This is a genomic window from Nonomuraea sp. B10E15, assembly GCF_039871615.1.
Classification (GTDB): domain Bacteria; phylum Actinomycetota; class Actinomycetes; order Streptosporangiales; family Streptosporangiaceae; genus Nonomuraea.
The window spans coordinates 55,659-96,075 of sequence record NZ_JBDPMB010000033.1; the positions used below are offsets into that span (position 1 = coordinate 55,659).

The 40,417-nt window shown below is 70.5% G+C and carries 38 protein-coding genes, 1 tRNA gene and 1 pseudogene (1 of these 40 running past the window's edge); 28 read left to right on the top strand and 12 right to left on the bottom strand.

Features of this window, described 5'->3' with window-relative positions; translation table 11 throughout:
- From ABGB14_RS46430 to ABGB14_RS46495, 14 genes are all read left to right on the top strand, one after another.
- Positions 1–213 carry the final stretch of a metallophosphoesterase gene (locus ABGB14_RS46430; protein ID WP_347650284.1) on the top strand. Its footprint begins 564 nt before the window's first position, so 213 of the gene's 777 nt are visible here — the last part of the coding sequence; the start codon falls outside the window, past its left edge; it ends in the stop codon at positions 211–213.
- A gap of 663 nt (positions 214–876) precedes the next feature.
- Positions 877–1,878, top strand: a complete 1,002-nt coding sequence (locus ABGB14_RS46435) for an ABC transporter substrate-binding protein (protein WP_347650285.1) — start codon at positions 877–879, stop codon at positions 1,876–1,878.
- Positions 1,879–1,933: 55 nt separating this feature from the next.
- On the top strand, positions 1,934–3,445 hold the full coding sequence (locus ABGB14_RS46440) for a sugar ABC transporter ATP-binding protein (RefSeq protein ID WP_347650286.1): 1,512 nt from the start codon (positions 1,934–1,936) through the stop codon (positions 3,443–3,445).
- Positions 3,442–4,482: an ABC transporter permease gene (locus ABGB14_RS46445; protein ID WP_347650287.1), complete on the top strand. Its 1,041-nt coding sequence runs from the start codon at positions 3,442–3,444 to the stop codon at positions 4,480–4,482. Before ABGB14_RS46440 ends, ABGB14_RS46445 begins: the two co-directional genes overlap by 4 nt.
- A gap of 47 nt (positions 4,483–4,529) precedes the next feature.
- Positions 4,530–5,516 carry a galactofuranose ABC transporter, permease protein YjfF gene (yjfF, locus tag ABGB14_RS46450; RefSeq protein ID WP_347650288.1) on the top strand — a complete coding sequence of 329 codons (987 nt, stop codon included), beginning with the start codon at positions 4,530–4,532 and terminating at the stop codon, positions 5,514–5,516.
- Between the two features lie 195 nt (positions 5,517–5,711).
- Entirely contained in the window at positions 5,712–6,830 is a 1,119-nt protein-coding gene (gene chvE / locus ABGB14_RS46455; RefSeq protein ID WP_347650289.1) for a multiple monosaccharide ABC transporter substrate-binding protein, read from the top strand.
- 61 nt (positions 6,831–6,891) lie between these two features.
- On the top strand, positions 6,892–8,421 hold the full coding sequence (mmsA, locus tag ABGB14_RS46460) for a multiple monosaccharide ABC transporter ATP-binding protein (protein WP_347650290.1): 1,530 nt from the start codon (positions 6,892–6,894) through the stop codon (positions 8,419–8,421).
- Between the two features lie 5 nt (positions 8,422–8,426).
- The gene (gene mmsB / locus ABGB14_RS46465) at positions 8,427–9,686 is read left to right on the top strand and encodes a multiple monosaccharide ABC transporter permease (protein WP_347650291.1); all 1,260 of its coding nucleotides are present in this window, start codon (positions 8,427–8,429) and stop codon (positions 9,684–9,686) included.
- A gap of 34 nt (positions 9,687–9,720) precedes the next feature.
- Positions 9,721–10,770, top strand: a complete 1,050-nt coding sequence (locus tag ABGB14_RS46470; protein WP_347650292.1) for a LacI family DNA-binding transcriptional regulator — start codon at positions 9,721–9,723, stop codon at positions 10,768–10,770.
- Positions 10,771–10,826: 56 nt separating this feature from the next.
- On the top strand, positions 10,827–12,458 hold the full coding sequence (gene araB / locus ABGB14_RS46475; RefSeq protein WP_347650324.1) for a ribulokinase: 1,632 nt from the start codon (positions 10,827–10,829) through the stop codon (positions 12,456–12,458).
- A 104-nt stretch (positions 12,459–12,562) separates the two neighbouring features.
- Positions 12,563–13,210, top strand: coding sequence for an L-ribulose-5-phosphate 4-epimerase (locus ABGB14_RS46480; RefSeq protein ID WP_347650293.1), 648 nt, complete (start codon positions 12,563–12,565; stop codon positions 13,208–13,210).
- Positions 13,207–14,661 carry an L-arabinose isomerase gene (araA, locus tag ABGB14_RS46485; RefSeq protein WP_347650294.1) on the top strand — a complete coding sequence of 485 codons (1,455 nt, stop codon included), beginning with the start codon at positions 13,207–13,209 and terminating at the stop codon, positions 14,659–14,661. Before ABGB14_RS46480 ends, araA begins: the two co-directional genes overlap by 4 nt.
- Positions 14,662–14,759: 98 nt before the next feature.
- The gene (locus ABGB14_RS46490; protein ID WP_347650295.1) at positions 14,760–15,968 is read left to right on the top strand and encodes an FAD-binding protein; all 1,209 of its coding nucleotides are present in this window, start codon (positions 14,760–14,762) and stop codon (positions 15,966–15,968) included.
- An 89-nt stretch (positions 15,969–16,057) separates the two neighbouring features.
- Positions 16,058–16,840 (top strand): LLM class flavin-dependent oxidoreductase, encoded by a 783-nt coding sequence (locus ABGB14_RS46495; RefSeq protein ID WP_347650296.1) that lies wholly within the window; start codon positions 16,058–16,060, stop codon positions 16,838–16,840.
- Positions 16,841–16,918: 78 nt separating this feature from the next.
- On the opposite strand, the gene ABGB14_RS46500 is transcribed toward ABGB14_RS46495, so the two are convergent.
- Positions 16,919–17,662, bottom strand: coding sequence for a DUF2071 domain-containing protein (locus ABGB14_RS46500; RefSeq protein ID WP_347650297.1), 744 nt, complete (start codon positions 17,660–17,662; stop codon positions 16,919–16,921).
- Positions 17,663–17,992: 330 nt separating this feature from the next.
- Between ABGB14_RS46500 and ABGB14_RS46505 the strand changes: the two genes are divergently transcribed.
- The 4 genes from ABGB14_RS46505 to ABGB14_RS46520 all read left to right on the top strand — a co-directional run bounded on the left by ABGB14_RS46505 (position 17,993) and on the right by ABGB14_RS46520 (position 21,270).
- Entirely contained in the window at positions 17,993–18,379 is a 387-nt protein-coding gene (locus ABGB14_RS46505; protein WP_347650298.1) for a TetR/AcrR family transcriptional regulator C-terminal domain-containing protein, read from the top strand.
- Complete coding sequence (locus ABGB14_RS46510) at positions 18,363–19,454, top strand: 50S ribosomal protein L11 methyltransferase (protein WP_347650299.1); 1,092 nt, start codon at positions 18,363–18,365, stop codon at positions 19,452–19,454. The genes ABGB14_RS46505 and ABGB14_RS46510 overlap by 17 nt, the downstream gene beginning before the upstream one ends.
- Positions 19,455–19,478: 24 nt before the next feature.
- On the top strand, positions 19,479–20,534 hold the full coding sequence (locus ABGB14_RS46515; RefSeq protein ID WP_347650300.1) for a 3-oxoacyl-[acyl-carrier-protein] synthase III C-terminal domain-containing protein: 1,056 nt from the start codon (positions 19,479–19,481) through the stop codon (positions 20,532–20,534).
- A 193-nt stretch (positions 20,535–20,727) separates the two neighbouring features.
- On the top strand, positions 20,728–21,270 hold the full coding sequence (locus ABGB14_RS46520) for a TIGR03086 family metal-binding protein (RefSeq protein ID WP_347650301.1): 543 nt from the start codon (positions 20,728–20,730) through the stop codon (positions 21,268–21,270).
- Here the strand turns inward: ABGB14_RS46520 and ABGB14_RS46525 are convergent.
- Complete coding sequence (locus ABGB14_RS46525) at positions 21,239–22,912, bottom strand: asparagine synthase-related protein (protein WP_347650302.1); 1,674 nt, start codon at positions 22,910–22,912, stop codon at positions 21,239–21,241. The two genes, ABGB14_RS46520 and ABGB14_RS46525, sit on opposite strands and share 32 nt — an antisense overlap.
- 224 nt (positions 22,913–23,136) lie before the next feature.
- Between ABGB14_RS46525 and ABGB14_RS46530 the strand changes: the two genes are divergently transcribed.
- Complete coding sequence (locus ABGB14_RS46530) at positions 23,137–24,618, top strand: von Willebrand factor type A domain-containing protein (protein WP_347650303.1); 1,482 nt, start codon at positions 23,137–23,139, stop codon at positions 24,616–24,618.
- A gap of 110 nt (positions 24,619–24,728) precedes the next feature.
- Positions 24,729–24,801 (top strand) — tRNA-Ala (locus ABGB14_RS46535).
- Between the two features lie 11 nt (positions 24,802–24,812).
- Here ABGB14_RS46535 and ABGB14_RS46540 read toward each other — a convergent pair.
- From ABGB14_RS46540 to ABGB14_RS46550, 3 genes are all read right to left on the bottom strand, one after another.
- Positions 24,813–25,718 (bottom strand): transporter substrate-binding domain-containing protein, encoded by a 906-nt coding sequence (locus tag ABGB14_RS46540; RefSeq protein ID WP_347650304.1) that lies wholly within the window; start codon positions 25,716–25,718, stop codon positions 24,813–24,815.
- 7 nt (positions 25,719–25,725) lie between these two features.
- Positions 25,726–26,361 (bottom strand): hypothetical protein, encoded by a 636-nt coding sequence (locus ABGB14_RS46545; RefSeq protein WP_347650305.1) that lies wholly within the window; start codon positions 26,359–26,361, stop codon positions 25,726–25,728.
- 126 nt (positions 26,362–26,487) lie between these two features.
- On the bottom strand, positions 26,488–27,741 hold the full coding sequence (locus tag ABGB14_RS46550) for a hypothetical protein (RefSeq protein ID WP_347650306.1): 1,254 nt from the start codon (positions 27,739–27,741) through the stop codon (positions 26,488–26,490).
- Between the two features lie 186 nt (positions 27,742–27,927).
- On the opposite strand from ABGB14_RS46550, the gene ABGB14_RS46555 reads away from it, so the two are divergent.
- Positions 27,928–28,854, top strand: coding sequence for an NAD-dependent epimerase/dehydratase family protein (locus tag ABGB14_RS46555; RefSeq protein ID WP_347650307.1), 927 nt, complete (start codon positions 27,928–27,930; stop codon positions 28,852–28,854).
- A complete protein-coding gene (locus ABGB14_RS46560) occupies positions 28,851–29,726 on the top strand; it encodes a glycosyltransferase family 2 protein (RefSeq protein ID WP_347650308.1) in 876 nt (291 codons plus the stop codon). The genes ABGB14_RS46555 and ABGB14_RS46560 overlap by 4 nt, the downstream gene beginning before the upstream one ends.
- 47 nt (positions 29,727–29,773) lie before the next feature.
- On the opposite strand, the pseudogene ABGB14_RS46565 reads toward ABGB14_RS46560, so the two are convergent.
- The 3 genes and pseudogenes from ABGB14_RS46565 to ABGB14_RS46575 form a co-directional block, all read right to left on the bottom strand.
- A pseudogene (locus ABGB14_RS46565) lies at positions 29,774–30,145 on the bottom strand (GtrA family protein); the annotation flags it as partial.
- Positions 30,138–30,887, bottom strand: a complete 750-nt coding sequence (locus ABGB14_RS46570) for a methyltransferase domain-containing protein (RefSeq protein ID WP_347650309.1) — start codon at positions 30,885–30,887, stop codon at positions 30,138–30,140. The pseudogene ABGB14_RS46565 and the gene ABGB14_RS46570, both read right to left, overlap by 8 nt.
- The gene (locus tag ABGB14_RS46575; protein ID WP_347650310.1) at positions 30,877–32,046 is read right to left on the bottom strand and encodes an NAD-dependent epimerase/dehydratase family protein; all 1,170 of its coding nucleotides are present in this window, start codon (positions 32,044–32,046) and stop codon (positions 30,877–30,879) included. Before ABGB14_RS46575 ends, ABGB14_RS46570 begins: the two co-directional genes overlap by 11 nt.
- 268 nt (positions 32,047–32,314) lie before the next feature.
- Here ABGB14_RS46575 and ABGB14_RS46580 point away from each other — a divergent pair, with 268 nt between their 5' ends.
- From ABGB14_RS46580 to ABGB14_RS46590, 3 genes are all read left to right on the top strand, one after another.
- A complete protein-coding gene (locus ABGB14_RS46580; RefSeq protein WP_347650311.1) occupies positions 32,315–32,563 on the top strand; it encodes a hypothetical protein in 249 nt (82 codons plus the stop codon).
- 71 nt (positions 32,564–32,634) lie between these two features.
- Entirely contained in the window at positions 32,635–33,246 is a 612-nt protein-coding gene (locus tag ABGB14_RS46585) for a TetR family transcriptional regulator (RefSeq protein ID WP_347650312.1), read from the top strand.
- 12 nt (positions 33,247–33,258) lie between these two features.
- Positions 33,259–34,758: an FAD-dependent monooxygenase gene (locus ABGB14_RS46590; protein ID WP_347650313.1), complete on the top strand. Its 1,500-nt coding sequence runs from the start codon at positions 33,259–33,261 to the stop codon at positions 34,756–34,758.
- On the opposite strand, the gene ABGB14_RS46595 is transcribed toward ABGB14_RS46590, so the two are convergent.
- Positions 34,717–35,331: a TetR/AcrR family transcriptional regulator gene (locus ABGB14_RS46595; RefSeq protein ID WP_347650314.1), complete on the bottom strand. Its 615-nt coding sequence runs from the start codon at positions 35,329–35,331 to the stop codon at positions 34,717–34,719. The two genes, ABGB14_RS46590 and ABGB14_RS46595, sit on opposite strands and share 42 nt — an antisense overlap.
- 38 nt (positions 35,332–35,369) lie before the next feature.
- On the opposite strand from ABGB14_RS46595, the gene ABGB14_RS46600 reads away from it, so the two are divergent.
- Positions 35,370–35,837, top strand: coding sequence for a hypothetical protein (locus ABGB14_RS46600; protein WP_347650315.1), 468 nt, complete (start codon positions 35,370–35,372; stop codon positions 35,835–35,837).
- A gap of 10 nt (positions 35,838–35,847) precedes the next feature.
- Here ABGB14_RS46600 and ABGB14_RS46605 read toward each other — a convergent pair whose 3' ends face one another.
- Together ABGB14_RS46605 and ABGB14_RS46610 are read right to left on the bottom strand one after the other, a co-directional pair.
- The gene (locus ABGB14_RS46605; protein ID WP_347650316.1) at positions 35,848–36,669 is read right to left on the bottom strand and encodes an SAM-dependent methyltransferase; all 822 of its coding nucleotides are present in this window, start codon (positions 36,667–36,669) and stop codon (positions 35,848–35,850) included.
- Between the two features lie 86 nt (positions 36,670–36,755).
- On the bottom strand, positions 36,756–37,718 hold the full coding sequence (locus ABGB14_RS46610; protein ID WP_347650317.1) for a helix-turn-helix domain-containing protein: 963 nt from the start codon (positions 37,716–37,718) through the stop codon (positions 36,756–36,758).
- Positions 37,719–37,789: 71 nt separating this feature from the next.
- Here ABGB14_RS46610 and ABGB14_RS46615 point away from each other — a divergent pair, with 71 nt between their 5' ends.
- Together ABGB14_RS46615 and ABGB14_RS46620 are read left to right on the top strand one after the other, a co-directional pair.
- Positions 37,790–39,070 (top strand): MFS transporter, encoded by a 1,281-nt coding sequence (locus tag ABGB14_RS46615; RefSeq protein WP_347650318.1) that lies wholly within the window; start codon positions 37,790–37,792, stop codon positions 39,068–39,070.
- A gap of 13 nt (positions 39,071–39,083) precedes the next feature.
- Positions 39,084–39,743: an aminoacyl-tRNA hydrolase gene (locus tag ABGB14_RS46620; protein ID WP_347650319.1), complete on the top strand. Its 660-nt coding sequence runs from the start codon at positions 39,084–39,086 to the stop codon at positions 39,741–39,743.
- Here ABGB14_RS46620 and ABGB14_RS46625 read toward each other — a convergent pair.
- On the bottom strand, positions 39,733–40,417 hold a 685-nt coding region (locus ABGB14_RS46625), incomplete at its 5' end, for a DUF3616 domain-containing protein (protein WP_347650320.1). The genes ABGB14_RS46620 and ABGB14_RS46625 overlap by 11 nt on opposite strands.

Sequence of the window (40,417 nt, forward strand, 5' to 3'; positions counted from 1 at the left end):
CTGGTCGGCCATGCGCACATGCCGGCCGCCACCACGTTCGCCGGACGCCCGCTGCTGGTCGCTCCCGGGGTCGTGTCCACGGTGCGGCTTCCCTGGGAGGGCGGCACGACGTTCGACACCTGCATCGACTACGACCTGCCGCCGGCGCTCGCGTTCCACGTGCTCGACGGCGAGGGCCGGATGACCACCCACTACCGCCTCGTCCCCCCGTGATTATGTGTGTCCCATTCTCCTTTGAAGTTTTCCAGCGTGAAACGTCCGCACCCGCTGAATCGCCAGATGTGGTAGCGCCCCGGGGTTCCTTCCCGGATGGTGCAGAACGCATCGCCGCACTGTTCACGGAATGGACGAAAAGCCGCGCCGCTTGAGCGCCTGCCTCGGTTCTGGGGGTCCAGAAGTAGGTGACGTGGGCATTCGAGTAGTTGATGGTGACGTATGCGGGCGGGACGGCTAGGGCGCGCTGCGCCGACGTGGTGGACAGTGCCGCCGGCGGTTGCGCGCCGCCCGGAAGAATGACGAAGAAAGTGGCGAGCGTCGCCGACGCCGTCGCCGCCTTGAGCGCGAGTTTCCTTACCTGACGCAGTCCGTTCGACGAGTGTCTTGCTCCGTCAAGCCGGGGAACTGTCCTCACCTCAACAACGTAGGGAGATGTACGCCGCAGGGTGTACATGGCGGTTCGCGTGACCTGACCGTAATCCGGCGAGCCCTTGACGAGACCCTTTGTTAACGTTCACAGTCGGGGCCATACCGAAAAGGAGCGCGGCTTCCGGCCGCCGCTCGTGATGTGTCGAGCAGGAGAAGGTGGCCGGCGGGAAGGTAGGAGGCGCTGGCGTCCACCTCAGTATGTTAGCGCTCACATAGGAAGGGACCCCCCACGTGTTAAAGAGGATCTCGGCGCTGGTGCTCGCCGGGCTCACCGCGATGTCGGTGGCGGCGTGCGGCAGTGGCGGCAGCGGCAGTGCCGGCACGGACGGCGCGGACGGCTCGGGTGGCGCGGACGGCTCGATCACCATGGGCTTCTCCCAGGTGGGAGCGGAGAGCGGATGGCGCACCGCGAACACCAAGTCCGTCCAGGAGTCCGCCAAGGAGGCGGGCATCACGCTCAAGTTCTCCGACGCCCAGCAGAAGCAGGAGAACCAGATCAAGGCCATCCGCTCCTTCGTCCAGCAGAGGGTGGACGTCATCGCCTTCTCGCCGGTGGTGGAGTCGGGCTGGGACACGGTGCTCAAGGAAGCCCAGAACGCGAAGATCCCGGTCATCCTGACCGACCGCGCCGTGGACTCCAAGGACACGACCCTGTACAAGACCTTCCTCGGCTCGGACTTCATCGAGGAGGGCAAGAAGGCCGGTCAGTGGCTGGTGGAGGAGTACAAGGACGCCACCGAGACGGTGAACATCGTCGAGTTGCAGGGCACGACCGGCTCGGCGCCGGCGAACGACCGCAAGGCCGGGTTCGCCGAGGTCATCGGGGCCGACCCGAAGTTCAAGATCATCGCCTCCCAGACCGGTGACTTCACCAGGGCCAAGGGCAAGGAGGTCATGGAGGCCTTCCTGAAGTCGAACCCGGACATCGACGTGCTCTACGCGCACAACGACGACATGGGCCTCGGGGCGATCGAGGCGATCGAGGGCGCGGGCAAGACGCCCGGCCAGGACATCAAGATCATCACTGTGGACGCCGTCAAGGACGGCATGCAGGCGCTCGCCGACGGGAAGATCAACTTCATCGTCGAGTGCTCCCCGCTGCTCGGCCCGCAGCTGATGGACCTGGCCAAGAAGGTCGTCAAGGGCGAGCAGGTGCCCACCCGCGTGGTGACCGAGGAGACGACGTTCACCCAGGAGCAGGCCAAGCAGGTCCTGTCCACCCGCCAGTACTGACCGCCCGGCCGGGGTCGCCCCGGCCCCGGCCGTCACTTGCGAAGGGGAAAGGCGTATGGCCGTACCCGCGCCGGTCCTGACGATGAGCGGGATCGGCAAACAGTTTCCCGGCGTGAAAGCCCTGGACGGCGTGGACCTGCGACTGTCACCCGGAGAGGTGCACGCGCTCATGGGAGAGAACGGCGCGGGCAAGTCCACCCTGATCAAGGTGCTCACCGGCGTCTACCCCGCCGACGCGGGCACCATCGAACTGGACGGCGCCGCCGTGGCGTTCGGCAGCCCCCTGGAGGCGCGGCAGGCCGGCATCAGCACGGTCTACCAGGAGGTCAACCTCTGCACGAACCTCTCGGTCGCCGAGAACATCCTCATCGGCAGGGAACCGCGCCGCCTGGGCCGTATCGACTGGAAGCGGATGCGGGCCAGGGCCGCCGAACTGCTGTCGCGGCTGGAGCTGAGCCTGGACGTGTCGGCGCCGCTGTCGTCGTATTCGCTGGCGATCCAGCAGATGGTGGCGATCGCGCGGGCGCTCGACGTCGACGCGAGGGTGCTGATCCTCGACGAGCCCACGTCCAGCCTGGACGCGGGCGAGGTCGAGCAGTTGTTCATGGTGATGAGGCGGCTCAAGGAGGAGGGCATCGCTATCCTCTTCGTCTCCCACTTTCTCGACCAGATCTACGAAATTTCGGATCGTATGACGATCCTCCGCAACGGCCGGCTCGTCGGCGAATACCTGACCAGCGAACTCAGCCAGGTGCACCTCGTCGCCAAGATGATCGGCCAGGAACTGGACGCGCTCGAACGCCTGCACGGCGAGGCCAGGGTCTTCGACCGCCCGCTGGTCGAGGCGCGCGAGCTCGGCAGGGCGGGCGCCATCGAGCCGTTCTCGCTCACCATCCACGAGGGCGAGGTCGTGGGCCTGGCCGGGCTGCTCGGCTCCGGCCGTACGGAGATCGCGCGGTTGTTGTTCGGCGCGGACCACGCGAGCACGGGCGAGATCGCGGTCGGCGGATCGCCGGCGTCCTTGCGCACGCCGCGCGCGGCCATGCATCACAAGATCGCGTTCTGCTCGGAGAACCGCAAGGAGGACGGGCTCGTCCCCGACCTGACCGTGCGCGAGAACATCATCCTGGCCCTCCAGGCCACCCGGGGCTGGACGAGACCGGTGCCGAGAGAGCAGCAGGACGAACTGGTCGGCAGGTACGTCAAGGCGCTGCGGATCAGCCCGCCCAACCCCGAGCACCTCGTCCGCGACCTCAGCGGCGGCAACCAGCAGAAGGTGGTGCTGGCCAGGTGGCTCATCCTGGAGCCGCGCCTGCTCATCCTCGACGAGCCCACCCGGGGCATCGACGTCGGCGCGAAGGCCGAGATCCAGCGGCTGGTGGCGGAGCTGTCCGACGGCGGCGTGGCGGTGCTGTTCATCTCGGCCGAGCTGGAGGAGGTGCTGCGGCTCAGCCACAAGGTCGAGGTGCTGCGCGATCGGCGGCTGGTGGCGGAGCTGCCCAACGGCGACGAGCTGACCACGGACCTGCTCATGGAGACGATCGCGAGCGGAGGCCGGGACTCATGAGACGGCTGCTCTGGCCGGTGGCGGTCCTCGTGCTGCTGCTGGCGCTCAACGTGCTCTTCACCCCGAGCTTCCTGTCGATCCAGGTCAGGGACGGTCACCTGTACGGCAGCCTGATCGACATCCTGCGGTTCGGGGCTCCGCTGATCCTGGTCGCGCTCGGCATGACGCTCGTCATCGCCACCGGCGGCATCGACCTGTCGGTGGGCTCCGTGGTGGCGATCTCGGGCGCGCTGGCGTGCCTGCAGATCAGCCAGGACGCCGGCGTGTTCACGGCGGTGGCGCTGGCGCTCGGGCTCTGCCTGGCACTGGGAGCGTGGAACGGGTTCCTCGTCGCGGGCATCGGCATCCAGCCGATCATCGCCACGCTCATCCTCATGGTGGCCGGGCGCGGCCTGGCCCAGCTCATCACCGGCGGGCAGATCATCACCGTCAACAGCGAGGCGTACAAGGTGATCGGCGGCGGCTACTGGCTGACCGTGCCGTTCGGCGTCCTGATCGTGCTCGCCGTGCTGGGGATCACCGCGTTCCTGACCCGGCGGCTGGCGCTGGGGATGTTGATCGAGTCGGTCGGCGGCAACGCCGAGGCGAGCCGGCTGGCCGGCATCAGGTCGCGCGGGATCATCCTCATGGTGTACGCGTTCGCCGCGCTGTGCGCCGGCGTGGCCGGCTTGATGATCAGCTCGAACGTCTCCAGCGCCGACGGCAACAACGCCGGCTTGTGGATCGAGCTGGACGCCATCCTGGCCGTCGTGATCGGCGGCACGTCGCTGGCCGGCGGCCGGTTCTCGCTGGGCGGCACCGTGCTGGGCGCGCTCATCATCCAGACCCTGACCACGACCGTCTACTCGATCGGCGTGCCGCCGGAGACGACGCTGCTGTTCAAGGCGCTGGTCGTGACGGCGGTCTGCCTCATCCAGTCGCCGTCCTTCCGCGCGAAGGTGTTCGGCGGGCGGGGCAGGACCGCCCCGCCCGGCGCCGTGGCCGAGGCGCCGGCGCGGGTGCGCGAGGGAGCGCCGCCGGACGGGGTGAGGTCATGAGCTGGTGGCGGCGTATGGCGGCCGAGCCCGCCGGACGGAGTGAGGCGATGAGCATGAGCACGATGACGCTGGGCCGGGCCGTGCCCGCGAAGTACCTGCCGGTGCTGGTGACCGGCTGCCTGTTCGCGGCCATGTTCGTGGCGGGCGGGATCCGCTACGAGGGGTTCGCCAGCGGGCAGGTGGTGCTCAACGTCTTCATCGACAACGCGTTCCTGCTGGTCGTGGCGGTGGGGATGACGTTCGTGATCCTGACGGGGGGCATCGACCTGTCGGTGGGCTCGGTGGTGGCGCTGTCGACGATGATCGCGGCCAGCCTGATGGCGGGGCCGGGATGGCCGCCGTACGTGGTGATCCCGCTGGTGCTGGCGATCGGGTCGGGGCTGGGGCTGGTGATGGGCGCGATCGTGCACGCCTTCGACATCCAGCCGTTCATCGTGACGCTGGCGGGCATGTTCCTGGCCCGTGGGTTGTGCTACACGATCGGGACCGACTCGATCCCGATCGAGGACGCGACGTTCACGGCGTTCGCGCAGACCAGGATCGACCTGTTCGCCGATCTGTGGATCTCACCCAGCGTGGTCATCGCTCTGGTGGTGGTGGTCGTGGCGGCGTACGTGCTGCACTACACCCGGCTGGGCCGCTCGGTCTACGCCACCGGCGGCAGCGAGCAGTCGGCGATGCTGATGGGCCTGCCCGTGGGCCGGACGAAGATCGCGGTCTACACGATCAGCGGCTTCTGCTCGGCGCTCGGCGGGGTGTTGCTGTCGTTCTACATGCTCTCCGGCTACGGTCTGCACGCCGTGGGCATGGAGCTGGACGCGATCGCGGCGGTGGTCATCGGCGGCACGCTGCTGACCGGCGGCAGCGGTTTCCTGCTCGGCACCGTGCTCGGCGTGCTCGTGCTCGGTCTGATCCAGACGATCATCAGTTTCGAGGGCACGCTCTCCTCGTGGTGGACGAAGATCTTCATCGGCCTGCTGTTGTTCGTCTTCATCCTGTTGCAGCGGGTGTTCTCGGCCCGCTCAAGCCGTTGACCTGCGAGGAGACGTTTCGGGAAAGTTACCTGTCAGTTATGGGCGACCGTTGACAAGGGCTTTGTTAACGATAACAATCGGGCGGTGGTGAACGCGGAATTTGTTGTTATTCGTCACGTTCTGTGATGGGAATCACCGCTCTATCGGCAGCCGCCACGTCCAGCGCTGCCGCGACCCCCTTCGCAAGGAGATGACATGAGGTTGGGACGAATCGGGGGCGTGGTGTCCGCCATCGCGCTCGCCGTGACCATGACGGCCTGCGGTTCGAGCACGAAGACGATCGACGCCGAGGCATCCGCCTCCGCCGCGGCCGGCAACGCCGGCGCCCTGGTCGGCGTCACGATGCCCACCAAGTCGTCGGAGCGCTGGATCCACGACGGTGACAACGTCAAGGAGCAGCTCGAGAAGCTGGGCTACAAGGTCGACCTGCAGTACGCGGAGAACGACATCCCCACGCAGGCCAACCAGATCGAGAACCAGATCACCAAGGGCGCCAAGCTGCTGATCATCGCCTCGATCGACGGCACCGCGATCACGTCGCAGCTCCAGCAGGCCGCCGACAACAAGATCCCGGTCATCGCCTACGACCGGTTGATCCGCAACAGCCCCAACGTCGACTACTACGCCACGTTCGACAACTACAAGGTGGGCGTGCAGCAGGCGACCTCGCTGCTGAAGGGCCTCGGCGTCGAGGACGGCGAGAAGGGCCCGTTCAACGTCGAGCTGTTCGGCGGCTCGCCCGACGACAACAACGCCACGTTCTTCTGGAACGGCGCCATGTCCGTGCTCCAGCCGAAGATCGACGACGGCACGCTCGTGGTGAAGAGCGGCCAGACCGACTTCAAGACCGCCGCGATCCTGCGCTGGGACCCGGCCACCGCGCAGAAGCGCATGGAGGACATCCTCACCAAGACCTACACCGGCGGCGCCAAGGTCGACGGCGTGCTCTCGCCGTACGACGGCCTGTCCATCGGCATCCTGTCGGCGCTCAAGAGCTCCGGCTACGGCCGCAGCGGCCAGGCGTACCCGATCGTGACCGGCCAGGACGCCGAGCTCGCCTCGGTCAAGTCGATCATCGCCGACGAGCAGTACTCCACCATCTTCAAGGACACCCGCGAGCTCGCCGAGCAGACCGTGAAGATGGCCGACGCCGTGCTCAAGGGCGGCAAGCCCGAGGTGAACAACACCGAGGACTACGACAACGGCAACAAGGTCGTCCCCTCGTACCTGCTCGAACCGGTGATCGTGGACAAGAGCAACTACAAGGACGTCATCATCGGCGGCAACTACTACACCGAGGACCAGCTCAAGTAGGGCCGGCCGCCCGGGGGCCGGCGAGGTTCCCGGGCCTGCCCGCCTGCGAGCGAGGGGCGTAATGACCGAGCAAATCTTGCGGATGAGCGGGATCACCAAGACGTTCCCCGGCGTCAAGGCGCTGCAGGACGTCAATCTGTCCGTCCGGCGGGGCGAGATCCACGCCATCTGCGGTGAGAACGGCGCCGGCAAGTCGACGCTGATGAAGGTGCTGTCGGGCGTCTACCCGCACGGCGGCTACGAGGGCGAGATCACCTTCGAGGGCCGGCGGTGCGAGTTCGGGAGCATCCGCGACAGCGAGCGCGCCGGCATCGTCATCATCCACCAGGAGCTGGCGCTCAGCCCGCAACTGTCGATCGCCGAGAACATCTTCCTCGGCAACGAGCGCGCGAGGCGCGGGCTCATCGACTGGAACCGCACCAACTACGAGGCCGCCACGCTGATGAAGCGGGTCGGGCTGCGGGAGAACCCGACCACGGCGATCGCCGACATCGGCGTGGGCAAGCAGCAGCTCGTGGAGATCGCCAAGGCGCTGGCGAAGGAGGTGAGACTGCTCATCCTCGACGAGCCCACCGCCGCGCTCAACGACGACGACTCCGCGCACCTGCTCGACCTGCTGCGCGGCCTGCGCGACGAGGGCATCACCTGCGTGATCATCTCGCACAAGCTCAACGAGGTGACCGCGATCGCCGACTCCGTCACGATCATCCGCGACGGCCGCACCATCGAGACCCTGGACATGGCCACCGACCAGGTCACGGAGGACCGCATCATCTCCGGCATGGTCGGCCGCGCGCTCGACAACCGGTTCCCGCCGCACGAGCCGGTGATCGGCGACGAGGTGCTGCGCATCGAGGACTGGACGGTGTACAGCCCCAACCAGCCCGACAGGAAGGTGGTCGACGGCGCGGCGCTCGCGCTGCGCCGCGGCGAGATCGTCGGCCTGGCCGGGCTGATGGGCGCCGGCCGCACGGAGCTCGCGATGAGCGTCTTCGGGCGGACGTACGGCGTGCACATCACCGGCAAGATCTTCAAGGACGGCAAGCCGGTCGAGATCCGCAACGTCCAGGACGCCATCAGGCACGGCATCGCCTACGCCACGGAGGACCGCAAGAGGTACGGGCTCAACCTCATCGAGGACGTCAAGCGCAACATCAGCGCCGCCGGGCTGCGCGGGATGTCGAAGCGCGGCTGGGTCGACGAGATGGAGGAATATCGCGTCGCCGAGGAGTTCCACAAGAGCATGAACATCAAGGCGCCCAGCGTGTCGAGCATCGTCGGCCAGCTGAGCGGCGGCAACCAGCAGAAGGTCGTGCTCTCCAAGTGGATCCTCACCGAGCCCGACGTGCTCATCCTCGACGAGCCCACCCGCGGCATCGACGTCGGCGCCAAGTACGAGATCTACACGATCATCAACCGCCTGGCCGACCAGGGCAAGGCCGTGCTCGTGATCTCCTCCGAGCTGCCTGAGCTGCTGGGCCTGTGCGACCGCATCTACACGCTCTCCGAGGGGCGCGTCACGGGTGAGGTGCCGCGCCGGGACGCCACGCAGGAACGCCTCATGCACCTCATGACCAAGGGACAGGAGTAGCTCACATGAGCAGCATCACGCCCGCCGACGTGGAGGTCGGCGCCAAGGGCGACGGAGGATCGCCACGGCAGCCGGGCCGGGTGTCGCTCGGCGGACTGTCGCTCAACCTGCGATCGAGCGGCATCTACATCGCCTTCGCGCTGATCGTCGCGCTGTTCTCGGTGCTGACCGACGGAGCCCTGCTCACGCCGCAGAACATCTCGAACATCATCGTCCAGAACTCCTACGTGCTGATCCTCGCGATCGGGATGATCCTCGTCATCATCGCCGGGCACATCGACCTGTCCGTCGGCTCGGTGGTCGCCGTCACGGGCGGGCTGGCCGCGGTGCTCATGGTCAACATGAGCGTGCCGTGGCCGCTGGCCCTGCTCATCACGCTGGTGGCCGGAGCCCTCATCGGGGCGTGGCAGGGCTACTGGATCGCCTACTTCGGCATCCCGGCGTTCATCGTGACGCTGGCCGGCATGCTGCTGTTCCGGGCGCTGACGCTGACCGTGCTCGGCAACCAGGGCATCGGCCCGTTCCCCGACCAGGTCCGCACGCTCGCCAACGGCTTCACCAGCGGCTATCTCGGCAACATCGGCCTCGGCCCGCTCGACGGCGCCGACCTGTTCAGCCTGCTGGTCGGCCTCTTCGCCGTCGCCGGCATGGTCGCCGCCCAGTGGCGCTCGCGCACCGCCCGCCAGGGGTACGGGCAGGCGGTCGACCCGATGGCGCTGTTCGTGGTGAAGATGGCGGCCGGCGCCGCGCTGATCCTCTTCCTCGTGGTGCAACTGGCCCGGTTCAACAACCTCCCGTGGGTGCTGGTCCTGCTGGCCGTGCTCGTGCTGGCGTACTCGCTGATGGCCGGCAGGACCGTGTTCGGCCGGCAGATCTACGCGATCGGCGGCAACCTCCAGGCGGCGGTCATGTCCGGCGTACGCGTCAAGTCGGTGGTCTTCTGGATCTTCGTGAACATGGGCGTGCTGTCGGCCATCGCCGGCATCATCTTCGCCGGCCGGCTCAACCAGGCGGGCCCCACGGCGGGCAACGCCTTCGAGCTGGACGCCATCGCGGCGGCGTTCATCGGGGGTGCGGCCGTCCAGGGCGGCGTCGGTAAGATCGTCGGCGCGATCACCGGCGGCCTGATCATGGCTGTCATCAACAACGGCATGTCCCTGATCGGCTCGCCGAGCGAGCGGGTCATGCTCGTCAAGGGCGCCGTCCTCCTCGCCGCGGTGGCCTTCGACGTGTGGACCAAGCGCAGGGCGGGCGCCGCGCGCTAGCAGCGACCTGCCCGGCCGAGTGAAAGGAGAGACCGTGACGACCCCCAAGCGCCGTCTGCCGGTCATGGCTGACGTGGCCAAAGAGGCGGGCGTCTCGCACCAGACGGTCTCCCGGGTGCTCAACGACCACCCGAACGTCCGGGCCGACACCCGCGCCCGGGTGGAGGAGGCGATCACCCGGCTGGGCTACCGGCGCAACCTGGTCGCCCGCGCCCTGGTCACCAAGCGGTCGAGGACGCTCGGCGTGGTGAGCTTCGACACCACGCTGTACGGCCCGGCCAGCACGATCTACGGCATCGAGCAGGCGGCCAGGAGCGCCGGCTACTTCGTCAGCATCGTCAGCCTGAAGTCGATCGACGCGGCCGGCGTCCGCGACGCCATCGACTACCTCGCCGAGCAGGGTGTCGACGGCGTGGTGGTGGTCGCCCCGCAGCGCTCGGCCGCGCGTGCCCTGGAGAACCTGCCGTCCGGCATGCCGGCCGTGGCGGTCGAGGGCACGCACAGCGCGGACGTCTCCGTGGTGTGCATCGACCAGATCGAGGGCGCCAGGCTCGCCACGCGCCACCTGCTCCAGCTGGGCCACGAGACCGTGTGGCACGTCAGCGGCCCGTCCGACTGGCTGGAGACCGAGGGCCGGATGCAGGGCTGGCGCGCCGTGCTCGAGGAGGCCGGCCGGGACGTGCCCGAGCCGCTGGCCGGCGACTGGAGCCCGCGCGCCGGCTACGAGGCGGGCAAGAGCCTGGCGCGGATGGGCGGCGTCACCGCCGTCTTCGCGGCCAACGACCAGATGGCGCTCGGCGTGCTGCGCGCCCTCAGTGAGGCGGGGGTGCGCGTCCCCGACCAGATCAGCGTGGTGGGCTTCGACGACATCCCCGAGTCGGCGTTCTTCTCGCCGCCGCTCACCACGGTCAGGCAGGACTTCGACGTGGTGGGCAGGCACTGCATCGAGGTGCTGCTCAGGCAGATCGACGGGCAGGCCGGCGGGCCGATCGGCGGGTCCATCGACGGGAGGCCCGCCGCGTACGAGCGCCTGGTCGTGCGGCCCGCCTTCGTCGTCAGGTCCAGCACCGCCCCAACTCGGTAGATGATGGGGATGCCCCCGGATAACCCCTGGAGTCCAATGTGAACGCTAACACCTACGTGGTCGGAGTGGACTTCGGCACCCTCTCAGGGCGTGCCGTCGTCGTTCGCGTGCACGACGGCGCCGAGCTGGGCAGCGCCGTTCACGAGTACGCCCATCGCGTCATCGAGACGGAACTGCCCGGCTCCGGCGTACGGCTCGGCCCCGACTGGGCGCTGCAGTCGCCGCAGGACTGGATCGACGTGCTCAGGACCGCCGTGCCCGAGGCGGTCGCCGCCGCGGGCGTCGCGCCCGAGCAGGTGATCGGCATCGGCACCGACTTCACCGCCTGCACCGTGCTGCCCGCCACCGCCGACGGCACGCCGCTGTGCTTCGAGACGCCCGGCGAGCCGCACGCCTGGCCCAAGCTCTGGAAGCACCACGCCGCGCAACCCCACGCCGACCGGATCAACGACCTGGCCGCGCGCCGGGGCGAGAGCTGGCTGCCCCGCTACGGCGGCAAGATCTCCTCCGAGTGGCAGCTCGCCAAGGGCCTGCAGGTCCTCGAAGAGGCCCCCGACGTGTACGCCAGAGCCGAGCGCTGGATCGAGGCCGCCGACTGGATCATCTGGCAGCTCACCGGCGTCGAGAGCCGCAACATCTGCACCGCCGGTTACAAGGGCGTCTTCCAGGACGGCCACTACCCGTCGGAGGAGTTCCTCGCCGCGCTCAACCCCGGATTCGCCGGGTTCGCCGCCAAGCTCGCCACCGGCCAGGTTGGCGACCAGATCGGAGATGGGGCCGGCGGCGTCACGCTCGCCCCGCTCGGCGGCCTCGCCGGCCGGCTGGCCGCGCGGGCCGCCGGATGGACCGGGCTGACCGAGGGCGTGGCCGTCGCCGTCGGCAACGTGGACGCCCACGTCACCGCCGCCGCCGCGGACGCCGTGCGGCCCGGCCAGATGGTGGCCATCATGGGCACCTCCACCTGCCACATCATGCCCAGCGACCAGCTCGCCGAGGTGCCCGGCATGTGCGGCGTCGTCCAGGACGGCATCGTGCCCGGCCTGTGGGGCTACGAGGCCGGGCAGTCCGCCGTCGGCGACATCTTCGCCTGGTTCGTCGACTCCTTCGGCGCGGACGGGCACGAGCAGCTCACGTCGCTGGCCGAGAAGCAGGCCGTGGGGCAGCACGGGCTGGTGGCGCTCGACTGGTTCGGCGGCAACCGCTCGGTCCTCGTGGACCACAACCTCTCCGGGGTGATCGTCGGCCAGACGCTGGCCACCAGGCCGGAGGACGTCTACCGCGCGCTCATCGAGGCCACCGCGTACGGCGCCCGCATGATCGTGGAGACGTTCGAGAAGGCCGGCGTGCCGGTCGAGGAGTTCGTCGTCGCCGGCGGCCTGCTGAAGAACCCCTTCCTCATGCAGGTCTACGCCGACGTGCTGCGCCGCCCCCTGTCGGCCATCGGCTCCGACCAGGGGCCCGCGCTCGGCTCGGCCATCCACGCCGCCGTCGCCGCCGGAGCCTACCCCTCGATCGGGGAGGCGGCCGCGGCCATGGGCAAGCGCACCGAGGCCGCGTACGTGCCCGACCAGGCCCGCGCCGACGCCTACGACCGGCTCTACGCCGAATACCGCAAGCTCCACGACTTCTTCGGAGACGGACACATGCTGCACACCCTGCGCACCATCAGGAACGAGGCCCACCCATGACCCGCGAGGGAGTGCCGTCGTCCGGAGGAGCGGCGGGAGCGCAGCGACCTGAGCGGGGGAGGGCGGCGGCGTCTGGGGACCGAGCCGGCGAACGGAGTGAGGCCATGAGCAGGACGGTGGCCGGCCTGCATGCCGAGTTGGTCCGCTACGGGCTGGTCGTCTGGACAGCCGGCAACGTCTCGGGGCGGATCCCCGGCGAGGACCTGTTCGTCATCAAGCCGTCCGGCGTCTCCTACGACGAGCTGACCGCGGAGAACATGGTCGTGTGCGACCTCGACGGCAATCTCGTCGAAGGCGCGCACTCGCCGTCCAGCGACACCGCCGCGCACGCGTACGTCTACCGCAACATGCCCGACGTGGGCGGCGTCGTGCACACCCACTCCACCTACGCCTCGGCGTGGGCCGCCCGCGGCGAGGCCATCCCCTGCGTGCTGACCGCGATGGCCGACGAGTTCGGCGGCGAGATCCCGCTGGGCCCGTTCGCCCTGATCGGCGACGACTCCATCGGCCAGGGCATCGTGGAGACGCTCAAGGGCCACCGTTCGAAGGCCGTGCTCATGCAGAACCACGGGGTGTTCAGCATCGGCAAGGATCCCAAGGCCGCCGTGAAGGCGGCGGTGATGTGCGAGGACGTGGCCCGCACCGTCCACGTGGCCAGGCAGCTCGGCGAGCCGCTGCCCATTCCGCAGGACGACATCGACCGCCTCTATGACCGCTACCAGAACGTCTACGGACAGAGGAGCCCGCGTTGAACATCTGGTTTCTGACCGGCAGCCAGGGACTTTACGGCGACGACACGCTGCGCCAGGTGGCCGAGCAGTCCCGGCGGATCGCCGAGCAGCTGCCCATGCCGGTGGAGTGGAAGCCCGTGCTCACGGACGCGGCGGCGATCCGGCGCATCATGCTCGAGGCCAACGCCGACGACTCGTGCGGGGGCGTGATCGCGTGGATGCACACGTTCTCGCCGGCCAAGATGTGGATCACCGGGCTCGACGCGCTGCGCAAGCCGCTGCTGCACCTGCACACGCAGGCCAACGTGGAGCTGCCGTGGAGCTCCATCGACATGGATTTCATGAACCTGAACCAGGCCGCCCACGGCGACCGCGAGTTCGGCCACGTGCAGACGCGCCTGGGCGTCCCGCGCAAGACCGTGGCCGGGCACGTCAGCGACCCGGCCGTGGCCGGGCGCATCCTCACCTGGGTCCGCGCCGCCCGCGGCCTGGCCGAGGTGCGCACGCTGAAGCTGGCGCGCTTCGGCGACAACATGCGCGACGTGGCCGTCACCGAGGGCGACAAGGTCGAGGCGCAGCTGCGCTTCGGCGTGTCCGTCAACACCTACGGCGTCAACGACCTGGTCGAGGCCGTGGACGCCGCCGCCGACGCCGACGTGACGGCGCTGGTCAAGGAGTACGCCGAGCAGTACACCGTCGCCCCCGAGCTGCTCGGAGAGCGGCACGAGTCGCTGCGTTACGCGGCCAGGATCGAGCTGGGCCTGCGCGGCTTCCTCGAAACCGGCGGCTTCAGGGCGTTCACCACCAACTTCGAGGACCTCGGCGGCCTGCGCCAGCTGCCCGGCCTGGCCGTGCAGCGGCTGATGGCCGACGGTTACGGCTTCGGCGGCGAGGGCGACTGGAAGACGTCGGTGCTGCTGCGCACCCTCAAGGCCATGGCGCCCGGAGGCACCTCGTTCATGGAGGACTACACCTACCATCTGACGCCCGGCCAGGAGCTCATCCTGGGCGCGCACATGCTGGAGGTCTGCCCGTCCATCGCCGCCGGCACCCCGTCCTGCGAGATCCACCCGCTGAGCATCGGCGGCAGGCAGGACCCGGTCAGGCTCGTCTTCGACGCCGAGCCCGGCCCCGGCATCGTGGTCGGCCTGGCGGACATGGGTGACAGGTTCCGGCTGGTGGCCAACGAGATCGACGTCGTGGCCCCGCCCGAGCCGCTGCCCAAGCTGCCCGTGGCCCGCGCGGTGTGGCGCCCTCACCCCGACCTGCGCACGTCCACGGAGTCGTGGCTCGCCGCGGGCGCGCCCCACCACACGGTGTTGTCCACGGCCGTCGGCCGGGACGAGCTGACCGATCTGGCCGACATGCTCGGCGTCGAGCTCGTGATCATCGATGCCGGGACGACCACCGAGCGGTTCGCCAGGGAGCTGCGCTGGAACCAGGCGTACTACCGCCTGGCCCAGGGCTTCTGACCGGCCGGCGGGCGGCGGCCTCCTCGGCGCCGCCGCCCGCCGGGGCGGGGCGAACCCCGGCAGGATCGACAGAGGACGACTGTGGCAAGGTGAGGGCCGTGACGCTGACCAACTGGGCGGGCAACACCGCATTCCGCGCTCGAGACGTGCACCATCCCACCTCCCTCGACGAGCTCCAGCGGCTCGTCGCCGCCAGCGACCGGGTGCGGGCGCTGGGCAGCGCTCATTCCTTCAACGAGGTCGCCGACGCCACCGGCGACCTCGTGGTCCTCGACCGCATGCCCGAGGCCGTGGAGATCGACAGCGCGGCGGCCCAGGCCAGGGTTCCGGCGCGCATGACGTACGCGCGGCTCGCGCCCGTGCTGCACCAGGCCGGGTTCGCGCTGGCGAACATGGCCTCGCTGCCGCACATCTCGGTCGCGGGCTCCGTCGCGACCGGCACCCACGGCTCGGGGGAGGGCATCCCCAGCCTGGCCGCCGCCGTGTCCTCGCTCGACCTCGTCACCGCCGACGGCACGGTGCTGACGCTCTCCCGCGGCGACGCCGGCTTCCCCGGCGCGGTGGTGGCGCTCGGCGCGCTCGGCGTCGTCACGTCGCTGACGCTCGACCTCGTGCCCGCCTTCGAGCTGCGCCAGTACGTCCGCGAAGGGCTGCACGCGGACGCGCTCGGCGACTTCGACGAGATCATGGCGAGCGGCTACAGCGTCAGCCTCTTCACCGACTGGCGCGACACCCGCGTCTGGCTGAAGCGCGCCGACGAGCTGACCAGCCCCGACTGGTACGCCACCCGCCCGGCTGACGGCCCCCGCCACCCGCTGCCGTCCATGCCGGCCGACAACTGCACGACCCAGCTCGGAGTGCCCGGCCCGTGGCACGACCGGCTGCCGCACTTCCGCGCCGACCACGAGCCGAGCGGCGCCGGCGACGAGCTGCAGTCGGAGCTGCTGCTTCCCAGGGAACACGCGGTCAAGGCGCTGCGCGAGCTGTTCGCGATCGGCGACCGGATCCGGCCCGTCCTGCACATCTCGGAGGTGCGCACGGTCGCCGCCGACGACCTGTGGCTCAGCCCGTTCCACGGCCGTGACAGCGTGGGCATCCACTTCACCTGGGTGCGCGACGTCGCCGCGGTGCTGCCGGTGTTGAAGCTGGTCGAGGAGACGCTGGCGCCGTTCGAGCCGCGGCCCCACTGGGGCAAGTTGTTCACCGCGTGGCCGTCCTGCCCGGACGGCTTCCGCTCGCTGGTGGGGCGGCTCGACCCGCAGGGCAAGTTCGCCAACGACTTCACCCGGATACTGCTGCGGGAGTAGGAAGCCGCCAGGGCTTGCGCCCCCTGATGTAGCGGATCACGGGTCCGGGGGACGATGCGCCGGGCACGGGCGTCCTCGATCGTTGGACCATGAACCATCTCCCGTTCCGCTTCGGCGCGGTCGCCGGACAAGCGCCCGACGCCGCCTCGTGGACCGGCCTGGCCCGCCGGGCGGAGCGCCTGGGCTTCGCCACGCTGCTGGTGCCCGACACGATCGCCACGCTCTCTCCCTTCACCGCCGCCGCCGTCGCCGCCACGGCCACGACGACCCTGCGCGTTGGCACGTACGTCGTGAGCGCCCCGTACCGGACGCCGGAGGCCGTCGCGTGGGAGACCGCGACCCTGCACACGCTCACCGGCGGCCGGTTCGAGCTGGGTCTCGGGGCCGGCCGGCCGGGCGCCGAGCAGGACGCGGCCGCGCTCGGCGTCAGGTTCGGCACGCCGGGCCAGCGCATCGAGCGGATCTCCAGGACCATCGACGCGGTCAAGAACGTGCGCGTCCTGGTGGCCGCGGCCGGGACGAAGCTGCTCAGGCTGGCCGCCAGGAAGGCCGACACGGTCGCGATCGGCGTGCCGCCGCACCACCCGGAGGAGCAGGTGGCGGCGAAGCTGGACGAGCTGTACGAGCTGGCCGGCGACCGCTACGACGACCTGGAGCTCAGCATGAACCTCGCGGTCGCCGGCGGCGAGCCGCCCGGCCGGCTGCTCGGCCGTTTCGGCCGCACCGGCAGCGGGATCCTCACCGGCACGGTCGACGAGATGGCCGACGTCCTGCGGCGCCGCCGCGACAGGCTCGGCATCTCGTACGTGACGGTGAACGCCCAGTGCATGGACGCCTTCGCGCCCGTGGTCGAAAGGCTCGCCGGTACCTGACGGGACCTGGCAGGTATGTGCGGCACGCTGAGCCCATGACCGCATCGAGGGCACCCTGCACGGGCGCTCGGGCCCGGTTCACCGGAGGCGGAGGCGGCGGGGCGGGGTGTGGATGTCGAAGTGCAGATGGGGCTGGGCCAGGACCGAGTGGGGACGTGTGCCGGCGGTGATCAGGCCGAGGCGTTCGAAGACCGGGAACCTCGCCGAGGTGGCGGAGAGGTGGCGGGGCCGCATGACCGGGTGCCAGATGCTGTAGGCGCCGATCCTCCCGTCCCTGCGCAGATACCAGCCCTGGGTGGGGTGGGTCAGGCGCTCCAGCCAGTCGGACTCTCCATCGAAGCCGTCGAGCGTGGCGGGCGGCTCCGGTGACTCGGCGGCCTCGCAGTGGGCGCCTCCCGCCTCCAGCCGCCAGCGGGCGGGGGCGGCGACCCAGTCGGCCTCGATGCGGATGCGATCGCGGCGCCACGGCATGCCCCACACGTGCTGCGGGACGGCGACCACCGGGTGGTCGAGGCTGGTGCCGAAGAACCAGACGCCCGGCTTGCCGTACGCGGTGACGTAGGTGCGGTAGTTGATCTGCCCGCAGCTGATGGCGGCCGGCGGCAGGAAGCGGAAGTGGAAGTCGCGGTCGCGGAAGGCCACGGCCGAGACGAGGGCGCCGGGGCCGCCGGCGAAGGCCGTCTTCATCGGTTCGAAGCCGTCAGGCAGATGCCGCGCCAGCGCGTCGGCGTCCACGGAATAGCTGATGATCGCGAAGTCGTCGAGCTCGGTCTGCGCGTGGTGCCAGCGCGGGCGCGGCCGGGGCGTGCCGGTGAAGCTCATGCCCCGAAGAATACGATCATCGGTTGCCGGACCGCGAGAAGCCGGGACATCCCGCCGATTTTCTCAAGAAGCGGCGCAGGCGAACGGAGATCCGGCCCTGCGATCTGGTCTCGCGGGGGCGTCGGGAGGCGGCGGCGACGGCGACGTGGCCGCCCCGGCATGCGAACACCTCGGCCAGCTCGGGATGCTCGCCGCCGAGGTGCGGGAAGAGCCGGCGGTCCTCCTCCGCGTGGTGGAGGTGGAGCGCGTCGCGGAACGCCAGGCAGTGCGTACGCAGGTCCGATCCGCCCGGCGGCCGGCGGAGGTCCGCCAGGTCGCGCCGGAAGCCGCTTGGCGGGCTCGACGCTCTCGGTCAGAGCGTTGTGGTACCCGGAGCAGATCATCGACGCGGCCATGAGCGCGGGGCTGACGATCGAGCAGGCCGTGGACGCCTACCGGATCATCTGGCACTACACCGCGGGCGAGATCGCCGCGCGGGCGGCGGCGGGCAGGAGGCGCGAAGATGGGAACATGACGTACAGGGACCGCGTGTTCGCCGAGCTGGACGCTCGGGAGTTCCCGCGGCTCGGCGAGGTGGGGGGGAGGTGGGCCGAGCTGACCGCGCGTGACACGTACGAGCAGGGGGTGCGCGCGCTGGTGAGAGGGCTCCTGCACGGAAACGGTGGCCGCCCGGGCGCGGTCCGTGAGACGGTCGGGTTTGATGATCAACTGGAGTGAGGCGGGGCAGCAACGATCGGCGCCGTGGCGCACGGCGCTGGGAGCGCCGCCGCCGGCGCGCGTGGTGGTCGCCGACGACCGCATGAAGGCCGACACCGCCTACCGGCTGGCCTGCGAGGGCACCGCGCTGCTGTGGCAGGGCGACTTCCAGAACGCCCGGCAGCTCCTGCGCGCCATGGGCCGCCGCTGCAAGCCGGCCGCGCCCGGCAGCGGCTTCCACCGCTACCGCCAGGCGCAGTCCCAGCGGGCCCGCACGCTCGGCATGGTGCTCATCCCGTACGCCGCCGGCCACGTGGTGCCACTGCGCCGGGCGCCCGACGTGCGGGAGGCGTGCACCGAGGCGTACGGCGCAGACGCCTTTCCCGCGGTCGGCCAGCTGCGCGAGCTGCTCGGCGTGATCGGCGCCCACGAATGGCGCAAGAAGGGCGTGTACGTTCCGGCGCTCGGCGCACGCATCCACCCCCATCACGGCGTCTTCTCCCCGATCAGGGGCGAATATGTCGATCTCATTGCCGAGGCGCCGCTGCCCGGCGACCGGCTGGCGTTCGACGTCGGCACGGGCACGGGCGTGCTGGCGGCCGTGCTGGCCAGGCGCGGCGTCCGCCGCGTCGTCGCCACCGACCTCGACGAGCGGGCCGTCGCGTGCGCCGCCGCGAACATCGCCCGGCTGGGCCTGGCCGAGCAGGTGGAGATCGTGCGCACCGACCTGTTCCCGCCCGGACGCGCCCCGCTCGTCGTCTGCAACCCGCCGTGGTTGCCCGCCAAGCCGGTTTCCCCGCTCGACCACGCCGTCTACGACCCCGGCGGGCGGATGGTGCGCGGGTTCCTCGACGGCCTGGCCGGGCATCTGGAGCCGGCGGGCGAGGGCTGGCTCGTCCTGTCCGACCTCGCCGAGCACCTGGGCCTGCGCACGCGCGCCGCCCTGCTGGCCTGGATCGAGGAGGCGGGTCTGCGCGTGGTGGGCCGCATGGACGTCGCGCCGCGGCACGACCGCCCGATGGACGAGGACGACCCGCTGCACGCGGCCCGCGCCGCCGAGGTGACCTCTTTGTGGCGGCTGACCCCGCTGACCTGAAGGAGGCGGCGGGAGCGGGCCGGCATGTTAGCCAGGGCTGTTCAGCGGCAGGAGATATCCATGCATATTTCGGGGGTACAGACCGTTTTCCCTGATCACCGCTATGAGCAGGCGGAGATCACCGAGGCGTTCTCCCGGCTGACGGAGTGCGATGAGGAGCTGCTGCGGCGCTTCCACGCCGCGACCGGTGTGGAGGGCCGCAATCTCGCGCTCGCGCTGGCCGACTATCCCAAGCTCGACTCCTTCTCCCGCGCGAACGACGCGTACGTCGAGGCCGCCCTCGATCTCGGCGAGCAGGCGATGCGGGCCGCACTGAAGAAGGCCGACCTGCGCCCTGAGAAGATCGACCACCTGCTGTTCTGCTCGACCACCGGCCTGGCCACCCCTTCGCTCGACGCGAAGCTGGCCCAGCGGGCGGGCCTGCGGCCGGACGTCAAGCGGACGCCGGTGTTCGGGCTCGGCTGCGCGGCGGGCGCGTCCGGCCTGTCCCGCCTGTACGACTACCTGCGCGGCTGGCCCGACCACGTCGCGATGCTGGTGTGCGTGGAGTTGTGCTCGCTGACGATCCAGCGCGACGACACCTCGATCGCGAACCTGGTCGCGAGCGGCCTCTTCGGCGACGGAGCGGCGGCCGTCGTGGCGACGGGGCGCGGGCAGGGCCCCGAGGTCGTCGCCACCCGCAGCAGGCTCTATCCCGGCACCGAGCACCTCATGGGCTGGACGGTCGGCGACCACGGTTTCCGGATCGTGCTGGACCCCGAGCTGACGGGGTTCGTCGAGCAGGTGCTGGCCGCCGACATCAAGGCCTTCCTCGCCGACTACGGCCTGACCCCCGAGCAGGTCGCCACCTGGGTCTGCCACCCGGGCGGTCCGAGGGTCATCGACAAGATCGTGCAAACGCTCGGCCTGCCGCCCAGGGCGCTCGACGTGACGTGGCGTTCGTTGCGCGAGCACGGCAACCTGTCGTCGGTGTCGGTGCTCCACGTCCTCCAGGAGACTCGCGGCCGGCCCGGCACGCCCGCCGTGCTCATGGCGCTGGGCCCGGGGTTCTCCGCCGAGCTGCTCCTGCTGCACTGGTGATCGCGTATCCGCTGCCGATCGCCTGGTCGTGGTGCGCGGGCGCGCTCCAGCAGGGCCTTGCCGAGGGCCGGGCGGACTAGGATGAATGTTCGATATCGTGGTCCGTCTGGCGGCCGATCGCCTGCCCCTGTCCTGCCCCGCAGGAGTTCGACTTCTCCTCCGCCCGCAAGGCGGGGGTTTCTGGAGGTATCCGATGAACGAGACGCTGACCATGCTGCGTGGCGCGGCCGAGCGCACGTCGAAGCTGGTCACCGAGATCGGCGAGGACGAGTTCGCGCTCCCCACGCCCTGCGCCGACTACGACGTGAAAGCGCTGATCAACCACCTGGAGTGGGTCGCCACCCTGTTCGAGTCGCTGGCACAGGACGGCGAGTTCCCCCCGCAGAAGGAGCACACCGGTGACTTCCCCGAGCGGGTCGAGCGCATGCTGGCCGTCTGGGAGCGACCGGAGTCGTGGGAGGGCGTCAGCCAGGGCATGGGCCTGCCGAAGAGCGCCCTGGCCACCATGGTGCTGACCGACCTGGTGGCCCACGGGTGGGATCTCGCCCGCGCGACGGGCAGGACCTATGAGGTGGAGGAGGAGACGGCGGCCGCGCTGCTGGGCTTCTCCCGGCAGATGGCGCCGACGGGCCGCGAGCGCGGTGTGTTCGGTGAGGAGGTGCCGGTGCCGGAGAGCGCGCCCGCGTTCGACCGTCTCCTCGGAGTCATCGGGCGGGATCCGGCCTGGAAACCGTGATCCGCTCCAGCCCTTCGGGCTCCTTGCCGGGATAGAGGCCGGTGAGCAGGGTGCTGACGGTGTAGAGGTGCCAGGCCTGGGCCGGTTTCCTGACCACGGGGTCGGCGAAGAGCGCGCGCACCTCGTCGGGGTTCACGACGGAGGTCAGGGCGTCCAGGTTGCCGAGGACCTGCGTGCGCAGGATGTCCGTCAGTGCGGGTCCGGGGCTGGTGCGCCAGCTCCACCCGCCGCCGGTCTTCGCGGTGGGCATGTGCCCGGCGGGCAGGCGGGACCAGGGCCACCGCTTGGTCATCCCCTCCGCGAACCGCCACGGTTTCCCCTCGATCGGCACATCGCGCAGCTGAGGGGCGAATCGCAGGATGAGGTCATAGATCACTTCTTCGGACAGGCGCCAGTTCTGGTCCAGGCTCAGCGCCGCGCCCACCACCCGGTTGTCCAGGAACGGCCGCACCGGGTCGCCGCGCCGCAGCGACCCCGCGCGGGCACTGGCCTGCCAGCGGCCCACCTTGTACCAGATGTAGATGTGGTCGAGGGCCTCCAGCCGGTCGGGCCGGGCCAGCCACGGCCTGGCCAGCTCGCGCGCGTGCTCGTTGGCCTCCGCCGTGAACATCTTCTCGTCCTTGGCGAAGGTGGTGGTGATGCGCCGCTGCAGCGCCCTGTCGCCGAGGTCGGTCTGGAGCAGGTTCAGGCTGCCCGCGCGCAGCGTCTCCCCGCTCTGCCCTGACATGGTGGGCCTGCCGGAATACGGCAGATAGCTGACGATCGACTCGTACGCCGAGGTCATGCCCTCGCACGTGCGCAGCGTCTCCCAGGCCCGGCTCAGCGGGTGCTCCACCAGCACGGCGTCCTTCTGGGCGGTCTGCTGGGGGGCGATGACGGTGTGCTCGACCTTCAGCCGGGCCGCGATCTGCCGCGCGATGATCACGTCGGGGTGGGTGTCGAGCCCGTTCGTCGTCACCCGGAACGGCACCCGCGCCGCGTGCAGCAGCGCCGCAAGGATCCGGGTGTCGCGCCCGCCGGTCAGCGCCAGGTTGACCGGCTCGGCCAGGTCACGCAGCGGTGCGACGGTGGCCAGCAGCGCCTCCGCCAGCTCGCCGATCGGCGCCCGCTTGCCCCGCGCCGACGCGGGCGCCGGCGCCGCCTCCGGCAGCGGGGTCTCGGCGATGGTGCGCCGCCCGTCCCGGACGTCGAGCCGCGCGTTCGGCCGCAGCGCCGTCACCCCCTTGTACGGCGTCTCGTCCGACAGGAAGAACCCCTGCCTGATCATGGACTGCAGGGCGAGCACGTCGTGTTCGATCCGGTCGACCGGCTGGGCGGCCAGGTGCACGAGCAGGGCGCGGCTGCCGACGACGTGCAGGTCGGGCGTCTCGGCGTAGAAGACGGGGCACACCCGGTTGACGGCGGTGCTCGCGGTCAGCTCGCCGTCGCGGGCGATCCACGCGGAGAAGCAGCCGCCCACGCCGTCGCCGGGCAGCCTGGTCACGTCGGCCGGATCGGCCAGGTGGCCGTTCAGCCCGATGACCCGGCCGTCGTGCTCGGAGATCAGCGTCGGCTGCCGCGTGTCGTCGGGTTCGTTCGTCCACGCGAGCAGCGACACGCCTCTGCCGTGCCATTCCCGTGCGCGGATGACGTCGGCGGGCACCGGAAAGGCCGTTTCGACAACGGTCCGGACCCTGCTCAGGACATCAGTGGAAATGTCATGTCGCTTCGCGGCCAGAGCCAGATACACGCGCACGGCGTCATGCCTACCTCAAATGCACCATTTGTCACAACTGATCACGCGACGGTCGCGGTTTGCGCTCGCTTACGTCACCGGCCCGGCCACTGCCTGATCGGGTTCCGTCGTACGGGACGGAGGTGGAAGTGATGAAGTTTCGTCCCTTGGTGGTCGGCGTAGGACTGGTGACCGTACTGACGCTCGCCGCCTGTGGAGGCCCAGGCGGTTCGGCGGACGGGGAACGGGCGGCGCAACCGGCGGGCGGCGCCGACCGGCGACCGGTCCCATCGGCGGCACAGACGGCGAACGCCGAGGAGGACGGCGACAAGGACACCGCCACGGCCCAGATCTCCACGTTCGCCCTGGACGTGGACACCGCGTCGTACGGCTACGCCCGCCGTACCCTCCAGGAGGGCCGCTGGCCCGCGCCCGCCGAGATCCGTCCCGAGGAGTGGGTCAACGCGTTCAGGCAGGACTACGCGCAGCCGTCAGGCGACGGCTTCACCGTGCACGTGGACGGAGCCAAGCTGCCGTCCCGCGACGAGGCGGTCATGCGCGTGGGCCTCCAGACGCGCGGCACCGACGCCGCGCAGCGGCGGCCCGCCAACCTCACGTTCGTCGTGGACGTGTCCGGCTCGATGGCCGAACCGGGCAGGCTCGACCTCGTCAAGTCGGCCCTGAACAAGCTGCTCGACCAGCTCGCGCCCGGCGACCAGGTGTCGATCGTGGCGTTCAGCGACGAGGCCACCGTGCTGGCCTCGATGACCCCGCTGACCGCCAGGGAGGAACTGCGCGGCGCCGTGGACGAGCTGGCCGTCGACGGCGGCACCAACCTGGAGAGCGGCCTGGTCGCCGGCTACGAGGAGGCGTCCAAGGCGTTCAGGACCGCCGCCACGAACCGGGTCATCCTGCTCTCCGACGGCCTGGCCAACCAGGGCAGCACCGAGTGGCGGGCCATCCTCGACCGGGTCGAGGAACACGCGGCCAAGCGGGTCACGCTGCTCACCGTCGGCGTCGGCAGGGACTACGGGGACGAGCTCATGGAGCAGCTCGCCGACAACGGCGACGGCATGGCCGTCTACGTCAGCTCCCAGGAGGAGGCCGACAAGATCTTCACCGCGCAGCTGCCCGCCACCATCGAGCTGCGGGCGCGCGACGCCAAGGCGCAGGTCGTGTTCAACCCGTCCGTGGTGGAGAGCTACCGGCTCGTCGGGTACGAGAACCGCGCGCTGGCCGCCGAGGAGTTCCGCGACGACACCCGCGACGGCGGCGAGATCGGACCTGGCCACTCCGTCACGGCGCTGTACGCGCTGCGGCTGAAGCCCGGCGCCAAGGGCCAGCTCGCCCAGGCCACCGTGCGCTGGCAGGACCCCGACACCAGGGCCGCGTCCGAGGAGAGCGCGTCGTTGCGGGCGAACGACCTGGCCGGGTCCGTGTGGGAAGAGGCGCCGGTCCGGCTCCAGGTGGACGTGGTCGTCGCCGCGTTCGCCGGCTACCTGCGGGACAAGAAGGCGTTCGGCCTGGACCTGTCCACGCTCGGGGAGCACGCCTCCCGGCTGGCCACCGACTCCGAGGACCCGATGGTGGCGGAGCTCGCCACGCTCATCGAGAAGGCCAGGTCGGTCGGCTGACCACCCGGGGCCGGTTCGGCGTCACGGGCGCGCGCCGAGCCGGCCCTGTTCTGCCGGATGTATGCGTGCTTGGGGGGTCGGGAAGTCGGCTACACTCGTACTCGCGACAAGGGGCTATGGCGCAGTTGGTAGCGCGCCTCCATGGCATGGAGGAGGTCTGGGGTTCGAATCCCCATAGCTCCACCCACATCGTCTCAGGTGTCCCCGTCGGCGCAACGGTCGGCGTTGATAGTGTCCGGCTCGAACTTCTGCCTGATGATGTCGTCGGTCATGTGAGGGCTGCCGGGCGCCAGTCTCAGATATTCATTGATGAGCTGGCCTCGCAGGTCGGCGAGCCAGTCGTTGCTCCTGACATAGGTGTCGATGGCGCTCACCAAGCGCCGGCACGCTTCGCCGTGGTCTTTGTGCAGCGCTATCGAGATGTGCTGCTGCCTTCCCATCGACAGGTCGGGCACCCGGAAAAAGGACTTCCCCGTGTCCTTGCTGACGTTCTTATCCTGGGTGGTGAATCCCATGAGGATGATCCGGTCGGTGCTGTAGGCGTAGGAATCCCCGTTCCGCACCCTTTCGATGCAGGCTTCCGGGGTCGAGACGGAGGTGGGATGCAGGCGGGCGGAGCTCTGCAGCATTTTCATTGTTTCGTCGGCCGTGCTCCCCTCCACCGTGCATATGTCCTTGCCGGCGAGGTCCTTGACCTGGTCGACCGGCTCGGCGTCGGCAAGGGTCAACAGCGCGATGTCCGTCCGCAGATAGGAGCGGGCAAGCCGGAACTTGGCCGCCCTGAGGTCGTTGTCGGAGATCATCCCCATCACCATGTGAACTTTCCTGTTGCTCAGCGCGGTCTCCCAGTTGCTCGTCCACACGGGAGTGGGTGCCGACTCCTGGACGCCCGCGTGCTTGAGTATCTTGTTCCGGGCCTGTGCCTCGAAGCCCACCGGAAGGTGGCTGTTCACCGGAGACAGACCTGGGTACAGTTTGACGCCCACCGAGACGATGTCGGCGTCCAGGGGCGAAGGAGGCGCCGCAGACCCGCAGGCGGTCACGAGAAGAAGCGCCGCCGCGAGGATGCCGACACTCCGTGAGGGCTTACCGGACTTCATCTGGACCTCACCGGTGGAGTGTGACGTTTTTCGTGGTGATGGATATTAAGCAGTTCTGTGTGGAGATCAGCTTCATTGTCACGGTGACCCGGCTCATGTTCTCGTCCACCTCGAACTCGGCGAAATTCCCATTGCCGAAGTCCTCCTTCTTCTCGTTCGGCTGACGGCCGTCCATCAGAACATCGACCCGGTTGTGCGGGCAGGACCCCAATTCCTCCGCGGGGTCGGTGTACGACACGGGGACACGAAGCGAGGTGTATCCGGGTTCGAAGCGAACCTCCGCCACGGCCGTGCCGCCGGCCTCAACGGGGTTGGGGGACCAGCTCACAGCCACGGCATGGCCCTGCGCGCCGGCCACCGCCTGGGCGATTCCGTGGGCCGTCAGGCCCGCCAGAGCCGGGGTGACGACAGTGAAGATCACGATGGCCAGGGTCGCGGGGGGCGGATCCAGCAACGGTTTACGAATAATGAGCAGCACGGCGGCGGCCAGTGCGGCGTATCCGACGAACAGAGCGGCCAGGTCCAGATCCAGCCAGTCCGGGCCGGCCGCTATGCCGAGGACAACCGCAAGGAGATGAACCACTCCGACGATGAAGGCATCTTCTCGCTTTACGCCACTCTTGGCGGGTGGGTAAGCGTCCATGCAGAGATGCTAAGTCCTGATCTCTTCTGCTGCGCGGGTTGCGCGGAGTTTGGTGATGCAGAAAAGAGCGGGTTTATGTGCAATTTCGGTGCACACATATGGTCCGGGTGGTGAACGGCCCAGACGTCACCGGGAACCGTTCACCGCCGGCTCATGACCGTCGGAAAGCCCCTGCACCCCGGCGGCCGGACCTGTCACGGGCCCGCCCCGCTCACGCCAGGGCAGGGCGTATACCAGCGCGGCGATGACGGCGAGCGACGAGAACACCCACACCCGCTGGGCCGTACCCCATTCCATGCCCGTCAGGAAGTAGATCAGGTGCAGGTAGCCGACCGTCACCCACAGGCTCGTGAGCGTGATGGCGCCCCAGGTTCCGCGCGGCGGCCGCACGAGGAGATAGGGCAGCGGCCAGAGCAGATACTGGGCGCCCAGGCGGTAGGTCACGATGAGGAAGACCAGGAGCAGGGCGAGGGTCAGCACCTCAGGCTCGGCCCGCCGCCACCACCAGAGCGCGGCCAGGAGCGCGGCGGCCAGGATGACCAGGCCGACCCGGCCGAAGGTCTGCGAGACGATCTGCTCGCCGCCGGTCGCCACGGCCGTCCAGCCCCAGTCGCCGACCACCGGGCGGGTCGACATGATGGCGCGCACCAGGGCGGGCAGCTCGGTGACCGCGGTGTCGAGGAAGACCGTGCTGCTGGCCAGCATGGCGAGGGGCGCCACCGCGGTCCAGACGAGCACCGTGACCCGCCGGCGCAGCCCGGGCACCGCCAGCACCACGCCCGGCACCAGCAGCAGCGACCAGTGGGTGCACGACACCGACAGGCCGATGAGCAGCCCCGCGAGCTGGACGCGGCCCCTGCGGGCGGCCAGGAGCGCGGCCACGCCGAACAGCAGCGTGATCGGCGGGAACTGCCCGTGCAGCCCGCTCACCAGGACGCCGACGGGCAGGCACGCGTACTGGAAGCCGCGCAGCGCACCGCGCTCGGCGGCGAGCCTGCTGATGAGGGGGATGAGTGCGAGGTCGGCGGCGACCGGCACGATCCGGCCGGCGACGGCCCACGACAGGCCCAGCGTCTCTCCCAGCTCCTGCTGCCCGGCCAGCACGTAGGCGAGCAGGGGCAGGAAATGCCAGCCCCCCTCACGCAGGTGCATCGTCGGGTTGACCCCGTCGAGCACCGCGTTGGCGGCGTCGCGGAAGTCGTGCTCGAAGTCGTAGGGCTGCACGGCCGTGTGGGGAGCCAGCAGCATGGTGAGCACGCGCAGCACCGCTCCGGCGCAGAGCGCCGCCCACAACGGCGGCGCCCAGCCCTTGCGCTGGGCGAGCACCGCCAGAGCGAAACCGACGGCCAACGGCGGCCCCAACATCACTTCGGGGGTCACCGGCACTCCATGGGGTTGCTCCGATCTCGGCTGTCACGATCAGGATGAGGAAAACCGTAGCCTAGGTTACGTGCGCGACGGCTCCGTGTGACGCGTCTGAACACCCCGAACGTGGGCAGCCGGATTGAGCGAATCTACAGCTTGCGCCGGTAGGGTCTCCAGAACGTCAAGCGAAAGGAGCGGCGAATGTCGGAGTTCGCCGGAGCTCGTGTGCTGGTCACGGGAGGGTCAGGCTTCATCGGCAGGCGCCTGGTCGCGGCTCTGCTCGCAGAAGGTGCCGAGGTCGTGGTGGCCGATCTGAACGCCCATCCCGACCCCGCGGTGCGATCTGTGGTGGGAGATCTGCGCGACCCTGCGGTCCGCGGTGAGGCCGTGTCCGCGGGGCTCGACGGCGTCGTGCACCTCGCGGCGGTCACGTCGGTGTTGCGCTCGGTCGAGGACCCCGCCGGAACCTATGAGGTGAATGTCGCGGCGACCGCGGGGCTGCTCGAACTCGCCCGCGAGCGCGAGGTGCCCAGATTCACCTTCGCGTCCACCAACGCCGTGACGGGCGACGTGGGCAGCGCGCCCATCACCGAATGGCTGGCGCTGCGCCCCCTCACCCCCTACGGCGCGACCAAGGCCGCGGCCGAGATGTTGCTGAGCGCCTACTCCGGCGTTTACGGCATGCAGACCTGCGCGCTGCGTTTCGCCAACGTCTACGGCCAGGGGATGCGGCACAAGGACAGCTTCGTGCCCCGGCTGATGCGCGCCGCCGCCGACAACACCGGCGTCCAGGTCTATGGCGACGGCACCCAGCTGCGCGACTACGTCCACGTGGACGACATCGTCCAGGCCGTCCAGGTGGCCTGGCACACGGGCCACAACGGCCCTCTGGTGGTCGGCTCGGGTCGCTCGGTGAGCGTGAACGAGCTGATCGAGGCGGCCCGCGCGGTCACCGGGGCGCCGATCCCGGTCGAGCACGTCGCCGCCAAGCAAGGAGAGATGCCGGCGGTCGTGCTCGACACGTCGCTGGCCAAGACACTCGGGTACGAACCGCGGCACGATCTGACCACCGGCCTGCCGACCGTGTGGCCGGACTTCGTGCCGGGTGGTGTGGAGGGCCTGGCATGACCGCCGATCACATGGCGAAGACCGACGCGCGGATCGACGCCGCCGCGATGGCGGAGTTCACCGCCGAGCACGGCGGCGACCTTCCTCCCATCGCGATCGTGATCGCCGCCTACAACGAAGAACGCGGCATCGGCGACGTGGTCAGCGCGATCCCGGCCGTCATCGCCGGGCACGAGACGGCGACCGTCGTGGTCGTCGACGGCGCATCCGACGACACGGCGGCCGTGGCCCGCAAGGCGGGCGCGCTGGTCTGTGACGTCCCCGTCAACCGCGGGCAGGGCGCGGCCCTGCGGCTCGGCTACCGCATCGCCAGGGCGGGCGGCGCCCGTTACATCGTGACCACCGACGCCGACGGGCAGTACGACCCGGCCGACATCGAGCGCATCCTGTCTCCCGTGCTGAGGGGGGAGGCCGACTTCGTCACCGGCTCGCGGGTGCTGGGGCGCCAGGAGACCTACGACCGCGTGCGCCGCCTGGGCGTGCACGTCTTCGCAAGGATGATCAGCCTGCTGACCGGGCAGCGCATCACCGACACCTCCTTCGGCATGCGCGCGATGCGCGCCGAGGTCACCGGGGCCGTCACGCTGAAGCAGCCTCAGTACCAGTCGTCCGAGCTGCTCATCGGCGTCATCTCGCGGGGTTACAAGGTGCTGGAGGTGCCGGCGACGATGCGGTTGCGGGTCGCCGGCACGACCAAGAAGGGCGGCAACCTGGTCTACGGCTACCGCTATTTGCGCGTGGTGCTGGGCACCTGGCTCCGGGAGCGCCGCGGCACCGCGCCGTCAGGGGCCTCAGCGCCGTCCGCGTCCGCCTCGCCTTCTTCGTCCGCCTCGCCGGCGGAGCCCGCTCGGGGGTCGGCGAAGACGAAGTAGTGGAAGAAGCAGAACTTCGCCAGGAACAGGACGCCGTAGACCCCGAGGAAGACCGCGCCCACGAACAGCACGCGTGCTCCGTCTGTGGCGAACAGCCGGGGCCCCACATCGTGGGCGACCCCGGTCGCCCAGGTGGTGAGCAGCAGCCCCGTCACCGACGTCAGCCAGAACGGCAGCAACTCGCGCAGCACCCTGGGGCGCCCCCTGCGCCGCCACGCCCACCGGCGGGCGAGCACGTAGTTGGTCACCGCGCCCAGGGCCCAGGCGGCCACCGCGGCCGCCTGGGCTCCCAGCAGCTCCTGACCGTAGGCCACCAGCAGCGTCACCTCGCTCACCACGGCCGCGACGACGGAGCCGAGCGTGTAGCGCGTGAAGATGCGTGGCAGCGCGCCACGGAGGAAGCGGCGGAGGTCAATCACGGCCGGTGCGCTCCCCGTCGTGCGGCACGCGGAGCACGCCGAGCACCGACTGGCCGAAGGGGATCGGCAGCACCCGGTCGAGCACCCGGGTGACCGGCACGATGACCTTGTCGTAGAGGCCGACGGCGCCCGCCTTGGGCGAGCCCGCCTTGCCCATGCGCACCGCGGCCCACCAGGCGAGCCCGCCCAGCAGGTTGACCGGCCTGGCCAGCGTCACGCCCAGCCCGGCGCGGCGGGCCGCGTCGCGCAGGGTGGCGGGCGTGTAGCGGCGGAAGTGGCCGACCTTGCGGTCGAACTCGCCGTACAGGCTCATGTAGGCGGGCACCCAGAGCACGATCGTGCCGCCGGGCGCGACCGACCCGGCCAGCCGGGTGAGGATCGCGGCGTCGTCCTCGAAGTGCTCGAGCACGTTGATGGCGATCACCGTCTCGACCGGCCGTTCCAGCTGCGCGCCGGAGGAGAGGTCGAACTGCATGGCCTCGACCTCGGCGGAGCCGGCGAAACGCTCTTTCAGCAGCGCCACCGCGTCGGGGTCGACGTCGGTGACGACCAGCCGGTCGAGGCCCGTGAACTGCGCGGCGAACTCGCCCAGCCCGGCGCCGACCTCCAGCACGCTGCGCCCGCAATGGGGGGCGATCAGGTCGTACTGGTAGCGGCGGTAACGGGGCTTGTCGGGGCCGCCGTCCTCGCGCTCCGCCGTACGGCCGGTGGCGCGGGCGAAGGCTCCCTCGTCAGCGCTCACTGGTCCGCTCCGCCCCCGGGCTGCGCCAGTTGACGACCGGCATGAGCGCTTCCTCGCGGACCCGGTCGACATGGCGCTTGGCCACGTCGAACAGCGACGTGATGAGCGTGTCGGACAGCAGGTGCGGAACCAGGCCGAGCTCCACCAGGCCCGTGTGGGTCACCTTGTAGTAGTGCTCCTCCTTCTCGACGCGGGGGTTGTCGAGGTTGTCGATGGTCACCTCGCCGGGGAAGGACTCGGAGATCGTGGCGGCGATGTCTCTGACCGACATGGACTCGGTCATCTGGTTGAACACCCGGAACTCGCCGCGATCGGCGGGGTTCTCGCAGGCGAGCTGGATGCAGCGGACCGTGTCGCGGATGTCGATGATGCCGCGGGTCTGGGTGCCGGAGCCGTAGACCGTCAGGGGGTGGCCGAGCACCGCCTGGATGACGAACCGGTTGAGCACGGTGCCGAAGACGGCGTCGTAGTCGAACCGGGTGGCCAACCGGTCGTCGAGCGTGGTCTCGGGCGTCTCCTGGCCGTAGACCACGCCCTGGTTGAGGTCGGTGGCGCGCAGGCCCCAGATGCGGCAGGCGAACTCCATGTTGTGGCTGTCGTGCACCTTGGACAGGTGGTAGAACGAGCCGGGCCGCTTGGGGTAGAGCACACGGTCCTTGCGGCCCTTGTGCTCCAGGTCCAGCCAGCCCTCCTCGATGTCGATGTTGGGCGTGCCGTATTCGCCCATCGTGCCGAGCTTGACCAGGTGGATCTCCGGGTCGATCTCGGCGATCGCGTAGAGCAGGTTGAGCGTGCCGACGACGTTGTTGGTCTGCGTGTAGACCGCGTGCTTGCGGTCGATCATCGAGTAGGGGGCGGCCCGCTGCTCGGCGAAGTGGACCACGGCGTCGGGGCGGAAGTCGCGGATCATGGCGTACGTGAAGTCGGCGTCGGTGAGGTCGCCGATGAACATGTCGATGGTCTTGCCGGTCCGCTCCTGCCACGCCGTGACGCGGGTGTGCAGCGACTCGATCGGAACGAGGCTGTCCACGCCGAGCTCCAGGTCGTACTGACGACGTACGAAGTTGTCGGCGACCGCCACCTCGTGACCGCATTGCGACAGGTGGAGAGCCGTCGGCCATCCGAGGTATCCGTCGCCGCCGAGGACCAAGATCCGCATAAATCCATCCTGACTTGTTGTAGACGCATCCGCATCCCGCGGCCCTGCGTCGGTGTGTCGCCTACGGGGTGTCCGCAGCTTGCAGCTAACCAGCCTTACCACACGCTAAACGGGTTCTCATTAATTGAGCATGACTTCTCAGGCTGACTTTGATGGTCCGACGATGTTACGTGTTCTGCGCACCGTACCGGGTTCTGGAGGGACGTTGTGCTGAAGGCGGGGAGCCGGCTCCTAGGCTTATCGAACACGAGTTCGTATAATGGCCTCCATGGATCTCACCCCCGAAGAACTGCCCGAGCTCTGGAGGCCGCCCATGGAGCACGCCGCGACGATCCGTGCTGGTGAGAGGCGCTATTTGCTGGCCTGGGGTGACGACGCCAGGGGTGCGCGCTGGGGGTTCCTGCTGGAGCCCCCGCAGTCGCGCGGGCGCAGGGCCCGATGGGTGCACTGGGGCGAGATCCGTCCGGTCGCGGGCGAGGACTACAGTGCGGTCCCCGTCACGGATCCGCTGTTGTGAGACTCGTCTCTCCTTGAATTGTGCGTGAACCGAAAATTTGCGCATTCCGCACATTTGTCTAAGCTGCTCTCATGAGCGGGTTGAGGGAGCGGAAAAAGCGTGCCACACGTGAGGCGCTGATGGCGGCCGCGCTCCGGCTCGCGCTGGAGCGCGGCCTGGAGGGCGTTCGCGTCGACGACATCGCCGCCGAGGCCGGCGTCTCGCCCCGGACGTTCAACAACTACTTCGCCGGCAAGCACGAAGCGATCGCCGCCCGCCACACCGACCGGATCGAGCGGTCGGTGGCGGTGCTGCGCGCGCGGCCGCCCGGAGAGCCCCTGTGGGAGGCGCTGACGGAGGCCATGGTCGAGCCGTGGGAGCAGCACGCGGGCGACGCGCACTCGCCGCCGCCTCCGGAGTTGCTGGCGAGCATCCGGGTGTTGTCCGGGGAGCCCGCGCTGCGGGCCGAGTCGCTGCGGGTGGCCTTCGCCGCCGACGGCGCCCTGGCCGCGGCCATCGCCGAGCGCACCGGCACCGACGGCTCCCGTGACCTCTACCCCCACCTCGTCGCCGGCGCCGCGACCGCGGCCGTCCAGGCGGCAGTCGGCCACTGGCTGCGCGCCGACCCGCCGATCCCGCTCGCACCCCTGCTGCGCGACGCCCTCCGCGCGCTGGCGACCGGGCTTCCCGACCCGTCCACCTGAGGAGCCCGTGACATGGACAGTGACATCGAGTCCCCCACCGACACCGACACCGACAGCGACAGCGACATCGTCATCGTCGGCGGCGGCCCCAACGGGCTGATGCTGGCCTGCGAGCTGAGCCTGGCCGGGGTCCGGCCGCTCGTCGTCGAACGCCTGCCGCACCGCAGCGACCAGCCCAAGGCCAACGGCATCGTCGGTCAGGTCGTGCGGCTGCTGCGCCGGCGTGGCCTCGCCGCCGAGGAGGCGCCGGTAAGCACGTTCGTGTTCGGCGCGCTGCCGCTGGACCTGTCAGGGCTCGACGACAACCCGCTCCACGGGATGGGGATCAAGCAACCCGAACTTGAGGAGCTGTTCGAGAAGCGGGCGCTCGAGCTGGGCACGGAGATCCGGCGCGGGCACGAGCTGACCGGCTTCGACCAGGATGCCGCGGGCGTCACGGTGCGCCTCGAAGGGCCCGCTGGCCCCTACGTCGTGCGCACCCGCCATCTGATCGGCTGCGACGGCGCGCACAGCACGGTGCGCAAGCTCGCCGGCATCGGCTTCCCCGGGGTGGTCACGGCCGACGTCGTGAGCCGCGCCGCCCATGTCAGCGTTCCTGGGGCGGTGTTGCGGATGGAGCGGGCCGAGATGGACGTGCCGGGCGCGGGCGCCTTCGGGCTCTACGCCTGGCACCGCACCGAGCGCGGCGCGTACGCGATCATGCCGGCGGGTCCGGGGACGCTGCTGATCAGCGCCATGGAGTGGGAGTCCGGCGCGCTCGGCGACGACGTGCCCATGACCGTCGAGGAGCTGCGCGCGAGCCTCGCCCGCGTGACGGGGGCCGACGTGCCGCTGGCCGGCCCCGGTGGCGCGGGCCCTCACCTGCTCAGGCGGCTGAACGGGCGCAACACGCGGGTGGCCGAGCGTTACCGCGCGGGCAGGGTGTTCGTGGCGGGTGACGCCGCGCACGTCCACTCGGCCATGGGCGCGCCCGGGCTCAACCTGGGCCTGCAGGATTGCGTGAACCTCGCCTGGAAGCTCGCGGCCGAGGTGCGCGGATGGGCGCCGCCGCGGCTGCTCGACAGCTACGAGGCCGAGCGCCGCCCGGCCGCCGAGCGGGTCGCCCTGCACACGCGGGCCCAGCTCGCGCTGGCCGCTCCCGGCGCCGAGGTCACGGCGCTGCGCGCGGTGTTCGGCGAGTTGCTGGACGACGAGGCGGCCCGGCGCCGCATCGCCTCCCTGCTGGCCGGCTCCGACGTGGTCTATCCGATGCCCGCGCCGCCGCATCCGCTGCTCGGACGCTTCCTGCCCGACCTGCCCGCCGGGCCCGCCGCCCGTGCCAGACCGGTCCTGCTCGACCCGGAAGGGCGGCTGCGGGTGCGTCACGGGCGGGTCGACGTGGTGGCCGGCGAGGGCCCCGACGCCGTGCTCGTACGTCCCGACGGCTACGTGGCCTGGGCCGGCACGCCCGGCGAGTCGCTGGACGAGGCGCTAAGGACGTGGTTCGGCGAGAGCCTGGAGGTGGCGGCGTAGCGCGTCGCGCATCAGCTCGGGCGTCATCCGCTCGGGGTGGAGCACGCCCGCCAGGGTGAGCCCGTCGATCAGCCCGGCCAGCCGTTCGGTCTCCACCGCGGCGTCCATGCCCGGCGGCCGGTGCCGGGCGACGCCGTCGACGATCCGCCTGACGAGCCTGCGCGTGCCGTCGTACGCCTCCAGCGCCAGCGGCTGGAGCTCGGGCCGGGTGCGGGCCGCCGTCGTGAACGCCAGCCAGACGGCCGCCTCGTCGCGCCGGGCCTCGTCCAGCGGCAGCAGCTCCGACAACATCAGCTCCACGTTGCCCGCCCGCTGGTCACGGCCGGTCGCGGCCAGCAGCGGGCCGAGGCGCTCCATGAGCCGCTCGCTCACCCGGTCGATCGAGGCGCGCATCGCGAACGTCATCAGGTCGGTGTGGCCGTCGAAATAGTGCCGGACCGAGCCGATGGCCAGCCCCGCCTCCTCTGCCACGTTGCGCAGCGAGGCCTGCTCGAAGCCCGCGCGCCGCACGACGCGGAACACCGCCTCCACCACTTCGTCCCGGCGGGCGGACGGATCCACGACTTTCGGCATGTTCCCCTTTATAGCACGGCCCTGCTAATTTATTTGGCATGGATATGCTAAAAATCGGCCTGCTCATCGGTCTTGTCGTCTACGTCGTGGCCAGGCGGATGGCCGGCCAGCCGCTCGTCGCCAAGGACGTCTACGTGCCGCCGGTCATCATGGTGGGGATCGGGATCCACGGGCTGCGCGCGATCGACCTGTCGGCGACGGACCTCCTGTGGCTCGCCGTCACGACCCTGCTCGGCGTCGCCTTCGGGGCCATGCGCGCCGCCACCACCGAGGTGTTCCCCAAGGGCGGCGTCCTGTGGCAGCGCTACACGGGCAAGACCCTGGTGGTGTGGGCGCTGACGCTGGTGGCCGGCTTCGGCGTGGGCGCGCTGGCGGTGGCGTCCGGCATGAACGCCGAGGCCAGGTCCATGCCGATGTCGATCGGCGTCGGCCTGCTCGGCGAGGCGCTGGTGATCCTGCTCAGGTCGCGGAGCGCGGGCGTGCCGTACGCGCAGGAGCAGCGCTGAGCGGCCCGGCTCAGGCGCGGCCGACGCCGGCGAGGATGCCCGGCCTGACGTAGTCGTACGTGCCGCCGGGGGAGGCGTCGGGCGTCCAGTCGGCGACCGGGACGACACCGGGGCCGATCAGATCGAGACCGTCGAAATAGGCGGCGATCTGGCCGCGGTCGCGGCCGGCCAGGCCGCCGGAGGTGGTGCCTCGGTAGACCGACCGGCCGGCGTCGGTCACGTCGGCCGCGGCGTTGCCCGCGTACAGGTGCGAGAGCACCAGATGGCCGCCGGGCCGCAGCCGCTCCCTGACGCGGGCCACGATCCCGGCGGCCTCGTCGTCGTCGGGCACGAAGTGCAGCACCGCGACGAGCAGGACCGCGTACGGCTCCGACATGTCGATGCGCCCGGTGACGCGCGGGTCGTCCAGGATGGCGTCGGGGTCCCTGAGATCGCCCTCCACCGCGAGGACGTCGGGGTCCCTGGCCAGCAGCGCGCGGGCGTGGGACAACACGATCGGGTCGTTGTCGACGTAGACGACGCGGGAGCCGGGGGCGTGCCGGTGGGCCACCTGGTGCACGTTGTCCTGGGTGGGCAGCCCGGCGCCGATGTCGACGAACTGGCGCACGCCGGCCTCGGCGGCCACGCGCACGGCCTGGCGCAGGAAGGCGCGGTTGGCCAGCGCGATCTGCCGGGTGTCGTTGCCCATCCGGCGGCCGATCTCGATCATCTTCTCGGCCGCCTCGCGATCGGCGGGGAAGTTGCCGCGGCCGCCGAGATAGTAGTCGTACATGCGGGCGACGCTGGGGACATGAGGGTTGATCTCTGAAGATAAGCGGTCAACCTCGGCCATGTCACGACCCTTCGGGACGTAGATCTTTTGCGCCGATTCTAGGCGGGGAACGGCCGGAATCCCGGAGCCCTGCGGCGAGCGGCCGATCAGATGCGCCGGAAGGTACGCCGGTAGGCCAGCGGAGCCACACCCACGGCCGCGCGCAGGTGCTGGCGCAGCGACACCGCCGTGCCGAAGCCGGCCCGCCTGGCCACCTCCTCCACCCCCAGCTCCGTCGTCTCCAGCAGGTGCCTGGCGTGCTGCACGCGCTGCCGGTTGAGCCACTTGGCCGGGCTCATGCCGCTCTCCTCGCGGAAGCGCCGGGTGAACGTGCGCACGCTCATCCTCGCGTGCGCGGCCAGCACGTTGAGATCGAGCGGGGCGTCGAGGCGAGCCAGCATCCAGGCGCGGGTGGCCGCCGTGCCGTCGCCGTCGCCGTCCGGAAGCGGCCGGTCGATGTACTGCGCCTGGCCCCCCTCCCGCCAGGGCGGCATGACGCAGCGGCGGGCGGCGCGGTTGGCCACCTCGCTGCCGTGGTCGCGCCTGATCACGTGCAGGCACAGGTCCATCCCCGCCGCCACCCCGGCCGAGGTCAGCAGGTCGCCGTCGTCCACGTAGAGCACGTCGGGATCGAGCTTCACCCGCGGGAACAGCGCGCCGAAGCGCGCCGCCTCCAGCCAGTGCGTGGTGGCCCGCCGCCCGTCGAGCAGCCCCGCGGCCGCCAGCACGAACGCGCCCGTGCAGATCGACATCGTGCGGGTCGGCCCTTGCCGGGCGGCGCGCAGGGCCGCCGACATCCCCTCCGAGATCGTGCCCTCCACCAGTGCCCGGCCTCCGTGGATGCCCGGCACCAGAACCGTGCCGGCCGTGCCGAGCACGTCGAGGTCGTGGTCGGGCTGCACGGTGTAGCCGGCCGAGCAGCGCACCGGCATGCGGCCCTCGGAGCAGGTCACCACCTCGTAGAGCCGTTCGCCGTGCGCGTCGCGGGCGCTCCCGAACACCTGGCCGGGCACGCCGAGGTCGAGCGGGGCGAAGCGGTCCAGCACCACGACCGCGATCCGATGGGTCATGGCTGGATTCTTGCAGATATTGGCTTTTGGGCCACTCGTGACCACCTGGGGAGTTCGACCAGGATGGGCGCATGACCTTGAGCACCACCCCCACCCGTCGCGGGCTGCACCGGGCCTGGTACGTCGCGGCCGTGGCCTTCGTGACGATCCTGGGCGCGGCCGGGTTCCGCGCCACCCCCGGTGTGCTGATCACCCCGTTGCGGGAGGAGTTCGGCTGGTCGGCCGGCACGATCTCGCTGGCCGTCTCGATCAACCTGGTGCTCTACGGCCTGACCGCGCCCTTCGCCGCCGCCCTGATGGACCGCTTCGGCATGCGCCGCGTGGTCGCCGTGGCGCTGCTGCTGATCGCCTGCGGCAGCGGGCTCACCGTGCTGATGACGGCGAGCTGGCACCTCCTGCTGCTCTGGGGCGTACTGGTCGGGCTCGGCACGGGGTCGATGGCGCTCGTGTTCGCCGCGACGGTGGTGGACCGCTGGTTCGTCCGCCACCGCGGACTGGTCACCGGCGTGCTGACGGCGAGCGGCGCCACCGGGCAACTCGTCTTCCTGCCCGTGCTCGCGCATCTTGCGCAGGGCTCGGGATGGCGCTTCGCCTCGCTGACCGTGGCCGCGGCGGCGCTGGCCGTGGTGCCGTTCGTGTGGTGGCTGCTGCGCGACCGGCCCGAGGACGTGGGCACCACGGCGCTGGGCGCGCGGCCCGGTGCGGTGCGTGCGGCGCCCAGCACGGCCAACGCCACCCTCAGGGCCGTCACCGTGCTCGCCGCGGCGGCGCGGACCCGGCCGTTCTGGATGCTGGCGGGCGGTTTCGCGATCTGCGGAGCCAGCACGAACGGCCTGGTCAGCACCCACTTCATCCCCGCCGCGCACGACCACGGCATGGCCGAGCCCGTCGCCGCGGGCCTCCTGGCGGTCATCGGGATCTTCGACGTCGTGGGCACGGTCGCGTCCGGCTGGCTGAGCGACAAGATCGACCCGAAGATGCTGCTCGGCGTCTACTACGGGCTGCGCGGGCTCTCCCTGATGGTGCTGCCCGGCCTGTTCGCGGCCACGACCGAGCCGAGCATGCTGATCTTCATCGTCTTCTACGGCCTGGACTGGGTGGCGACCGTGCCGCCCACGGTCGCCCTGTGCCGGCGCGTCTACGGAGCCGACGGAGCCGTCGTGTTCGGCTGGGTGTTCGGCGCGCACCAGGTCGGGGCCGCGATCGCCGCGTTCGGGGCCGGCCTCACCCGCGACCACCTGGGCGCCTACGACCTCGCCTGGTACGCCGCCGGCGCCCTCTGCCTGGTGGCCGCCGGCATGTCCCTGGCGATCGGGCATGCTAGGGAGGCGACGAACCCGAGCGAGCGATGAACCTCGGAGAGCGATGAACACCGAGCTGTACGTCCTGCCGCTGGTCGTCAGGATCGAGCGGGCCGCGCCCCCCGAGCGCACCGACGCCCTGGAAGCCGCCGCCATGGCCGTGCTGAGCCTGCTGGCCGATCCGGGCGATTGGGCCGCCGAGCTGCACGCCTGGCAGTCCACCGGCAAGATCCGCAAGGTCGTGCGCCGGGCGCGGGGCGCCGAGTGGCGGCGGGCACTCGCGCTGCCGGGGCGCACGATCGGGCACCGCACGGCAGAGGTGCGCGTGCATCCGCCGGTGCCGCTCGACGACTGGCCGCGAGACCTCGCGCGGCTGCAGGTGTCGGGCACCGAACTGGCCGACACGGCCGAGCCGCCTCCCGCCGAGCCCCCGATTTTGTGGGAGAACCCCAGGTTGGAGATGTCCGCGGGCAAGGCCATGGCGCAGGCCGGGCACGCCGCCCAGCTCGCGTGGTGGGCCAGCGACGCCGGCGAGCGTGCCGCCTGGCGGGAGCGCGGGATGGCGGTGTCGGTGCGCCGGGCCCGCGCGCAGGACGACTTCGACGCCAGGGCGGCCGCCGGGCTGCCCGTCGTGCGCGACGCCGGGTTCACCGAGATCGAGCCGGGGTCGTGCACGTTCGTCGCGGACGCGCCCTGGCTCGCCGGGCGCGTCTTCAGAGGGTGAACACGTCGGCCAGCACGCCGCCGGCCGGGGTGACGCGCGCGGGCGACGGGCTGTCGTAGACGACCATGAGCCGGCCACCGGCCAGCAGCGCCAGCCCTTCTGGGTGGTCGCAGCCGGTGCCGTACGGCAACTCCAGCACCGTCTCCAGCTCGCCGGCCGGAACGACGTCCCTGCGCCGGCCCGGCCGCCAGCGGACCACCCGTACGGGCCCGTCGAGGCTCATGGTGGGCCCGGCGAGCACCAGCAGCGAGTCGCCGTCGGGGCACAGGTCCCGCACGCCCAGCCCGTCCAGGTCCAGGAAGTGCTTGCGGTACGGCTCGCGCAACCGCAGCCGCCCGCCGCCCGCGTCGTCCAGCCGCAGCTCCAGCACGACCGCCCAGCCGCGCAGCACGGGGCCGCGCAGCCCCAGGTAGACCTGCTCGGACACGACGGCGATGCCTTCGACGTCGAACCCGTTGTCCTTGCCGGGCAGATCGAGGAACGCCCCGAGGTGCCGGTCGTCACGCAGGTGCGTGGTGAGGCCCTGCCCGCCGGACAGGATCGCCCCCTGACAGAGATGATGTAGGGGAGCACCTCCCGCCAGTCCTGACCCACCCTCTGACTGACCTCGGGTCTTCAACGGGATCTGTCGGTCTGAGCGGGAAGTGCTCGCCTGCACCCACCGGACGTGGCGT

What these genes read in the sequence shown, in the direction of transcription:
- ABGB14_RS46440 (WP_347650286.1), top strand. Translation starts at nt 1,934, where the DNA reads ATGGCCGTACCCGCGCCGGTCCTGACGATGAGCGGGATCGGCAAACAG.
- ABGB14_RS46445 (WP_347650287.1), top strand. Translation starts at nt 3,442, where the DNA reads ATGAGACGGCTGCTCTGGCCGGTGGCGGTCCTCGTGCTGCTGCTGGCG.
- yjfF (WP_347650288.1), top strand. Translation starts at nt 4,530, where the DNA reads ATGAGCATGAGCACGATGACGCTGGGCCGGGCCGTGCCCGCGAAGTAC.
- chvE (WP_347650289.1), top strand. Translation starts at nt 5,712, where the DNA reads ATGAGGTTGGGACGAATCGGGGGCGTGGTGTCCGCCATCGCGCTCGCC.
- mmsA (WP_347650290.1), top strand. Translation starts at nt 6,892, where the DNA reads ATGACCGAGCAAATCTTGCGGATGAGCGGGATCACCAAGACGTTCCCC.
- mmsB (WP_347650291.1), top strand. Translation starts at nt 8,427, where the DNA reads ATGAGCAGCATCACGCCCGCCGACGTGGAGGTCGGCGCCAAGGGCGAC.
- ABGB14_RS46480 (WP_347650293.1), top strand. Translation starts at nt 12,563, where the DNA reads ATGAGCAGGACGGTGGCCGGCCTGCATGCCGAGTTGGTCCGCTACGGG.
- ABGB14_RS46495 (WP_347650296.1), top strand. Translation starts at nt 16,058, where the DNA reads ATGAACCATCTCCCGTTCCGCTTCGGCGCGGTCGCCGGACAAGCGCCC.
- ABGB14_RS46500 (WP_347650297.1), bottom strand. Translation starts at nt 17,662, where the DNA reads ATGAGCTTCACCGGCACGCCCCGGCCGCGCCCGCGCTGGCACCACGCG.
- ABGB14_RS46510 (WP_347650299.1), top strand. Translation starts at nt 18,363, where the DNA reads ATGATCAACTGGAGTGAGGCGGGGCAGCAACGATCGGCGCCGTGGCGC.
- ABGB14_RS46515 (WP_347650300.1), top strand. Translation starts at nt 19,479, where the DNA reads ATGTTAGCCAGGGCTGTTCAGCGGCAGGAGATATCCATGCATATTTCG.
- ABGB14_RS46520 (WP_347650301.1), top strand. Translation starts at nt 20,728, where the DNA reads ATGAACGAGACGCTGACCATGCTGCGTGGCGCGGCCGAGCGCACGTCG.
- ABGB14_RS46530 (WP_347650303.1), top strand. Translation starts at nt 23,137, where the DNA reads ATGAAGTTTCGTCCCTTGGTGGTCGGCGTAGGACTGGTGACCGTACTG.
- ABGB14_RS46540 (WP_347650304.1), bottom strand. Translation starts at nt 25,718, where the DNA reads ATGAAGTCCGGTAAGCCCTCACGGAGTGTCGGCATCCTCGCGGCGGCG.
- ABGB14_RS46545 (WP_347650305.1), bottom strand. Translation starts at nt 26,361, where the DNA reads ATGGACGCTTACCCACCCGCCAAGAGTGGCGTAAAGCGAGAAGATGCC.
- ABGB14_RS46555 (WP_347650307.1), top strand. Translation starts at nt 27,928, where the DNA reads ATGTCGGAGTTCGCCGGAGCTCGTGTGCTGGTCACGGGAGGGTCAGGC.
- ABGB14_RS46560 (WP_347650308.1), top strand. Translation starts at nt 28,851, where the DNA reads ATGACCGCCGATCACATGGCGAAGACCGACGCGCGGATCGACGCCGCC.
- ABGB14_RS46575 (WP_347650310.1), bottom strand. Translation starts at nt 32,046, where the DNA reads ATGCGGATCTTGGTCCTCGGCGGCGACGGATACCTCGGATGGCCGACG.
- ABGB14_RS46580 (WP_347650311.1), top strand. Translation starts at nt 32,315, where the DNA reads ATGGATCTCACCCCCGAAGAACTGCCCGAGCTCTGGAGGCCGCCCATG.
- ABGB14_RS46585 (WP_347650312.1), top strand. Translation starts at nt 32,635, where the DNA reads ATGAGCGGGTTGAGGGAGCGGAAAAAGCGTGCCACACGTGAGGCGCTG.
- ABGB14_RS46590 (WP_347650313.1), top strand. Translation starts at nt 33,259, where the DNA reads ATGGACAGTGACATCGAGTCCCCCACCGACACCGACACCGACAGCGAC.
- ABGB14_RS46595 (WP_347650314.1), bottom strand. Translation starts at nt 35,331, where the DNA reads ATGCCGAAAGTCGTGGATCCGTCCGCCCGCCGGGACGAAGTGGTGGAG.
- ABGB14_RS46600 (WP_347650315.1), top strand. Translation starts at nt 35,370, where the DNA reads ATGGATATGCTAAAAATCGGCCTGCTCATCGGTCTTGTCGTCTACGTC.
- ABGB14_RS46605 (WP_347650316.1), bottom strand. Translation starts at nt 36,669, where the DNA reads ATGGCCGAGGTTGACCGCTTATCTTCAGAGATCAACCCTCATGTCCCC.
- ABGB14_RS46610 (WP_347650317.1), bottom strand. Translation starts at nt 37,718, where the DNA reads ATGACCCATCGGATCGCGGTCGTGGTGCTGGACCGCTTCGCCCCGCTC.
- ABGB14_RS46615 (WP_347650318.1), top strand. Translation starts at nt 37,790, where the DNA reads ATGACCTTGAGCACCACCCCCACCCGTCGCGGGCTGCACCGGGCCTGG.
- ABGB14_RS46620 (WP_347650319.1), top strand. Translation starts at nt 39,084, where the DNA reads ATGAACACCGAGCTGTACGTCCTGCCGCTGGTCGTCAGGATCGAGCGG.